Source organism: Gemmata sp., from assembly GCF_051859125.1.
Taxonomy (GTDB): Bacteria; Planctomycetota; Planctomycetia; order Gemmatales; family Gemmataceae; genus Gemmata.
Window position 1 is genome coordinate 28,975 of record NZ_JBHYGG010000269.1, and the last position, 57,671, is coordinate 86,645.

Annotated in this window: 43 protein-coding genes, 1 tRNA gene and 1 pseudogene (1 of these 45 running past the window's edge); 23 read left to right on the forward strand and 22 right to left on the reverse strand. The window is 70.6% G+C overall.

What is annotated here, in order from left to right; all coding sequences use genetic code 11:
* The first annotated feature begins 249 nt into the window (after window positions 1–249).
* The 5 genes from ACTIGN_RS26470 to ACTIGN_RS26490 all read left to right on the forward strand — a co-directional run bounded on the left by ACTIGN_RS26470 (window position 250) and on the right by ACTIGN_RS26490 (window position 8,048).
* Window positions 250–1,356, forward strand: coding sequence for a hypothetical protein (locus ACTIGN_RS26470; RefSeq protein WP_439629523.1), 1,107 nt, complete (start codon window positions 250–252; stop codon window positions 1,354–1,356).
* A gap of 141 nt (window positions 1,357–1,497) precedes the next feature.
* Window positions 1,498–2,736: an NPCBM/NEW2 domain-containing protein gene (locus tag ACTIGN_RS26475; protein WP_439629525.1), complete on the forward strand. Its 1,239-nt coding sequence runs from the start codon at window positions 1,498–1,500 to the stop codon at window positions 2,734–2,736.
* A gap of 40 nt (window positions 2,737–2,776) precedes the next feature.
* Window positions 2,777–4,588: a S1C family serine protease gene (locus ACTIGN_RS26480; protein ID WP_439629527.1), complete on the forward strand. Its 1,812-nt coding sequence runs from the start codon at window positions 2,777–2,779 to the stop codon at window positions 4,586–4,588.
* Window positions 4,589–4,647: 59 nt separating this feature from the next.
* Window positions 4,648–5,820, forward strand: coding sequence for a S1C family serine protease (locus ACTIGN_RS26485; protein ID WP_439629529.1), 1,173 nt, complete (start codon window positions 4,648–4,650; stop codon window positions 5,818–5,820).
* Window positions 5,821–5,879: 59 nt separating this feature from the next.
* On the forward strand, window positions 5,880–8,048 hold the full coding sequence (locus tag ACTIGN_RS26490; RefSeq protein ID WP_439629531.1) for a PDZ domain-containing protein: 2,169 nt from the start codon (window positions 5,880–5,882) through the stop codon (window positions 8,046–8,048).
* A 70-nt stretch (window positions 8,049–8,118) separates the two neighbouring features.
* Here the strand turns inward: ACTIGN_RS26490 and ACTIGN_RS26495 are convergent, their stop codons facing one another.
* The 5 genes from ACTIGN_RS26495 to ffh form a co-directional block, all read right to left on the reverse strand.
* Window positions 8,119–8,754: an HNH endonuclease gene (locus ACTIGN_RS26495; protein ID WP_439629533.1), complete on the reverse strand. Its 636-nt coding sequence runs from the start codon at window positions 8,752–8,754 to the stop codon at window positions 8,119–8,121.
* A gap of 213 nt (window positions 8,755–8,967) precedes the next feature.
* Window positions 8,968–10,146: an McrC family protein gene (locus ACTIGN_RS26500; RefSeq protein WP_439629535.1), complete on the reverse strand. Its 1,179-nt coding sequence runs from the start codon at window positions 10,144–10,146 to the stop codon at window positions 8,968–8,970.
* Window positions 10,143–11,480 (reverse strand): hypothetical protein, encoded by a 1,338-nt coding sequence (locus tag ACTIGN_RS26505; RefSeq protein WP_439629537.1) that lies wholly within the window; start codon window positions 11,478–11,480, stop codon window positions 10,143–10,145. Before ACTIGN_RS26505 ends, ACTIGN_RS26500 begins: the two co-directional genes overlap by 4 nt.
* A 12-nt stretch (window positions 11,481–11,492) precedes the next feature.
* Window positions 11,493–14,087 carry a DUF2461 family protein gene (locus ACTIGN_RS26510; protein ID WP_439629539.1) on the reverse strand — a complete coding sequence of 865 codons (2,595 nt, stop codon included), beginning with the start codon at window positions 14,085–14,087 and terminating at the stop codon, window positions 11,493–11,495.
* A 334-nt stretch (window positions 14,088–14,421) separates the two neighbouring features.
* Window positions 14,422–15,867 (reverse strand): signal recognition particle protein, encoded by a 1,446-nt coding sequence (gene ffh / locus ACTIGN_RS26515; protein WP_439629541.1) that lies wholly within the window; start codon window positions 15,865–15,867, stop codon window positions 14,422–14,424.
* 273 nt (window positions 15,868–16,140) lie between these two features.
* Here ffh and ACTIGN_RS26520 point away from each other — a divergent pair, with 273 nt between their 5' ends.
* The gene (locus tag ACTIGN_RS26520) at window positions 16,141–17,520 is read left to right on the forward strand and encodes a PQQ-binding-like beta-propeller repeat protein (protein ID WP_439629543.1); all 1,380 of its coding nucleotides are present in this window, start codon (window positions 16,141–16,143) and stop codon (window positions 17,518–17,520) included.
* Between the two features lie 135 nt (window positions 17,521–17,655).
* Window positions 17,656–19,071, forward strand: coding sequence for a S1C family serine protease (locus ACTIGN_RS26525; protein ID WP_439629545.1), 1,416 nt, complete (start codon window positions 17,656–17,658; stop codon window positions 19,069–19,071).
* 107 nt (window positions 19,072–19,178) lie between these two features.
* Here ACTIGN_RS26525 and ACTIGN_RS26530 read toward each other — a convergent pair whose 3' ends face one another.
* On the reverse strand, window positions 19,179–19,895 hold the full coding sequence (locus ACTIGN_RS26530; protein WP_439629547.1) for a GDSL-type esterase/lipase family protein: 717 nt from the start codon (window positions 19,893–19,895) through the stop codon (window positions 19,179–19,181).
* A gap of 214 nt (window positions 19,896–20,109) precedes the next feature.
* A complete protein-coding gene (locus ACTIGN_RS26535) occupies window positions 20,110–21,363 on the reverse strand; it encodes an MFS transporter (RefSeq protein ID WP_439629549.1) in 1,254 nt (417 codons plus the stop codon).
* 1,419 nt (window positions 21,364–22,782) lie between these two features.
* Here ACTIGN_RS26535 and ACTIGN_RS26540 point away from each other — a divergent pair.
* From ACTIGN_RS26540 to ACTIGN_RS26555, 4 genes are all read left to right on the forward strand, one after another.
* The gene (locus ACTIGN_RS26540; RefSeq protein ID WP_439629551.1) at window positions 22,783–22,908 is read left to right on the forward strand and encodes a hypothetical protein; all 126 of its coding nucleotides are present in this window, start codon (window positions 22,783–22,785) and stop codon (window positions 22,906–22,908) included.
* Window positions 22,905–23,405 carry a hypothetical protein gene (locus ACTIGN_RS26545; RefSeq protein WP_439629553.1) on the forward strand — a complete coding sequence of 167 codons (501 nt, stop codon included), beginning with the start codon at window positions 22,905–22,907 and terminating at the stop codon, window positions 23,403–23,405. The genes ACTIGN_RS26540 and ACTIGN_RS26545 overlap by 4 nt, the downstream gene beginning before the upstream one ends.
* Window positions 23,406–23,655: 250 nt before the next feature.
* Window positions 23,656–25,284: a TolC family protein gene (locus ACTIGN_RS26550; RefSeq protein WP_439629555.1), complete on the forward strand. Its 1,629-nt coding sequence runs from the start codon at window positions 23,656–23,658 to the stop codon at window positions 25,282–25,284.
* Complete coding sequence (locus ACTIGN_RS26555) at window positions 25,281–26,780, forward strand: TolC family protein (protein WP_439629557.1); 1,500 nt, start codon at window positions 25,281–25,283, stop codon at window positions 26,778–26,780. The genes ACTIGN_RS26550 and ACTIGN_RS26555 overlap by 4 nt, the downstream gene beginning before the upstream one ends.
* An 8-nt stretch (window positions 26,781–26,788) precedes the next feature.
* On the opposite strand, the gene ACTIGN_RS26560 is transcribed toward ACTIGN_RS26555, so the two are convergent.
* The 4 genes from ACTIGN_RS26560 to ACTIGN_RS26575 form a co-directional block, all read right to left on the reverse strand.
* Complete coding sequence (locus ACTIGN_RS26560; protein WP_439629559.1) at window positions 26,789–30,190, reverse strand: efflux RND transporter permease subunit; 3,402 nt, start codon at window positions 30,188–30,190, stop codon at window positions 26,789–26,791.
* 59 nt (window positions 30,191–30,249) lie between these two features.
* Window positions 30,250–31,695: an efflux RND transporter periplasmic adaptor subunit gene (locus ACTIGN_RS26565; protein ID WP_439629561.1), complete on the reverse strand. Its 1,446-nt coding sequence runs from the start codon at window positions 31,693–31,695 to the stop codon at window positions 30,250–30,252.
* Between the two features lie 245 nt (window positions 31,696–31,940).
* Window positions 31,941–33,371: a sigma-54-dependent transcriptional regulator gene (locus tag ACTIGN_RS26570; protein WP_439629563.1), complete on the reverse strand. Its 1,431-nt coding sequence runs from the start codon at window positions 33,369–33,371 to the stop codon at window positions 31,941–31,943.
* The gene (locus ACTIGN_RS26575) at window positions 33,349–34,839 is read right to left on the reverse strand and encodes a sensor histidine kinase (protein WP_439629565.1); all 1,491 of its coding nucleotides are present in this window, start codon (window positions 34,837–34,839) and stop codon (window positions 33,349–33,351) included. The genes ACTIGN_RS26570 and ACTIGN_RS26575 overlap by 23 nt, the downstream gene beginning before the upstream one ends.
* 276 nt (window positions 34,840–35,115) lie before the next feature.
* On the opposite strand from ACTIGN_RS26575, the gene ACTIGN_RS26580 reads away from it, so the two are divergent.
* Genes ACTIGN_RS26580 through ACTIGN_RS26590 form a run of 3 tightly spaced genes read left to right on the forward strand, consistent with a single transcriptional unit; the run spans window position 35,116 to window position 36,026 of the window.
* Window positions 35,116–35,364 carry a DUF1552 domain-containing protein gene (locus ACTIGN_RS26580; protein WP_439629567.1) on the forward strand — a complete coding sequence of 83 codons (249 nt, stop codon included), beginning with the start codon at window positions 35,116–35,118 and terminating at the stop codon, window positions 35,362–35,364.
* 15 nt (window positions 35,365–35,379) lie between these two features.
* The gene (locus tag ACTIGN_RS26585) at window positions 35,380–35,616 is read left to right on the forward strand and encodes a hypothetical protein (RefSeq protein ID WP_439629625.1); all 237 of its coding nucleotides are present in this window, start codon (window positions 35,380–35,382) and stop codon (window positions 35,614–35,616) included.
* The gene (locus ACTIGN_RS26590) at window positions 35,613–36,026 is read left to right on the forward strand and encodes a hypothetical protein (protein ID WP_439629569.1); all 414 of its coding nucleotides are present in this window, start codon (window positions 35,613–35,615) and stop codon (window positions 36,024–36,026) included. Before ACTIGN_RS26585 ends, ACTIGN_RS26590 begins: the two co-directional genes overlap by 4 nt.
* Before the next feature lie 332 nt (window positions 36,027–36,358).
* On the opposite strand, the gene ACTIGN_RS26595 is transcribed toward ACTIGN_RS26590, so the two are convergent.
* Genes ACTIGN_RS26595 through ACTIGN_RS26605 form a run of 3 tightly spaced genes read right to left on the reverse strand, consistent with a single transcriptional unit; the run spans window position 36,359 to window position 39,507 of the window.
* The gene (locus tag ACTIGN_RS26595) at window positions 36,359–37,921 is read right to left on the reverse strand and encodes a sialate O-acetylesterase (RefSeq protein WP_439629571.1); all 1,563 of its coding nucleotides are present in this window, start codon (window positions 37,919–37,921) and stop codon (window positions 36,359–36,361) included.
* Window positions 37,922–37,975: 54 nt separating this feature from the next.
* Window positions 37,976–39,079, reverse strand: a complete 1,104-nt coding sequence (locus ACTIGN_RS26600; protein ID WP_439629572.1) for a hypothetical protein — start codon at window positions 39,077–39,079, stop codon at window positions 37,976–37,978.
* The gene (locus ACTIGN_RS26605; RefSeq protein ID WP_439629573.1) at window positions 39,061–39,507 is read right to left on the reverse strand and encodes a hypothetical protein; all 447 of its coding nucleotides are present in this window, start codon (window positions 39,505–39,507) and stop codon (window positions 39,061–39,063) included. Before ACTIGN_RS26605 ends, ACTIGN_RS26600 begins: the two co-directional genes overlap by 19 nt.
* 1,105 nt (window positions 39,508–40,612) lie before the next feature.
* Between ACTIGN_RS26605 and ACTIGN_RS26610 the strand changes: the two genes are divergently transcribed.
* Together ACTIGN_RS26610 and ACTIGN_RS26615 are read left to right on the forward strand one after the other, a co-directional pair.
* Window positions 40,613–41,038, forward strand: coding sequence for a hypothetical protein (locus tag ACTIGN_RS26610; protein WP_439629575.1), 426 nt, complete (start codon window positions 40,613–40,615; stop codon window positions 41,036–41,038).
* Between the two features lie 1,429 nt (window positions 41,039–42,467).
* Window positions 42,468–42,665 (forward strand): hypothetical protein, encoded by a 198-nt coding sequence (locus tag ACTIGN_RS26615; RefSeq protein WP_439629577.1) that lies wholly within the window; start codon window positions 42,468–42,470, stop codon window positions 42,663–42,665.
* Window positions 42,666–42,785: 120 nt separating this feature from the next.
* On the opposite strand, the gene ACTIGN_RS26620 is transcribed toward ACTIGN_RS26615, so the two are convergent.
* The 4 genes and pseudogenes from ACTIGN_RS26620 to ACTIGN_RS26635 form a co-directional block, all read right to left on the reverse strand.
* Complete coding sequence (locus ACTIGN_RS26620; RefSeq protein WP_439629627.1) at window positions 42,786–43,193, reverse strand: ester cyclase; 408 nt, start codon at window positions 43,191–43,193, stop codon at window positions 42,786–42,788.
* Window positions 43,194–43,328: 135 nt separating this feature from the next.
* A pseudogene (locus ACTIGN_RS26625) lies at window positions 43,329–43,580 on the reverse strand (GNAT family N-acetyltransferase); the annotation flags it as partial.
* Between the two features lie 151 nt (window positions 43,581–43,731).
* Window positions 43,732–44,280 carry a DinB family protein gene (locus ACTIGN_RS26630; protein WP_439629579.1) on the reverse strand — a complete coding sequence of 183 codons (549 nt, stop codon included), beginning with the start codon at window positions 44,278–44,280 and terminating at the stop codon, window positions 43,732–43,734.
* A 503-nt stretch (window positions 44,281–44,783) separates the two neighbouring features.
* Window positions 44,784–45,107, reverse strand: a complete 324-nt coding sequence (locus tag ACTIGN_RS26635) for a hypothetical protein (protein ID WP_439629581.1) — start codon at window positions 45,105–45,107, stop codon at window positions 44,784–44,786.
* Window positions 45,108–45,478: 371 nt separating this feature from the next.
* On the opposite strand from ACTIGN_RS26635, the gene ACTIGN_RS26640 reads away from it, so the two are divergent.
* Window positions 45,479–45,682, forward strand: coding sequence for a hypothetical protein (locus ACTIGN_RS26640; protein ID WP_439629583.1), 204 nt, complete (start codon window positions 45,479–45,481; stop codon window positions 45,680–45,682).
* A gap of 141 nt (window positions 45,683–45,823) precedes the next feature.
* On the opposite strand, the gene ACTIGN_RS26645 is transcribed toward ACTIGN_RS26640, so the two are convergent.
* Window positions 45,824–45,897: transfer RNA gene (locus ACTIGN_RS26645), tRNA-Arg, on the reverse strand.
* Between the two features lie 434 nt (window positions 45,898–46,331).
* Between ACTIGN_RS26645 and ACTIGN_RS26650 the strand changes: the two genes are divergently transcribed.
* Window positions 46,332–47,009: a hypothetical protein gene (locus ACTIGN_RS26650; RefSeq protein WP_439629585.1), complete on the forward strand. Its 678-nt coding sequence runs from the start codon at window positions 46,332–46,334 to the stop codon at window positions 47,007–47,009.
* Window positions 47,010–47,013: 4 nt separating this feature from the next.
* Here ACTIGN_RS26650 and ACTIGN_RS26655 read toward each other — a convergent pair whose 3' ends face one another.
* On the reverse strand, window positions 47,014–47,817 hold the full coding sequence (locus ACTIGN_RS26655) for an SDR family oxidoreductase (protein WP_439629587.1): 804 nt from the start codon (window positions 47,815–47,817) through the stop codon (window positions 47,014–47,016).
* Between the two features lie 101 nt (window positions 47,818–47,918).
* Here ACTIGN_RS26655 and hisF point away from each other — a divergent pair, with 101 nt between their 5' ends.
* Both hisF and ACTIGN_RS26665 read left to right on the forward strand, forming a co-directional pair.
* Window positions 47,919–48,683, forward strand: a complete 765-nt coding sequence (hisF, locus tag ACTIGN_RS26660; protein WP_439629589.1) for an imidazole glycerol phosphate synthase subunit HisF — start codon at window positions 47,919–47,921, stop codon at window positions 48,681–48,683.
* A gap of 106 nt (window positions 48,684–48,789) precedes the next feature.
* Window positions 48,790–49,959, forward strand: a complete 1,170-nt coding sequence (locus ACTIGN_RS26665) for a type IV pilus twitching motility protein PilT (protein ID WP_439629591.1) — start codon at window positions 48,790–48,792, stop codon at window positions 49,957–49,959.
* A gap of 326 nt (window positions 49,960–50,285) precedes the next feature.
* On the opposite strand, the gene ACTIGN_RS26670 is transcribed toward ACTIGN_RS26665, so the two are convergent.
* On the reverse strand, window positions 50,286–51,068 hold the full coding sequence (locus tag ACTIGN_RS26670) for an ATP-grasp domain-containing protein (RefSeq protein WP_439629593.1): 783 nt from the start codon (window positions 51,066–51,068) through the stop codon (window positions 50,286–50,288).
* Between the two features lie 191 nt (window positions 51,069–51,259).
* Here ACTIGN_RS26670 and ACTIGN_RS26675 point away from each other — a divergent pair, with 191 nt between their 5' ends.
* The 3 genes from ACTIGN_RS26675 to ACTIGN_RS26685 all read left to right on the forward strand — a co-directional run bounded on the left by ACTIGN_RS26675 (window position 51,260) and on the right by ACTIGN_RS26685 (window position 56,505).
* Window positions 51,260–53,137, forward strand: coding sequence for a M6 family metalloprotease domain-containing protein (locus ACTIGN_RS26675; RefSeq protein WP_439629595.1), 1,878 nt, complete (start codon window positions 51,260–51,262; stop codon window positions 53,135–53,137).
* 284 nt (window positions 53,138–53,421) lie between these two features.
* Window positions 53,422–55,677, forward strand: a complete 2,256-nt coding sequence (locus ACTIGN_RS26680) for a S9 family peptidase (RefSeq protein ID WP_439629597.1) — start codon at window positions 53,422–53,424, stop codon at window positions 55,675–55,677.
* 78 nt (window positions 55,678–55,755) lie between these two features.
* Window positions 55,756–56,505 (forward strand): hypothetical protein, encoded by a 750-nt coding sequence (locus ACTIGN_RS26685; RefSeq protein WP_439629599.1) that lies wholly within the window; start codon window positions 55,756–55,758, stop codon window positions 56,503–56,505.
* A 265-nt stretch (window positions 56,506–56,770) separates the two neighbouring features.
* On the opposite strand, the gene ACTIGN_RS26690 is transcribed toward ACTIGN_RS26685, so the two are convergent.
* Window positions 56,771–57,671, reverse strand: partial view of a DUF1501 domain-containing protein gene (locus ACTIGN_RS26690; RefSeq protein WP_439629601.1) — the 3' portion only. Its footprint extends 353 nt past the window's final position; 901 of the gene's 1,254 nt are visible here — the last part of the coding sequence; its start codon lies beyond the right edge, outside the window; its stop codon occupies window positions 56,771–56,773.

The following is a 57,671-nucleotide window of genomic DNA, read 5'->3' on the forward strand; positions in this document are numbered from 1 at the left end:
TGCGCTTTTGGTGGTTTTTGTTTTGGTGGGGGGGGGGGGGGCACCACTGGCAACCCCCCCCCCCGACTCGCTCCGTCACACGTGGCGCAAATCCTTGCTTCTGTAACAGTTGCAAGATACGCTGGATCGACGGTTAGCTCTCCCGAGGTGACTCGTCTATCTGGTACGACCGCCCCGAGGCCCGCTCGCGCCGGGGCGGTACACAAAACTCCCCGCGTCCGTCGCTCACTCCTGAGGAGGTTTCCCGTGGTGATCCGGAAGTTAGTCGCGGCGGCCGTCCTCTCGACGGGCCTCGCCGCGGTGGACGCCGCCCCGGCGTTCGCCGCCGACCCCGCGGCCAAGAAGCCGACGTTCGGGTTCAGCACCCTGCGGGCCGCGACCCCCGAGGCCGCCAAGGCCAAGGTCGAGGCGTGGCTCAAGTCGGTGAACAAGTTCGACCAGAAGGCGTTCGACGAGGTGTGGAAGGACGAGGGCCGGACCGTCCTCGACCGCACGGCCGACTCGCTGGCCCTCGGCAACACCGAGGCCGCCACGATCCTGGCCAACGTCCGCAAGCCGGACGCCCCGGCCCCGACCGAGATCCCCGGGCTGCTGAAGGACGCGACGCAGGACGCCTTCTTCCGCACCAACGTGGTCGTCGCGTTCGCGAAGGCCGCCGCGAGCAAGAAGGTGTACGAGGAGGCGCTCGAGGCGCTGAACTCGGTCACCACCCCCGAGGCCGCCGTCGACCCGGCCGCGTTCTACTTCTTCAAGGCCGTGTCCGAGCACGCGACCATGCGGAAGGAGCCGGCCACGGGCTCGATCGTCAAGCTCCTCGACGACGTGGCCGACGCCCCAGACCGGTACAAGATGGTCGCCACGCTGATGTTCTTCGAGATGCAGAACTGGTCGCCCGACCCGAAGGCGCTCTCGAACATCGAGCGGCTGATGGACAACAGCGGCCGCCGGCTCGAGCTGGCCCGCGCCGGCGAGAAGACCCAGGACATCCAGAAGAAGATCGTGTTCCGGCTCGACGAACTCATCAAGGAGCTGGAGAACAAGAACAAGCCCGGCGACGGCCCGCCCAACGGCGGCAACTGCCCCGGCGGCGGCCCCCCGGGCGGCCCCCCCGGCAACTCCCCGGGCAACCAGACGAACCCGACCCAGAACGCCGCCGACAGCATGATCATGGGCGGCAGCGGCAAGGGCACGGTGGACGAGAAGCAGCTCCGCCAGATCGCCGAGCAGTGGGGCGGGCTCCCGCCGGAGAAGCGGGCCAAGATCGTCGAGGACATCACCCGCGACCAGCCGCAGAAGTACAAGCAGATGATCGACGAGTACTTCAAGTCGCTGAACAAGATCCACGGGTACAAGTGACCCCGGCCGCGACCGATCGCACCTGACCGACCCGGGCGGCGACCGCACCAACGCGGTCGCCGCCCGCCCGCTTCGCACCCCGACGGCTCCGACGATAGGGACCCCTGTCCCCGCCCGAACCGCACCCGTGAGACACCGGCCATGCCGTTCACCCGCCGGCCCCTGTTCGCGCTCCTCTTCGCCGCGGCCGCCGCGGTCGCCTCCGCCGACGACATCACCACCACCGCCGGCAAGAAGCTGACCGGCAAGGTCGTCGCCATAGACGCGACGGGCGCGACCCTGCTCGCGGGCGAGGCGAAGGCTGTCGTCGCCGGCAAGGACATCGTGGTGATCGACCTCGGGGCCAAGGTCGCGCCGGTCCCCAAGGACGCCCGGGTCAACGAGATCGAGTTGACCGACGGCTCGACGCTCCGCGGCGGCAAGCTGTTCATCAAGGGCAAGAAGGTCGAGTTCGAGTTCGCCACCGCGCCGGCCGGCGTCGCGCCGCCCGCCGTGGACCTGCCGCTCACCGCGGTCTTCTCCGTGATGCGGGGGGCCGAGGACCAGAAGAACCGCGACGCGTGGAAGAAGGTCCTCAGCAGCCGCGGCAAGCGCGACCTGTACGTCGTCCGCGAGCCCGAGGGGCTGAACTTCGTGCAGGGCACGATCCTCGGCGGCGACGACGCGGGGACCAAGCTGACGTTCGAGAAGGAGGGCGGCGGGACCGACACCCTGCTGCTGTCGCGGGCGACCGGCGGGCTCGTGTTCTCGCAGGCCGTTCCGGCGCAGGTGCCGCCGACGCTGTGCAAGGTGCTCGACGTGTTCGGCAACTCGCTCGTCGCGCAGTCGGTGGAGTTCGGGTCCGAGGGGGCGACCGTCACGACCGTGGCCGGCGTGGTGGTGAAGTACCCGTCGGCCGCGGCGCTCGCGAAGTTCGACTACGCCCAGGGGAACGTGGCGTACCTCTCGGACCTCGACCCGCAGGTCGACGCGCCCGAGGTGCCGCCCGACGAGAAGGGGCTGCGGCTCAACCCGGTCGCCCCGTACACCCGCGACCGCGGCGTCTCCGGCGAGCCCCTCAAGCTCGGGGCCGATGCGTTCGTCAAGGGGATCGTCGTCGCCCCCGACACCGTGCTGACGTTCAACATCGGCGGCGACTACCGCGAGTTCAAGGCGCTCGTCGGTCTGCCCGAGCAGTCGCCCGACGCGAACCTCGAAGCGAAGGTGACCATCGAGGCCGACGGCCGGCCCGTGTTCGCCGAGTCGATCAAGCGGAAGGACAAGCCGCGGCCGGTCGTCCTCGACGTGAAGGGCGTGAAGCAGCTCCGGGTGATCGTCGAGGCCGACCTCGCCGTGAACGGCAACCGGGTGGTCCTCGCCGACGCCCGCGTCCAGAAGTGAACCAACACGCGACACTGATTTCCAGCGGGAAGACTGCCACATGCTCCGACACCTGACCCGGCCCGTTCTGGCCGCCGCGGTGCCCGCGGCCCTCGCCGCGACCGTGGCGCTTACCGCCATCGCCGCCCCGATCGAACTCGACAAGTCCGTCGTCGACGCGCAGACGCAGCGGATCGCCGCCATCAAGAAGGTGGCCCCGGCGGTCGTCGCGGTGTGCATGCAGGGCGGGCAGGGGGTCGGCTCCGGCGTCGTCATCTCGCCCGACGGGTACGCGCTCACCAACTTCCACGTCGTCCAGCCGACCGGCCCGCTCATGCAGGCCGGGCTCGCCGACGGCGTGCTGTACGACGCCGTGCTGGTCGGGACCGACAAGGTCGGCGACGTGTCGCTCATCAAGTTGGTGCCCAAGGAGAAGGGCAAGCCGTTCCCGTTCGTCGCGATGGGCGACAGCGACAAGGTGAGGATCGGCGACTGGTCGCTGGCGATGGGCAACCCGTTCTCGCTGGCGATGGACTTCACCCCGACCGTCACCTACGGCGTCGTGAGCGGCACGAACCGGTACCAGCCGCCCGAGGGGAAGGGGCTCCTCGAGTACACCGACTGCATCCAGATCGAGACGTCGATCAACCCCGGGAACTCGGGCGGCCCGCTGTTCAACATGCAGGGCGAGCTCATCGGCATCAACGGCCGCGGCTCGTTCGAGAAGCGGGGGCGGGTGAACTCCGGCGTCGGGTACGCGATCTCGATCAACCAGATCAAAAACTTCCTGGGCCACATGCGGGCCGGGATCGACACCGACCACGCCACCCTCGGGGCCGCCGTCGGCTCCGCGGCCGAGGACGCCCCGCTGAGCCAGATGGTCGTCAAGCAGGTCCTCGACGGGTCCGACGCCGAGCGCCGCGGGCTCGCGGAGGGCGACCAGCTCGTGAGCTTCGCCGGCCGGCCGGTCACCAGCACGAACCAGTACAAGAACATCCTCGGCATCTTCCCGAAGGAGTGGCGGGTGCCCCTGTCCGTGCGGCGGAACAACGACCGCCGCGAGACGCTCGTCCGCCTCATGGGGAACATGGCGACCGAGAAGGAGACGCCGGACAAGAAGGACGCCCCGGCCCCGCCCGCCCCGAAGATCGTTCCCAAGAAGGGGCCGGCCGGGAGCGGCGAGACGGCGAAGATGTACGTGCCCAAGAAGGGGTACGCGAACTGGTACTTCAACGAGCTGGAGCGGGACAAGCTCGTCGGCGAGTTCAAGAAGCACGGCGACTTCGCGGCCGACACCGGCACCTGGGCCGGCGAGGGCCGGTACGAGATGGGCGAGCGGAGGGGCGACTTCCGGTTCGAGGTCTCCGAGGTCAAGGACGGCGACCCGCTCGTGAAGCTGAAGCTGAACATCGAGAGCACGCTCGCGCCGCTCAAGGACACCGACCGCCGGCTCCAGTCCGAGCCGATCGGCAGCGGCGGGCTGATGCTCGCGCTGTACCAGTGGCACCGGCTCCTGACGACCGGCGCGAAGGGGTTCGAGGGGCTGTTCGCGCACGGCGGCACCGAGCCGTTCTACCCGTACCCGGCCGACGGCTCGGCCCCCAAGTCGCTGGCCGCCCTGCGGGTCGACGCCGACGTCCTGAAGACCAAGCACGGCTCGACCGAGTGCAAGTGGTTCTTCTCGACCAGGGACCACCAACTCCTCGGGTTCGAGACGTTCACCGACAAGGATTACGAGGACCCGTGCGAGGTGTTCCTCTCGGACTACAAGCCGGTCGACGGCAAGCAGCTCCCGCACCGGATCGAGGTCCGGTTCAAGGACAAGCGGTACGCGGTCCTGACCGTCGCCAAGTACACCCTCGGCAAGAAGTGACCCTGCCCGAGCCCCCCGTCGCGGCGGGGGGCGTCACCGCACACGACCCGAACGCACCCATGACGCGACACAGTACCTGGTTCCTGGCGGCGGCGCTGGTCGCCCCGTTCGCGGCGGCCCCGGCCCGTGCGGCGGACCCGTTCAACGAGGTCGCCGAGAGGGCCAACCAGAAGATGGTGAAGGTGTTCGGGGCCGGCGGGTTCTCCCGGCTCAACAACTACGGCACCGGCATCATCATCAGCCCCGACGGCCACGTCCTCACGGCCGCGAGCCAACTGCTCGACACGTCGGAACTCGTCGTCCACCTGTACGACGGCCAGCGGCTCAAGGCCCAGGTGCTCGCCGTCGAGCCGGAACTCGACGCGGCGATCATCAAGATCCGCGTCGAGGGCAAGAAGATCGAGGAGCCGACCGGCCTGAACCTCGACTACTTCGACTTCGCCGCCGCCGCCAAGCGGCCCCCGGCCGAGACCGGCGACTGGGTGCTCGCCCTGACCAACACCTTCGAGATCGCGCTCCGCGACGAGCCGCTGAGCCTCCAGCGGGGCGTGGTGATGGCCCGCACCAAGCTGGCCGGCCGCCGCGGCGTGTTCGAGTTCCCGTACACCGGCGACGTGTACGTCGTGGACGCGATCACCAACAACCCCGGGGCCGCCGGCGGCGCGCTGCTCACCCGCAAGGGCGAGTTGATCGGCGTCGTCGGCCGCGAGATCAAGAACAGCCTCAGCGACACCTGGATGAACTACGCGATCCCGGTCACCGCGAAGGTGGACATCAAGGAGATCGTGAAGACGAAGGACAAGGACGGCAAGGAGAAGGACGAGGAGAAGGTCACGACCGTGACGATGCCCGACTTCGTCGCGCTGGGCATGCAGGGGAAGTACAAGAACGTGACGCGGCCGAAGACCGTGCTGGGCGAGGGCGGGTACCACGGCATCATCTTCGTGCCGAACATCCTCGACCGCACGCCGGCCTACGTCGAGGACGTGGTCCCCGAGTCGCCCGCCGCGAAGGCCGGGCTGCGGCCCGACGACCTGGTGAGCTTCGTCGACGGCGAGCCGGTCGCGAGCATCAACGTGTTCCACACGTGGCTCAAGAAGAATACCCGGCCCGGCCAGGTGGTCCGCATCGAGGTGCGGCGCGGCGAGGCGCTCCAGACGATCGAGATGACCCTCGGCGCCCAGCCCAAGGCCGCGGCCCCCACGCCGACACCGGCCCCGACGCCCAAGTGAGTGCGGGCGCGGCCGGACGACCCCAACTCGGATTCACAGATCACCAACGGACTCAACCGATGCGTGCGACACTCAGTTCCCGGCGGCTCCTGCTCGCGGTCGTTGCGGCGGTGCTTTCGGCACCCGGGGGGCGGGCCGCGGACGTCAACGAGGCCACCGAGAGGGCCATGAAGGCGGCGTCGGCGAAGGTCGCGCCGGCCGTGGTGAAGATCGACACGACCGGCGGGGCCGAGGTCGTCGGGGCCGGCAAGAAGGGGCCGGGCGGCGAGAACGGCATCCGCAAGGGGACCGGCCCGACCACCGGCCTCATTGTGGACGCGGACGGGTTCGTCGTCACCAGCAGCTTCAACTTCGCCAACAAGCCGACCGGCATCACCGTCACCGTCCCGGGCCGCCCGCAGCGGTTCGTCGCCACCGTCGTCGCCACCGACCAGACGCGGATGCTCACCCTCCTGAAGATCGACGCCAAGGGGCTGCCGGTGCCCGAGGCGTTCCCGAAGGCCGGGATCGACATCGGCCAGTGGTCGCTGGCGCTGGGTCGCACGTCTGACCCGGACGCCGAGCACCCGCCGTCCATGAGCGTCGGCATCGTCAGCGCGACCAACCGCATCTGGGGCAAGGCGGTCCAGACCGACGCGAAGACCTCGCCGGTGAACTACGGCGGCCCGCTCGTCGCGCTCAACGGGCAGGTGCTGGGCGTGATCGTACCGGCCTCGAACCGGGCCGAGGGCGAGACGGCCGGCGTGGACGTGTACGACGGCGGCATCGGGTTCGCCGTGCCGCTCGAAGACGTCTTCGCCGCCCTCCCGCGGCTCAAGCAGGGTAAGGACTTGAAGCGCGGCCTGCTCGGGATCAACCCGCAGGGCACTGACGCCTACAACGCCCCGCCGGTCATCGGCGCTGTCCAGCCCGACTCGGCCGCGGCCCGCGCCGGCATCCAGGTCGGCGACAAGATCCTCGAAGTGGACGGCAAGAAGATCCCTAACTTCTCGACCCTCCAGCACGTCCTCGGGCCGAAGTACGATGGCGACGAGATCGCGATCAAGATCGCCCGCGGCGACAAGGAGCAGGAGTTCAAGGGCGTCAAGCTCGTCGGCACGTCCACCGCCTACGTCAGCGCGTTCCTCGGCGTGCTCCCGATGCGGGACGACGCGGAACCCGGCGTCGAGGTGCGGTACGTGTACCCGAAGAGCCCGGCCGAGGCCGCGGGGATCAAGGTCGGCGACCGGATCACGAAGCTCGGCCCCGCGGCCGCCCCGGCGCTCAGCCCGGTCGCGAACCGCAACGCGCTGATCGGGGCGCTCCAGAGATTGACCCCGGGCACCGAGGTCAAGGTCGAGGTGAAGCGGAAGGACGGCGGCAAGACCGACACCGTGACGGCCAAGCTCGTCCCCGCACCCGACGCGCTGCCCGACGCCGTGCCGCTCCCGTCGTCGAAGGGGAAGGCCGGCGGTGCGGCGCCGCCCAAGCCGAAGGACAGGGAGCCGAAGGACCCGTTCGGCGGCGAGTGCGGGGCGGGCGACGCCAGCGCCGAGGACGAGAAGAAGGACGAGCCCAAGAAGGACGAGCCGAAGAAGGACGAAAAGGACAAGCCGAAGGTCGAGACAGGGCTCCTGAAGCGGATGAACGAGGGGCTCGGCCGCGAGTACTGGGTGTACGTCCCCGACAACTACGACGCGGGCAGGTCGTACGGCGTGATCGTGTGGTTCCACGACACGAGCGAGGCGACGAAGGACGGGAAACAGGTGTCCCGCACGTTCCGCGACGTGTGCGAGGACCGGAACTTCATCCTCGTCGGGCCGAAGTCGGGCGGCAAGGACGGGTGGGTGCCGAGCGAGACCGAGGTGGTGATGCAGGACGTGAAGGCGGTCCTGGGCCAGTACACCATCGACCGCAGCCGCGTCGTCGCCCACGGCCAGGGGAACGGCGGGCAGATGGCGTTCTACGTCGGGTTCAACGCCCGCGACGTGTTCCGCGGGGTCGGCACGGTCGGCGCGGTCCTCGGCACCAACCCGAAGGACAACGTCGCGAACCAGCCGCTGTCGTTCTTCATCTCGGGCGGCGACAAGGACCCGCTCATCAAGGACATCCGCGAGAGCAAGGACCTGCTCACCGAGCGGCGGTTCCCGGTGATCTACCGCGAGATGAAGGAGAGCGGCAAGGAGTACTTCGACCCGCCCACGTTCACCGACTTCATCGCGTGGCTCGACTCGCTCGACCGCATCTGACAAGGTGCGGTCGGCGAACCCTGGTAAGCGGAGAGGCCCACCCGTCGCGACGGGTGGGCCTCTGGCGTTTTCACTTCAGCTCGACGTTCCAGTAGGCGTTGTCGATGAACGACTGCCACGACGAGTACTTCTTCTGCGTCAACTTGAGGTTGAGCAGCGGGCTCCGCTTCGGCTTCTCCGGCTTGCGGATCAGCGTCATGTTCGCCTGCCGCGGGGTGCGACCGCCCTTGCGGACGTTGCAGTCCACGCACGCGCACACGATGTTGTCCCACGTGGTCCCGCCGCCCTGGCTCCTCGGGGTGACGTGGTCCAGGCTCAGCTCGCTGGTCGGGAACTTCTTCCCGCAGTACTGGCACTGGTTGTGGTCCCGGGCGAACAGGTTCCGCCGGTTGAACTTCACCGTCTGCTTCGGGAACTTGTCGTACTCCAGCAGCCGGACGACCCGGGGGGCCTGGATCTCAGCGGTGGGGGTCCGCACCCAGTCGTCCTCGTCCCGACGAAACTCCGCGGCCCGGAAGGCGCTCAGCTCGGCCCACGACGCGAAGTCGTAGGTCGTGAACTGGCCGTCGTCGAGGCTCACGACCTCGGCCAGGTCCTTGCACAGGAGGCAGAACGCTCGGCGGACGGAGACCACGTGGACGGCGACGAACGTCTTGTTCAGCACCAGCACGCTCGCGTCCAAGGCCGAGTGCATACCGACATTCATAGCTTCGCGGCCTTTCGTGTCGGGAGGAAGCGGTCAGGTCGCCGGCCGCGGGGTGCGGTCGGCTCGTGCATAGGAGAGGCGCGGGCGGGCGACAAGGTTCAGACCCTCTTACATCATACCCCTCGCTTTTTCCGCCCCGCAAGACCCCACCCCCGGTTCCCACGCTCTGTTTCACGTCACCTTCACCTTCCGCCCCTACGCCCGGAAAATTCGTCAGAGCCCCCGGGGAAAGTGGGGTTTGCGTCCGATTCGGCCCAGTCGGGCGAGCGACCGGCGGCACTCCTCGCCGGTGCCGACCACGCACACGCGGACGAGTGACACCGCGACGCCACTCCCCGGCACCGCGAACGTGCGGCGGGCAAACCGGCGGCCGGGGTAGACCAGCGCGACGTGCCGCGCCCCTGTGGCGACCGCGTACGCGAGCACCTGGTGCAGGTCTTCCGCGTCCGGGGTCGGGCCGGGTGCCTTCCATTTCGCGTCGAGCACCACACGGGCGCTTCCCCGGTTCCGAACGACGACGTCGGGTTGCAACACGGTCGGGCCGACCGGGAACGCGGGCTGTTCCTCGACCGACCAATTCGGCCGTGCGGCGAGTTCGTCGGCCAGCCCGCAGGCGATCCAGCGCTCGAACGCCCGCGACAGGTCGGCCAGGAACGCCCCGGCACCGCTGCCGGGCAGTCGGGCGGCCGCGAACCCGTCGTGCAGCGTGCGGCACAGGTCGAGGAGCGGCCGGTAGTGGGCGGCCCGCGGCTCGGCGTCGGCCGCGGCAAAGTCGGCGTCGGTGAGCGGTGCGGCGGGAACGCCCTCAAGTGAGAGGGCCGCGTCCCGCAATTCGATTCGCGTGTTCGCCGCGAGTGCCGGGTTCGCGAGGAGCGCCTCGGCAACCGCCCGCGGGACGCGGTTCCACGGCGTGTCGAGGTCGAGCACGGACTCGGTGACGTGGAACCGGTCGGGGAACGCGCGGGCGGCCGCGTCGCGGAGGTGGTCGGCGATGCGGAACTTGCCGCGGAGGTACGGCGAGACGGTGTCGGTGTCGTGGTAGCCGGCGACGAGGGTCGTCGCCCGCAGGCGCGCCGCGAACTCGCGGGCGAGCGCGTCAAGCAGCCCGCCGCCGGGCTCGACCTCGCTCCCGCCCTCGTGCGCGGCGTGGGGCACCCCGAGGAGCATCCGCACGGTGGGCCACGGCACCTTCGGCGCGATGGCGACGCGAAGGGTGGGGGTGTCGAGCCAGCCGACGTACCCCCGCGGGGCGAGCCGGTACACGCCCCGCCGGAACGCGGGCACCACGTCGAGGACGTGCCGGGCGTTCGTGAGGAGGAACTCGACGTCCCCCCGCGGCAACCGCACCCGCCGCGCCCGCCGCTCGACGAGGTGTACCGTGGGCCGCGTCACGGCTTGGTCCCGGTCTTCGCGGGCTTGGGGCGGGCGTCGGGGTTCCACAGGCGGAACGCGATCTCGCCGCTCGGGCCGGCCGCGTGGACGGTGACGCCGTCGGGCCGCCTCGTGTACTTCAGCGGCTGGCCGTCGAACGGGTCGAGCGGCACGGCCGGCAGGAACTCGGGGCACAGGGCCGCGAGCGCGTCGGGCCACTGGCCCCGGGCCAGGCGGAACCGCTCGCACGCGATCCCCGTCGCCGCGCACCGCATCAGAGCGGTACTCGCCCAGAACTTCGGGGCCTCGGCCAGCACGGCGGCGGCCCGCGGGTGCGCGAGCGCGTACTCCCGCGTCTGCGGCACCACCGGCAGCCCCTTGAACGCGGCGGGCTGCTCCTCGGCCGGGAGCCGGGCGGCCTCCGCGGCCTTGCCCGTCCAGTTGAGGAACGTCGCGTGGTCGCCGGGGATCGCCGACCGCTGCCGCCACGACACGAGCCGCGCCGCCGACTCCTCCGCGCCTGCCTGCTTCGCCTCATCGAGTACGGGTTCGCCCCGCACCAGCCGGTCGGTCAGGTCGGAGTAGTACGCGCGCTCGCCGACGATGGCGTACCGCAGCAGCGGCTCCTCGGCGTCGGCCGCCCACGCGGCCTGGAGCCGGTCCAGGCTGTTGCCCAGGTGGCTGCTGGCCAGCGCGCGTTCGAGCTGCGCCGTCGCGGTCGCCCGGAGGCGGACCCGCAACAATTGGTACTGGAAGAACGGGTCCGCCCCGATCGACCGCGAGACGTTGAGCGCCGCCAGGACGTTCGCCGCGACGCGGTCCGGGTCGCCGCGGTCGTCGGCGAGGAGCGAGTCGAGTTGGAGGATGGTGAGTGCGGTGTCGCGGACGTCGGCCCCGTCCGCGGCGGGCGGCTTGGGGAAGCCCGCGGGGTCGCGGGCACCGGTCGGGCGGTCCTTGAACTTCCGGGCGACCGCGACCGACGGCCCGGCCTTCGTCACCAACCGTCGGGCCGCTTCAAGGGTCCGCTCCGGGGGCGCGGCGTTGGGCGGCAGCGCGGCGACCTCCTTGAGCACCCGCTTCTGCTCCGGCTCCTCGGCCCAGTCGCCGGGCAGGTCGGCCAGAACGTCCTTGGCCAGTTCGGTGCCGTTCTGACCGGGCGGCAGCGCCGGGCGGGCGGCGGGGAGCTTGTCCCACCGCCAGTTCGGGTCGGCGGCGTCCCGCTCGGCGACCGCGGCGGCCAAGTCGCGCTCGCCCGTGCGGCGCTCCCACTCGCGCTCGGCCACGATCCACCCGAGGCTCCCGAACACCCCGACGGCAACGGCGAGCACGCAGATCAGCACCTTCTTGTCGCGCATTTCGGGCGGTCCTCACGAGTTGGGTACGGGCCTTGCGCGGCGGGCCGGGCGGTCGCCGAGCAGGCGGTCGGGCGTGTAGTCCTTGAGCCGGTCCTCGCGGCCCCCGAGGTAGTCGAGCAGCAGCGGGCGGACGTGGTGGTCCCACACGGCGCTCAGCTTCTCGCGGGTCAGGTCCGGCACCATGAAGAAGCTGTGGCCGACGTGCCGCCCCGGGCCGAGGTCGCGGGCGAGCCGGTCGTTCAGCTCCTCGAACAGCCGCACCGCCCGCGGGCCGAACGTCTCGTCGGCGTCGGCCGGCGGGTGCTCCGCGTACCACCGCGAGAGGAGCGCCGGGTCGGCCGGCATGTCCACGAACGAGAACCGGCGGCGGAGCGCCTGGTCGAGCGCCACCGCCGAGCGGTCGAGCGGGTTCATCGTCGCGAGCAGGAACAGGTTCTCCGGGAGCCGGAACGCCCGCTTCGAGTACGGCAGCGTGAGCGCCTGGTCGCGGTACTCCAACAAGAACAGCAGCTCGCCGAAGATGCGGGGCAGGTTCCCGCGGTTCAGCTCGTCCACGACGAGGACGTGCGGCTCGCTCGGGCGCGCGGCGGCCTGTGCGGCGAACTCGGCCAGCACGCCGTCCTCGACCGGGTACGTCACCTCGCTCCGCCCGTCGGCCTCGGCGGTCCGCACGCGGATCCCCTCGACGAACTCCTCGTAGCTGTACGCCGGGTGGAACTGCACGAGCCGCACGCACCCCGGGCGGTCGTGCGTGAGCAGCCGCGCGAGGCACCGGGCGACGTGCGTCTTCCCGGTGCCCGGCACGCCCTGGAGCACGAGTTGCTTCTTGAGGCGGAGCAGGCCGAGGACGCGGTCGAGCCACACGTCGGAGAGGAACGTCTCGCGGTGGAACGTGGCCGGGTCGTAGGCGGCCGGGGCGTCGGGCGCGCCGGCGCGGTGCCGGAGCAGCGCGAGCGGGTCGGCGTCGGCGGCGCACGCGAACAGCGGCAGGAGCCGGTCGAACGTCAGCAGCACCTCCCCGGGAAGGTCGTCACCCCGCAGCGCGGGATCGGCCGGCGCGCGATGCACGCCCGCGGCGACGGTCTTGTGCGTCGCCCACGCCCGCAGGTCAGCCGGGGTTCGCACGGCCACTTCCTGTGCGAGGTCGTCGCCGGCCCAGAACCGGCAGCCGCCGAGGAGCCGGCCGGGAGCGAGCGCGCGGAACACCGCCTCGCCGTGCTCCTGCACCGCCTTGCGGAACTGCCCGCCGGCGTCGCGGGCGGTGCGGCCCAGGTGGAACCCGTACCGCACCCCGTCGGCCGCGACCCGCACGAAAAACTGCGCGTCGGCCCGCTTGTTCGCGCGGCTCTTGCGGTAGAACGTCACCCACTGAACGGGCTGGTACGGTGACCCGCGGCCGAAGTCGTTCTTGCAAATGCTGGTGAGCGCGCGGCCGGTGCGTGCGTCGCACTCCAGGTCCCACCCGTGCTCGCGGTTCAGCACCGGTCGCACGTACCGCTCGGCGACCGCCTCGCACAGCTCGACGAGCGGCTCGCGGAGCGCGAACTGGTAGCGGTCGTGGTTCGCGGCCATCCAGTCGCGGGTGTTTCCGGCCGTGAGGTCGCCCAGGAACCGGAACGTGTCGGTGCAGAACCCGCGGAACCCGGCGGGCTCCGGCTCGGGGGCCGGTTGTCCGGCCGCGGCGACCACGTCGGCAAGCTCGAGCGGGTGGACCCGGAACGTGTCGCCCAGCACGGCCGCGACCTCGCACCACAGAATCGCACGTTCGACGAGGGGAAGGGCGGGGGAGTACGCATCGTCGAGAAGGGGCAGGGCGGTTTCCCAGGCAGCGTCGGGGTACGCGCAGCGGAACGCAGCGAAGGCCGCCCCGTAGTTCCCGTCGCGTGACTCGGCCACGAACCGGCTGACCGCTTCGAGGACACCCGCGGGCGCTTCGCGGAGCCGCTTCTTCAGCGGGTGCCGCACGCGCACCTCGCGCACCGCCTGCTGGATCGCGTCCGCCCCGACGCCCCAAGCAAACGATGCGGGGCCGGCCGCGGCGGGGGGCAACTCGCGGCCGTTCGTGCGCGAGACCCGTTCGAGGAAGTCCGACACCTGCGCCGGCGTGAGGTCCTCGGCGGCCTCACTCACCCGCGCGTACCCGGCGACCGTGGCGGCGAACCGCTCGGCGGGGCTGTGCAGGTTCTCGGGGAACAGGCCGAGCGCCCGCAGGCCGCGCTCGGCCGCCGGGCACCACAGCGGGGCCAAGTCGCCGGCCAGCACGACGGCCGCCCAGAAGCCCGGCCCGAGCCCGGGGACGTGGTACGGCTCGCCGGGCGTGACGCACCGGCCGAGGCGATCCGCGAGCGGGTCGGACCCGCGGAACAGGTGCGCGAGCGCGTGCCGGAGGAACCGCACCTCGCGGCCGACGGTGCCGGGGTGGAACGCGACCGGAACCGCGCTCGCCGCGACCCGGGTGAGCGCGTCGGCGAGGGCGTCGTCAGGTTGCGTGTCGGGGTCAGCGAGACGAGGGGCGGAGTGATCGGCGCGCGGGTCGGTAGCGGCCCGGTACTGCGCGAGTAGTGGGGCGAGCGGGAGCGAGCGGCGGTGCGGGGAGTCCTTCGCCATCGACCGGGAGCCGTGCGGGACGGAGCGACCGGGTGGATCGTATCAGATTTGCTGGCCGAAGTCGTGCTGCGAGGCGCCAGAAAGCGCGCCCGACTCGCAGATCGGAGGAACGCAGGTTGATCCGCAGATTACACAGATGGACGCAAACCTTCAGACAGCGGAACAGAAGAGATTTATCCACAGATTACGCAGAAGACACAGATTTCAGAGACAAGAAACCAGAGGGCAGAAGACAAAGACCAGTCGGACCCAGCAGCATGCCGTTCTGTCCTCTGTCCTCTGTCTGAAAATCTGTGTCTTCTGCGTAATCTGTGGATCACTCTCTTCTTCTATCTCACCGCTTCTTCTTTTTCTTCTTCCGCTCCTCGGCGCGCTCCTTGGCGGTCTTGCGGTGGCCGGTGTCGCCCTTGGTCTTGAACTGGTCCATGCCGCCCGGCATGAACGCGCCGGCCTTGCCCAGGCCGGTCACCATCTTGAGCCGCTGCCACATGCTCATCGTGGCCATCTGCTTCATCAACCCGCGGACCTGGTCGAACTGCTTGAGGAACTGGTTCACCTCGTGCGGCTCGACCCCGGCCCCGCGGGCGATCCGGCGGCGGCGGGGCGTGTCGATCGTGTCCGGGTCGGCCTTCTCCTGCTTCGTCATCGAGTCGATCATCCCCTGCACCCGCTTGAGCGCCTGCTCGGGGTCCTCGCCCTCGGGGATCATGTCGGACATCCCGGGCATCTTCGAGATCATGTCCTTCATGCCCATCTTCGCGATCATCTTGAACTGCTCGCGGAACATCTCCAGCGTGAAGTTCCCCTTCTGCAGCGCCTCCTGCTGCTTCTTCATCTCCTCTTCGCCGATGTCCTGCTGGATCGTCTGGATCTTCTCCACGATCCCCATCAGGTCGCCCTGGCCGAGGATGCGCCCGGCCATGCGCTCGGGGATGAAGTCTTCGAGCTTGTCGACCTTCTCGCCGACGCCGACGAACTTGATCGGCACGCCCGTCACGCCCTTGATGGAGAGCGCCGCGCCGCCGCGGGCGTCGCCGTCGAGCTTGGTGAGGATGCAGGCGTTGAGTTCGAGCGCGTCGTTGAACGCCTTGGCGACGTTCGCGGCTTCCTGGCCGATCATCGCGTCGACGACGAGGTAGCACTCGTCGGGCTTCACGAGCTTGTCGATCCGTTTCAGCTCGTCCATCAGCTCCGTGTCGATCTGGAGCCGGCCGGCGGTGTCGAGGATGACGATGTCGCACAGCGTGCGCTTCGCCTGCGCGACGGCGTTGCGGCACACGTCGACCGGGTTCGTCTTCTCGCTGTAGACCGGCACGCCGATCTGCTCGCCGAGCGTCTGGAGCTGCTCGACGGCCCCCGGGCGCTGCAGGTCGGCCGCCGCGAGGAGCGGCTTGCGGCCCTTGGCCTGGAGCGTCAGCGCGAGCTTCGCGGCGGTCGTCGTCTTGCCCGACCCCTGGAGCCCGCACAGCATGATGACCGCCGGGCGGTCGGCCCGCTGCGGGATCTTGGGGTCCACCGGCCCCATGAGCAGGCACAGTTCCTCGTAGACGATCTTGACGATCTGCTCCGACGGATCGACGCGCGCGAGCACGTCCTGTCCGAGCGACTTGGCCTCGACGCGGGCGATGAAGTCGTTGAGGACGTTGAAGTTGACGTCGGCCTCGAGGAACGCGCGGCGGACCTCGCGCAGACCCTCCCGGACGTTCTCGGGGGTGAGCCGGCCGCGGCCGCGGAGCTTCTTGAATGCGTCGCTCAGCCCGCGGGTGATGCCTTCGAACATGTCTCGCGTCTCGCTCGGGAGTGGGCGCGTGCGGCACGCCAACCGTTACGTTACTTTAAGACAACGCCGGTGCCCCTTCAACGGACCGAAAGCCGGACCGGTCTCGCCGGTATGGTCTGTCCTCGGAGCCGGACCCGTGGTTCGCACGATGGACCTGTGATTTGCACCCCGGACCCGGGGTTCACACCCCGGGCTACGAACTGCCGCCCCCTCCGGGGGCTAAAACCGTCGGTTCGCGGCGCGCCCCCGGACCGGTGCCGTTGAGGAGTTCTCATGCGTTACTCTCTCGCGACTCTCGTGTTCGCCTCGTTCGCGGCCGCACTCCCGGCCGACGACTGGCCGCAGTGGCTCGGGCCGAAGCGCGACGGCGTGTGGCGCGAGGCCGGGGTGGTCGAGACGCTCCCGGCCGGCGGCCCGAAGGCGCTGTGGCGCGTCCCGGTCGGCGTCGGGTACTCCGGGCCGGCAGTCACCCAGGGGAAGGTGTTCGTCACCGACCTCGTCCCGGCCGCCGGCGCGAAGCTCCCCGACAGCGGGTTCGCCAAGAACGTCCGCGTCCCAGCCAACGAGCGGGTGCTGTGCCTCGACGAGAAGACCGGCAAGGAACTCTGGAAGCACGAGTACCCGGTCGAGTACACGATCAGCTACGCCGCCGGCCCGCGGTGTACGCCGACAGTCGACGGCGACCGCGTCTACGCGCTCGGCGCGATGGGGCACCTCGTCTGCCTCGACGTCGCGACCGGCAAGCCCGTGTGGTCGAAGAACTTCATCCAGGACTACGACGCGGCGCTGCCCGTGTGGGGGTTCGCGGCGCACCCGCTCGTGGACGGCGACAAGCTCATCTGTCTGGTCGGCGGCACCGAGTCGCGGCTCGTGGTCGCGTTCGACAAGAAGACCGGCAAGCAACTGTGGGCCGCGGAGAGCTGCTCGGGCGACTTCGGGTACTGCCCGCCGGTGATCTACGAGTTCGGCGGCACGCGCCAGCTCATCGTGTGGCACACCAGGGCCGTGCTCGGCCTCGACCCCGACACCGGCAAGCGGATCTGGCGCGTCGACTTCGAGGCGAAGTACGCTCTCACCGCCCCGATGCCGCGGAAGGTCGGCGACCAGCTCTTCGTCACGTCGTTCTACAACGGCTCGATGCTGCTCAACGTGACCGCGGACAAGGCGACGATCGCCTGGAAGAGCAAGGCCCGTGGCGAGATGCCGGCCCAGACCACCGACCTCAGCTCGATCATGCCGACGCCCGTGGTCGACGGCGACCACACCTACGGCGTGTGCAGCTACGGACAGTTGCGGTGCATCAAGACGGCCACCGGCGAGCGCGTGTGGGAGACGATGAAGGCGACCCGCGGCGCGCTCACGCCCGCTAAAGTGGCGGCCGGCGACGAGCCCGCCACGACCGAGCGGTGGAGCAACGCCTTTCTGGTCAAGCACGAGGACCGGTACTTCCTGTTCAACGAGCAGGGCGACCTGATCGTCGCGAAGCTGAGCCCGAAGGGGTACGAGGAGCTGAGCCGGGCGCACCTGATCGACCCGACGAACGTGATGGCCGGCAACGGCCGCAAGGTGGTGTGGATGCACCCCGCGTTCGCCGACAAGTGCGTCTTCGTCCGCAACGACAAGGAACTCACGTGCTTCTCGCTGGCGAAGTGACCCCGGCGGGGGACGCCGAACGGGGCCCACCGTTCGGGCGTTCGGGCCGGGGCGGCCGAAAAGCGTTGACACAGGGCTCGCGCCGCCGTTTCATGAGGACGAGAACTTGACCGACGAGAGCCGCCGAGGTCGCACATGGTACGCTTGTCTGCCCTGGCCGCGTGGTTCCTCCTTGTGCCCGCGCACCTCCGGGCGGACGACGGCATCTCGCCGGCCACGGTGACGGCCCTCAAGCGGGCGACCGTGTTCGTCCGCGTCGAGGGGGCCGGGTGGAAGGCCACCGGCTCGGGCTTCGTCGTCGCCGCGGACAAGGACTCGGTCCTCGTCGCCACCAACCACCACGTCGTGGCGCTGCCCGAGAACGAGAAGCGCCGGCTCAGCCCGACCGAACTGGTCCGGAGCCTCAAGGTTCCGACCGTCACCGCGGTGTTCGACAGCGGCACCCGGGCCGAGGTGTCCGCGAGGGCGGAGGTGCTCGCGGCCGACCCCTTCTTCGACCTGGCGGTCCTCCGGGTGACGGGCCTCAAGGACCCACCCGCCCCGATCGACACCGCGACCCCGGTCGAACTCGTCGAGACCATGTCGGTCTACACGTTCGGGTTCCCGTTCGGCGAGGCGCTCGCGACCGGGAACGGGAACCCGAACGTGACCGTGGGGAAGGGCTCGGTGTCCAGCCTGCGGAACGACGAGAACGGCGACCTGCTCGTCGTACAGATCAACGGGGCGCTGAACCCGGGGAACAGCGGCGGCCCGGTGGTGGACGCCAAGGGCCGCCTGGTCGGCGTCGCGGTGGCCACGTTGAAGAACAGTCAGGGCATTGGGTTCGCCGTGCCCTCGGCCGAACTGGGGAAGGTCATGAAGGGGCGGGTCGGCGGGGTCCACCTGCTCGCGAGGAGTGCCGGGGAAGGGAAACTGGCGGTCAAGGCCGAGGCGGGCCTGGTCGACCCGGGTGCCGCCGTCCGCGGGGTCACCCTTCACTACCTCGTCGTGCCGCCGAACGGCGAGAAGCCGAAGGCCGGGCTCCCGCTCGCCCAGCACAAGGGGGTCCGGACCGTCGACCTCAAGGTGGACGGCGGGGTGGCCGCCGCCGACCTCACCCTGACGACCGCCGACGGCGAATTGTACGTCCAGGCCGTGCCCGAGGGCGGGGCGGGGGCGGCCGGCGCGAGTCGCCTGCGTGCCGCTCCCCTCCAGACCCCAAAGGGGGCCGACCCGGTGGCCCTGGGGGTGACGACGGAGCCCGAGGAGACGGACCCGGTGAGGCCGGTCGGACCGCCCACCCGTGTGCCCGTCTCGCCGTTCGCGATGCCCAACCCGCCGACCATCCCGGCCTTCCCGGGGCGGTCGTTCCCGGCCTTCCCGGGGCGGTCGTTTCCGTCGTTCCCCACCATTCCCCCGATCCAGCCGATCATGCCGATCCGACCGATCGGCCCGCCATCGTTCCCCACGATCCCGGGGTTCCCGGCCAACCCGCGGCCGTTGTTCCCCAACCCCCCGTCGTTCCCCAACCCAACGCGGCCCGTAATCCCCGGGTTCCCCGGCCGGCCGTAATCGCGTGCGGCTCGCCCGGGGTACACGACGTGAGCGGCGGTTGTAAGAGAGTGGGGACGTGGCCCGATCTCTTACGACCGCCGCTCGCAACACTCCTCGCGGCCCTCTCACTTCAGCAGCTTTTGAAGCTCCTCGTCGATGGCGTCGGCCCAGATGCCGTAGCCCTTCTCGGACAGGTGCAGCGCGTCGGGCATCACGTCGGCGGGCAGGGTGCCGTCGGCCGCCAGGAACTTCTTGCCGATGTCCAGGTACACGACGGTCTTCCCGTCGGCGAACTTCGCGAGCGCCTCGTTCGTCTCGGCGATCTTCTTGCGCATGCCGGTGTCCGCGGCCTTGTCGCGGGGGAAGATGCCGAGCACCAGGACCTTCGCGTCCGGGGCCTTCTTGCGGACCGATTCGACGACCGCCCCGACCCCCTTCGCCACGTCCGCGGCCGAGTCGCCGGCCAGCCCGAAGTTGTTCGTGCCGATCATGAGGACGACCGCCTTTGGCTTGAGCCCGTCGAGCACCCCGTCGTTGAGCCGGTAGAGCACCTCGCGGGTGGTGTCGCCGCCGATGCCGTAGTTGGCGGCGTTGAGCGGGTCGTACTTCTTCTTCCACACCGGCGCGCCGGCCCCGCCCCACCCCTGGGTGATCGAGTCGCCGATGAACACGACGTCCACGCCGCCCTTCTTGGTGCGGGCGACGTGGTCGGCGTGCATCTTCTTCCAGGTGGCGACGGACATCCAGCCGTACTCCTGGGTCCGCGGGGCGGCGTCCCACGCGGCCGGCTTTGCCGGGGCCTGGGCGAGTACGAGCACCGAGGCGGCAACGAGTGCGTGCATTGGAAGTCTCCGTGAGAGAACGGGAGCGGGGGGACCGGTCACCGTTGTGGTACGGAAGGGCAGGGTTGTTTGCAGTGGCCGCGTGTGCCGCCCCCGCCGGATCGCGGCGACGCACGGGGGCGCGGTCCGACTGGCTCGCTCCTGGTGCCGCCGCTCGTCCCGTTGGTGGGCGGGGCCCCGGCGGGTGGCCCCGCCCGGCCAACCGGCGAGCCGGTCACCGCTCCGGGGACCCGTCCAGCCGGTCCGCCCTCCTGAGCGTCGGGAACAGCCACGCCCACAGGCCGGTCACCGCGAGCGAGCCGTACCCGCCGAACGCCGCGGCCCCGATCGGCCCTAGGAACCGTGCGGCGATCCCGCTCTCGACCTCGCCCAACTCGTTCGACGCCCCGATGAACAGCGTCGACACCGCGGACACGCGGCCGCGCATCCGGTCGGGCGTCGCGATCTGCACGAGGCTCTGCCGCGTGAACACCGACACCATGTCCGCGGCCCCCAGCACGGCCAGGCACGCCACCGACAGCGGGAACCACCGGGAGTAGGCGAACACCAGCGTCATCAGGCCGAACACCGCCACGGCGGCGAGCATCTTCACGCCGACGCGGGTGCGGGCCGGCCGGACGGACAGCAGACCGGCGGTGAGCAGCGCGCCGATGGCCGGCGCGCCCCGCAGCACCCCGAACCCCTCCGGGCCGACGTGCAGCACGTCGCGGGCGAACACGGGCAGCAGGCCGGTGACGCCCCCGAGCATCACGGCGAACATGTCGAGGGAGATCGCCCCCAGGACCAGCTTGTTCCCCCACACGTAGCCCAGCCCCTCGCGGATCTGGGCGGCCCGCGACCGCCCCGGCTCGAACGCCGGCCGCGTGTCCGCCCGGATCAGCGACACGCACAGGACGGCCGCGGCGTAGAGCCCCACGCACACGGCGTACCCGGCCGCCGGGGAAGCGGCGCAGAGGACGCCCCCGAGGGCCGGGCCGCTGATGTTCGCGACCTGCGAGACGAGCGAGTTCGTGGCGATGGCGCGGGGCAGCAGGTGCGCCGGCACGAGCATCGGGCCGAGGGCGCTCACGGTCGGCTGGAAGAACGCCCGCGCGCACCCGAACAGGGCCGCGAGCGCGAAGATCTGCCACAGCCCGCCCCCGAGCCCCGAGCGCACCGCCAGCCCGACGGCGGTGACGAGTTGGGCCAGGTAGCACAGCCGCAGAATGGGCCGGCGGTCGTACCGGTCCGCGGTCTCCCCGGCGACGAGGGCCAGGGCCACCAGCGGCAGGAACTTGGCGAGGCCGATCATCCCCACCACCAGCGACGCCTCGGCGACCGACATGCTCTGCCGGGCCGTCTCGTAGACCTCCCACGCGATCAGCACCCCCTGCGACGTGCTGGCGAGGACCGCGAAGAACCGACCGGAGAGGAAGCACACGTAGGGGCGGGTGAAGAACGCCGCGTTGTCGGGCACGTGCGTGTGCATCCCGCCTGTCATATCAACCGGGGCGGGGTTTGGTGCATTCAGCTCTGCACCATTCACCAAACGCTTGCTCTTCGAGTATGCCCGGCAGGAATTGAACCTGTAACCCTCGGCTACCTGTAACCTTCGGTTCCGGAGGCGGAAGGTGTTGGCACGCCGGCTCCAAGAAATCCCGGTCATTCCGCCGCACCGGCAAATCCGGATTTACGAACCCGCCCTGACCCTCGTTGTTGAGTCGTGGGGCGAGCTGCCCGAACACATCCGCCGAACCATCCTGACGCTCGCGGGGGCCGACAAGGCGGCCAGGGCAGGGAGCCCTTGTGAGACGCCCGCCCCGACCCTACACCGCACCCTTCGGCTTCGCCGTCCTGTCCCGCACGACCCGCTCGGGCAAGTGGGTCGAACTGGTCCTGGTACCGACGATGTTGACGGCCCTGTCGTTCGTCGAGGGCATGGGGCAGTTCTGGATGCGGACCGTCGCCTCCGAAGCCCCCTGGCACGGCCGTTGCGGTAACGCTGGTGGACCAGATGCCCACGTGTGCGTGGGCGTACCAACGCGAGGGCGCCATGCCTGAGGAGAAGAAGGACAACCCCTAGAACGAGAAGGGCGACAAGGGCCACGCCCGCGAGGAGAAGGAGGAGCGGCAGGAGAACCACACCCCGGGCCAGAAGACCGACTCCGGCCGCGGCGGCCACCGCAAGCGGACGGGCGGCAACCCCGACGGGTCGAATTAGCCCACACCGGGTGCCCGCCGAAGCCCGCTAAGTGGCACGCTTCAGCCCGCCGACTGAGATTCTTCGGGCTGCGCCCGGCGAAGCGGCCCCGGCACTGTGCCAGGGCCGCTTCGTTCTTTCCATCGGGGGATCGAGGGGCGATTCGCCCGGCGTGGTGCGGATGGCAATGGGCGGGTAACCCGCCGGGCCGTGCATCAGGACGCGAGGGCGTCTGCGATCGCGTCCATGAGGTGGTCCAAGCCGACGGCGGCGTCCGCGCCACCGATCGAGGGCGGCACCTCGTTGCGCCGCACCTCGACCTCGGGCGCTCCCACGCCCGAAGGGACTTGCGGGCCCCCGCGGTTGCTCTGTCAGTACGGCCGTCAGCGCGTCCGCCGGCACGGTGACGCTACCGAGCACGGCCCCGGGTTTGTAGTCACGAATCGTCAACCTCAAGCCGTCCGCACCCGCGCCGGCGTCCACCAACCGCTCGAGATCAATGGTCTGCGAAACCCCTTCAATGGTCAAGACTTCCTGAAGAAGCCGCCGTCGCGGTTCCACCTCGAACTGTGTGCCGACCTCGGGCGACTTCGACAGCGGCGAGGAACACGCCCGGCCCGCCTCGCGCCACGCGGTTCCGCCAAGTCCACTTGGGGCACGCTCATACACCCCCTGCGGTGTGCGGTTCAAGGCACGGAACCCTTCATAGTGATCCTTAGCGACACCGCCGACCAGGCCACGGACTTCGTGACCCAGATCAAGGCGGAACTCGAGGGCAACCAGCGACTGGCCGCAGCGTACCCGACGGAGCGCGGCTGGCGAACGGTTGCGTGATCGAGGCGAAGTCGCGGGGCGGTTGCATCCGCGGTAAGCGGAACCGGCAGGACCGCCCGACGCTCATCATTGTGGCCGACTGCCAGGGCGACCGCGACATTGTTTCCCCCATCGAGCGGAAACGCGGTTGGGATTGGATGACCCGCGAAGTGATCCCCGCCGGCGAGGAGGACACCACGTCCTACGTCAGCGTCGGAACCGCACTCCATCGCGAAGCCGTGGCCGTCCGGCTCCTGACAACCGCCGGCTGGGAGGGCAAAGTTTACCGCTCGGTGGAGCGCTGGCCCGACCGCGCCGACCCCTGGAACGAGTGGGCGAGCCGCGCAAGCAACATGGCCGACCAGGGCCGGGACGCCACGGCACGGCGGTTCCACGAAGCCCACAGCGACGAGATGGAGGCGGGCGCCGAGGTGCTCTGGCCCGAGGGGCGGAACCTGTACGCGCTCATGCGGCGGCTCGCCGCGGTCCGCGTCGCCCAGGAGGCGGACCGGCGGTGACGGGCCGCACGTCGTTCGCGACGGTTGGGAACAAGCCCGTCAACCGGGTGCCGATCCCCAAAGGAGGGGTGCGCGGCGCACCGCGCCGGCGGAATCTTCGCCGAACTTCGCCAACGTGCTCACATCAGGGCCACCTGCGAGCCGATGACCTTACCCGTCCGACCGGTTCCGCTGATTCCGCGACCGGTCCGGGTCCGATCACTTACGGGGGTTGCTCACCCGGGCGACGCCGTGCGGATCGGAGGTCGTCATGAGCACCAGGCACCGGCTGTGGTTCCGGCTCGCGGGCGGGGCGCTCGGAACTGCCCTCGTGGTGAGCGGCTCGGGGATGCCACCCGCGGGGGCGCAGGTTCCGGGCACGGGCGACGCCGGGGAGAAGGCCCCCGCGCCGCGGCCCGCGTTCGACCCGCCCCCGGGCACCATCCTCGCCCCCGGCGAAGCGCCCATCGACCTCGACACCGCCCTCCGCCTCGCGGGGGCCGAGAACCCCGAACTCCTGCTCGCCCGCCAGCGCGTCGTCGAGGCGACCGCGCTCCGCCAACTCGCCGCGGCGCAGGTGCTGCCGAACCTGAACGTCGGCACGAACTACAACGGTCACGAGGGCGCGCTCCAGCAGTCCACTGGCAATATCCTCAAGGTGAACCGCGACTCACTGTACCTCGGCCTCGGAGCCGGTGCGGTCGGCTCGGGCACCGTCACCATTCCCGGCCTGAACTACAACCTGAACGTCGGGGCCGGGTGGTTCGGGTTCCTCTCGGCCCGCCAGCGCGTCACCACGGCGGCCGCGGTCGCCGACGCGGTCCGCAACGACGTGCTCCTCCGCGTCTGTCTCGCGTACACTGATTTGCTGCGCGCGGAGGGCCGCCGGGCGATCGCGACCAAGAACCGGGCCGAGGGGGCCGAACTCGCGCGGCTCACGGCGGTGTACGCGAAGACCCGCCAGGGGCGGCAGGCCGACGCCGACCGGGCAATGGTCGAACTCAAGCGGCGCGACGCCGATCTGACCCAGGCCGAGGCCGACACGCTCACCGCGTCGGCCCGGTTGTGCCAGCTCCTGAACCTCGACCCGTCCACCCGGTTGAAGGCGATCGAGGGCTGGGTGGTCCCGGCGGCACTGGTGCCGGACCCGGTGCCGCTCGCGGAGTTGCTCGCGATCGCGCTGCTCCAGCGCCCGGAGCTCGCGGCCCGCCGGTCCGAGGTGCGGGAGACGCTCTACGAACTGTCGCTCGCGAAGGTGCTGCCGTTCTCGCCGACCATGGTTCTCGGGTTCAGTGCCGGTGGGTTCGGCGGCGGGAGCAACCTCGTGAGCGACCCGCCCGGGTTCGTCTCGGGGAACGGCACCCGGGAACTCGCGCCGCGGTTCAGTAGCCTCGACAACCGCACCGACTTCGACGTCGCCGTGTTCTGGACGTTCCGCAACCTCGGGGTCGGGAACGTCGCGCTAGTGCGAGCCACGGACAGTCGGGTGCGGCAGTCGCGGCTGCGGGAACTCGACACGATCAACCTCGTGCGGACGCAGGTGGCCGAGTCGCATGCGCGGGTGCTCGCCCGCGCCCAGCAGATCGACGCCGCCGAGAGGGCCGTGCGGGCGAGCACCGAGGCGTTCGACGAGGACCTGAAGCGCATCCGCGGCGGGCAAGGGCTCCCTCTCGAAGTGATCGACAGCATGAGACTCCTGGCCCGGTCGCGGTACGAGTACCTCGACGCGATTGTGGACTACAACCGGGCGCAGTTCCAGCTCTGGGTTTCGCTCGGTCGCCCGCCGGCGAACGCGCTGGCCCGGCCGGTGCCGGTCGCCCCGCCGGTGGCGGTCGGGCCGCGCGTCACGCAACTCCCGTCGGTCGTGCCCGCCGCGTTCACCCGGAGGGTCGCCCGGTGACGCGACTCCTTCCCCGAAGGTGGCTCGGTCTTGCCGCACTCGCGGCCGGGTACCAGACCGTTGAACCGCCGCGCCCGGCCCCGGTGCCCGCTCCCGCCCCGCAGGCCGCGGTGGTTCCGTCGCCCGCCGTCGTTCAGGCGTCGGCGGTCGAAGCTCCCGAACCGCCCGCCCCGACGCCGGCCGCGGACGCGAGCCCCATCGACCTCGGCGTCGCGCTGCGGCTCGCCGGGGTCGAGAACCCGGCGATCAACCTGGCCCGCGAGGTCGTCGTCGAGGCGCTCGCCGATCAACTCGCGGCCCGGTCGCTGCTCCTGCCGAGCGTGAACGTCGGCGGGAACCTGCGCCTGCACCGCGGGGCGTTCCTGTCGGCCGCCGGGTTCAACCGCGAGGTGAACCTCCAGAGCCTGTACCTGGGGGGCGGGGCCGGGGCGATCGGCACGAGTTCCCCGGTGGCCCCCGGGGTGCGGCTGTTCGCGCACCTCGGCGACGCGGCCTACGAGCCGCTCGCGGCGAAGCAGCGGGTCGCGGTGCGCACGTCCGAGGCCGCCGCGGTCCAGAACAACACGCTGCTCCGAGTGGCCGCCTCGTACCTCGCTCTGGTCGGGGCCGAGGCCCGGATCGACGTCCTGCGCCGGGGCGAGCGCGACTTCGCCGAGATCGCCCGGCTCACGCGGGTCCACGCGAAGGCCGGCCAGGGCCGGGAAGCCGACGCGAACCGGGCCGAGTCCCACGTCGAGCTCGTTCGGCGGGAAGTCGCACGAGCCGAAGAAGACGTCGCGGTCGCGTCGGCGCAGTTGTGCGGTCTGCTGAACCTCGACCCGGCGACGCGGCTCCGCACCCCCGGCGGCGCGGTCCAGCCGTTCCGCCTCGTTCCCGAAGACTCGGACGCCGAAGTCCTGATCGCCACGGCACTGCGCTCGCGGCCCGAGGTGTTCGCGCGCTCGGCCGAGATCGCCGAGGCGCAGGTGCGGGGCCGGCAGGAGAGCGTGCGGCCGTGGCTGCCGACCGTGTCCGTCGGGTACAGCTACGGGCAGTTCAGCGGGGGCAGCACGTTCGTCGGGAGCGACTACAAGGGGTTGAGCGGCCGGAACGACTTCGACGTGCTCGCCGTGTGGACGGTCCAGAACCTCGGGTTCGGGAATCGCGCCCGGGTCCACACCGCCGACGCCCGAGTCGGGGCCGCGATCGAGGGGTACGACCTCGCGACCAACACGATCCGCCGGGAGGTGGCCGAGGCGCTCGCCGACGCGCGAGCCGCCGCCGAGCAGATCAAGACGACGGGGGCGTCGCTGGTCGCGGCCGAGGAGGGGTTCAAGCTGGAGATGGACCGCATCGGGCAGGCGCTCGGCCGCCCCATCGAGATCCTCGACAGCACCCGGCAACTGCTCGATACCCGGCAGGAGGTGCTCCGGGCGGTGATCGCCTTCGACGTCGCCCAGTTCCGCCTGTTCGTCGCGACGGGCAGCACCCCCGGCACGGTCGCCCCGCAGCCGTGAGTCCCCGCTCACGGCTGCGGCTCGTGGTGGACCGTCACCGCGGTCGGTCCGTGGCCCGGGTCGCCGGGGAGCGGCTCGGGGTCGTCGCCAAGGCGTTTCGGCACGAGCAGCGAGTACACGCACGGCACCACGAACAGCGTCGTGAGCAGTCCCGCGACGAGGCCGCCCAGCACCGCCCGGCCCAGCGGGACGTTCGCCTCGCTCCCCCGGGCCAGCCCGAGCGCCATCGGGATCAGCGCGAAGAACGTCGCGAGCGCGGTCATCACCACCGGCCGCACCCGGATCGCCCCGGCCCGCTTGATCGCCTCCGTCGGGTCGAGCCGCTCGCTCTTCTGGAGGTTGACCGCGAAGTCGGTCAGCAGCACCGTGTTCGACACCACGATGCCGATCATGAAGATTACCCCCAACAGCGACTGGATGTTGAGCGCCGTGTTCGTGACGAACAGGGCGAGCACGACGCCGATCACGCCGACGGGCACGGCCGAGAGCACCACGATCGGCGTGACGTACGACTTGAACAGCGCGACGAGCAGGAAGTAGATCAGCAGCACCGCGGCCGCCATGCCCATCGCCTGGAACTTGAACGTCGTCAGCATCTTCTCGTACTCGCCGCTCAGCGTGACCTTCGAGCCCTCCATCGGCTTCTGGTCCTTCGCGTCCGGGTCGAACGGGGTCCACCCGCCGTCCTTCCGCGGCACGCCGAACTTCGCCACCGCCCGGCCGACGTCCTCGGCGACGTGCCCGAGGTCGCGGCCCGCCACGCCCATCGTCAGGTCCACGGTCGGCTGGAGGTTCGTGTGGACGATCTCCGACGGCACGTTCGCGGGCCGCAGCGTCGCGATGTTCCGCAGTGTGACCGACTTCTTCTGGGTCGGGCTGGTGATGGGGATGTCGAGGAGCGTCTCCAGCGACGACACGTCGGCCTCGGGGTACTGCACGCCGACGTAGTACTGGTTGTGGCTCACCGGGTCGATCCAGAAGTTCTTCTTGTTGAACTGCACGCTGCTGTTGAACGCCGCGACGATGTTCTTCATCACCTCCATCTGGTTCAGCCCGAGCGACGCGGCCTTGGTGCGGTCCACCTCGATCGTGTACAGCGGGTAGTTGAGCCGCTGGATGATCCGGGCGTCCACGACGCCGTCGATCCGTTTGACGTCGGCGAGGATCTTCTCCGCGAGCTTGCGGGCCTTCGCGAGGTTCTTCCCGGTGATCTTCACGTTCAGCGGGGTGGACTTCCCCTCGTTCATCGCGGACCGGATCATCCCGCCGGCGTCGAACGCGAACTCCAGGTTCACCCGCGAGAACGGCGTGACGCCCTCGGGGAGCTCCTTGGCCGCCACTTTTTGCCGGTACGTCTCGGCCAGGAGCGTCTCGAACTCCGGGTCGTTGGCGAACCCGTCGCGGAGGACCGCGACGCACTCCTGGGCCGACCGTCTGCGCTGCGGGGTGAGCTGCACCTTCACGATCGCGTCAATCGGCCCGCTGTTCGGCGTGAACGCCGCGGACCAGTCGGCCGTCAGGCCCAGCTCGCTGATGACCAGCTCCAGGTCGGTGCCGACCTTCGCTTTCACGTACTTCTCGACCGCCTCGATGTACCCCTCGTTCACCTCGATCCGGGTGCCGGACGCGGACCGCACGGCGATCTCGAACGAGCCGGCGTCCACCTCGGGGAAGAACTCGCGGCGCAGGTTCGGCCCGAGCAGCACGACGACCAGGGCCAGCAGCGCGAACGCCCCGCCGATCACGAGGAGCCGCGCCTTGAGCGCGACCCCGAGGAGCCGGGCGTACCCGCCGAACACCGCGTCGAGGACCGACTCCCAGCGCCGGTACAGCCGGCCGATGACGCCCGGCGCGGGCGGCGACTCGTGCTCGTTGCGGTGCTCGTAGTCCGCGACGTGCGACTCGACCGGGGCCGGGTGCGGGTGGTGCCGCATCCACGCGGCGCACCGGGTCGGCACGAACGTCAGCGAGATGCCGTACGCGACCACCATCGCGAACGCGACGGCGAGGAACATCGGCTTGAACAGGAACGCCCCGAGGCCGGGGATGAGGGTGAGCGGGAGCAGCACGAGGAGCGTGCAGAGCGTCGCCGCCAGCGCCGGCATCGCGACCTCGCTCGCGCCGAGGTACGCGGCCTCCTTCGGCTTCGCCCCGAGCCCCAGGTGCCGGTGCGTGTTCTCCAGCACGACGATCGCGTTGTCCACGAGCGGCCCGATGGCCAGTGCCAGCCCGGCGAGCGTCATCACGTTGATCGTCTGGGCCGACGAGCCCATCAGCGCGACCGCACCGAGCACCGCGACCGGGACCGTCATCACCGCGATCACCGTCATCCGCCACTCGCCGAGGAACAGCAGGATCACGAGCGAGCACAGGACCGCACCCAAGACGCCCTCCTCGACGAGCGACTCGATGGCGCTCTTGACGTACACCGACTGGTCCATGACCAGCTTCAGGTCCACGTCCGGGGTCGTGAGCCGGTCCTTCATGTCGGAGAGACCGTCGCGGAGGTTGCCGACGACGCCGAGCGTGCTCGCCCCCTGCTGGCGGTACACGGGGATGTACACTTGCTTGCGGCCGTCCACGCGGACGATGCTCGTCTGCACGAGGCTCGTGTCCCGCGGGGTGGCGACGTCGCGGAGGAACACGGTCCGCCCGGCCCCGTCGGTGCGGACCGGGACGTCGCCCATCAACTCGACCAGCTCGTACATCGAGTTCGAGTCGAGCGCGTAGTCCACGCCGCCGATCTTCGCGTCGCCGGTCGGCAAGAAGATGTTCGACCGGTCGAGGGCGTCCATGACGTCGAGCGGCGACAGGTTCCGGGCCTGGAGCTTCTGCCGGTCGAGCATCGCGAGGATGGTGCGGATGCGGCCCCCGTACACGACCGGGGCGTTGGCCCCGGGCGACGACATGATCATGCTCCGCACCTGGTACCGGGCGGTGTCGAACAGCACCGACTCGCCCTGCGTCTTGCTGTTCAGCGCGACGAGCGCCACCGGCGTCGCCGACGTCGGGTCGTAGGGCAGGATGACCGGCGGCAGCGTGCCCGGGGGCAGGCTCGGGATCGCCGCGGTCGCCAGCGAGTTCACCTGCGTGAGGGCGGCGCTCAGGTCGGTGTCGTCCGAGTAGTAGTTGCGGATGATGCTGGCCCCGACGATGGACCGCGACTCCTGGCGGCGGGTGCCCGCGGCCTGCCCGGTCCACCGCTCCATGCGGGACGTGATGTCGGCCTCGACGTTGGTCGCCGACATGCCGCCGTAGAACGTGAGCACCTGCACCGCCGGCGACCTGTACACGGGGAGGATGTCGGCCGGGATCGTGGCGAGTGACACGGCCCCGCCGAGCGCGACCGTCGCCATCAGGACGGTGATCGCCCGCGGGTTGCCGAGCGAAAAGCGGATCAGGCCGTTCATGCCGGGAACTCGGGGAAGTTACGCAGGGGCGGGTCGCGGTCTGCGCGAGCGCCGCGGCCTCAATGGCCCGCGGCCACGGTCGCGGCCCTCGCGCCGCTGACGGCCACCTGCGCGCCGTCATCGACCGGGGAGGTCGTCCGGAGGACGACACGGTCGGCCGCGGTCAGGCCGGACGTGACCTCGATTTCGCGACCGTTGTCGGTGCCGAGCGTCACGGGGACCGTCTGGATGCGGTCGCCCCGGACCACGCGGACCGCCCCGCGGCCGCCCGTCTCGCGCCCCACCACGGCGAGCGACGGCACCCGTACCGATGCCGCGGTGCCGGGGCGGAGCACCAGCGTCGCCTTGCCGTACATGCCGCGCTGGAGGACGCCGTCCGGGTTCTCGGCGTCGGTCGGGTTCTTCACGTCGATCTCGACCCGCATGGTCCGCGTGGCGGCGTCCTGCGACTTGGCCCACCGCGACACCTTCAGCGGCTCGGCCCCGGTGCCGCCGAACACCACCCCGGGCAGCGCGTCGATCTCGACGGTCGCGGTGGAACTCGGCGAGACGAACGGCACGTCGCGGTCCGGCACCTGGACCACGACCCGCACCACGTCGGTACGCTCGACGGTGAACAGCGGGACCGAGCCGCCCTGGTCGGCCGAGCGGATGAAGTCGCCGAGTTGCCCGTCCTGGCCGGGGTGGAAGTTCCGCTTGGTGACGACTCCGGTGTACGGCGACCGCACCACGGTGTAGTCGCGGAACACCTTTGACCGCTCCAGTTCCGCGAGCGCGACAGTCGTACTGGCCTGGGCCTCTTCAAGGTCGGCACGCGCCTGGATCACCTTGGACGCCGCGGCCGTGGCCCGCTGCTCGGACGAGTTGACCGACTCCTTCGCGGCGTTCTCGCTCTCCAGCGCCGAGAGGTAGTAGTCCTCCTGCTCGTCGAGCAGCCGCACTTCGATGGCCTTCTGGGCGACGAGTTCCCTGATCCGCTCCAGTTGCTTCTCGCGGTACTTGCGGTACGACGCCTTGGCCCGCACCGACACCATCGCGAACGCGACCGCGGCGGTCGCCGCCTTGGCCTCGGCCTCGGCCGCCAGAACGTGCGCCTCCATCTGGTGGACCTTCGCGGTGGCCGCTTTCGCGCGGGCCGCGTCGCGGTCCACCTGCTTCTCGAACTCCGGCACGGACAGCCGCGCGAGCACCTGCCCCTTGGTCACCCGGCTGCCGATGTCCACGGACTGTTCGACCAGGAACCCGGACGCCTTGGCGTACACTTCGGCCGTCTCGAACGGTTCGACGCTACCGGGCTGCACGCACATGCGCGGCAAGCCGCCGGGTTGCGGCGACACGACCTCGGCCGACGGCACCGCGGCGGCCCCGGCGGCGTCCGCGGGGTGGTCGGTGCCGTGCGACTTCCCGGCACCGAAGGTGGCCCAGCCGGCGGCCCCGGCCCCGGCCGCGAGGAGCACGGCGAGGGGGAGACGCGACCAACGGGGGGGGATGAACGTGCGGCTCATTACGGCAGCTATGGCTCGGGAAGGATGATCTTGGGTGGGTTCGCTGACGCGATCTGAGGAGCGCAGAGCAATGATCGAGCCGAACCGCCCGAGGTTCTGTCGCCCGGTCACATAGCGTTGTTCAGATTTGATTTGCGGCAGATGATATCGTGCCAAAGGCCGGTGAGAGTCAAGCCGCCAGGCTAAGCCGATGGTGGGTTACTCCCCCCGATGGCGCGCAATCCACCACGACTCACCGGCACTGGTCAATCCTCGGCCAGATCGGCCTTTTCCGTCACGACCTTGTCGAGTGCGATGCCGAAGTCGCGGAGCTTGGTGCGGAGCGTGGCGCGGTTGATGCCGAGGAGGTCGCTGGCCTGCCGCTGGTGCCCGTGCGTGTGGTTGAGCGCAAGGGTGATGAGTTCGCGCTCGACCAACTCGATGACGCGGCCGTGGACGTTCTTGTTCCCGTCGCGGAGCATCGCCTCGATCACCGCGGCGAGCGCGCCGCTCGGGGGCGGGACCGGTGGTGTGCCCGCTTCCGGCGCGGCGATGCCGGGCAGGTCGGCGGGCAGGATCATCTGGCCGACGGACTGGTACACGGCGGCCTGGACGCAGTTCTGGAGTTGCCGCACGTTCCCCGGCCAATCGCACGCCTGGAGCAGTTCGAGCGCCTCGGGGGTGAACCCGCGGACGTCGCGGTTCGCCTCGCGGGCGTACCGGAACAGAAAGTGGTGGGCCAGTTCGGGGACGTCCTCCTTGCGAGCCCGGAGCGGGGGCACGCGGAGCGTCACCGCGCCGAGCCGGTAGTACAGGTCGTTGCGGAACCGGCCGCCTTTGATGAGCTGTTCGAGGTCCTGGTTGGTCGCCGCGAGGACGCGGACCCGGGTGGTGATCGGCTGGTTCCCGCCGACCCGCTCGAACCGCTGCTCCTGCAAGATGCGGAGCATCTTCGCCTGTGCCGCGAGGGGCATGTCGCCGACCTCGTCGAGCAGCAGGGTGCCGTCGCCGCACTGCTCGAACCTGCCGATCCGCTGCTGCTCGGCCCCGGTGAACGCCCCGCGCTCGTGCCCGAACAGCTCGCTCTCGACGAGCGCCTCGGGGATCGCGGCGCAGTTGATCGCGAGGAACGGCTTGTCGGCCCGGCGGCTGTGGTGGTACAGCGCACGGGCGACGAGTTCCTTGCCGGTGCCGCTCTCGCCGACAATAAGGACGTTCACGTCCTGCGCCGCGACCCGACCGATCTGCTTGCTCAGTTCCTGCACCGCGGCGCTGCGGCCGGTGATGCGGTCGGCGGCCGGGTCGCCCGGCAGGGCAGTCGGCTCCCGCATGAGCCGGGCCGCCTCGAACGCCCGGTCGAGGAGCCGGCTCATCTGGTCCAGGTCCACGGGCTTGCCGAGGTAGTCGAACGCCCCGCGCTTCATCGCCTCGATCGCGGTGTCGCTGGTCCCGTGAGCGGTGATGAACACGACGGGCCGCTTCGGGTCCAGCGCCCGGACCCGCTCGAACAGGTCGAGGCCGCTGCCGTCGGGGAGTTGGAGGTCGAGGACGATCACGTCGGGCCGGTCGGTCTCGACGCGCCGCCACCCCTCGGCCACGGTTCCCGCGGTGAGGACCTCGACCCGGGGGGACGCGAACACACGGCGGAACGAGTGGCAGATGATGGGCTCGTCGTCAACGACCAGCAGCTTCGCCATTCGGGACCTCCGCGGCCGGCAAGGTGAGGGTGAACGCGGCCCCGCCGCCCGGCCGGTTCGCGCCGGTGAGGGCGCCGCCGTGGCCCCGGGCGACGCGGCGGGCGATCGTGAGCCCGAGGCCGGTGCCGGTCGGCTTGGTCGTCGCGAACGGGGTGAAGAGGCGGTTCGCGATTGCGGCGTCGATGCCGGGGCCGGAGTCGGTCACCTCCACCAGTATACCGCCGCCGTCCCGCCCGACCCGGACCGCGACCGTGCCGCCCGGCGGCGTGGCTTCGATGCCGTTGAGCAGCAGGTTCGTGAGCAGCGAGAGCATCTGGTCGCGGTCCACGCGGGCGGTGACGGGTTCCCGCGGGGCGGTCGCGGCGAGCGAAACCGGCTTCGCGGCGGCCCGGCCGCGGACCACGCTCGCGGCCTCGGCGACCAGCGCCCCGAGGTCGTGCGGGCGGCGGTCCGGCGGGGGCGTGCGGGCGAAGTCGAGGAGCCCCTGGACCGTGCGCTCCATGCGGGCGATCTCGTGGCGGATCAGGTGCAGGTCCTCGCCGGTGAGCGCCGTCGGGTGCGACGCCCGCAGCGCCCCATCGATGAGCAGCTTGATGCCGGTGAGCGGGTTGCGGACCTCGTGGGCGACGCCCGCGGCGAGGTGCCCGACGGCCGCGAGTTGCTCGGCCCGCAGCAGGTCGCGCTCCTGCTCCTGCAACCGCTGGCACACGTCGCGGACCCGCCCGACGACCTCGTCGAGTTGGTCGGCGAGGTCGTCGGACGTGCGCCGTGCCTCCACGGTGACCGCCCCGACCTCCTGGTCGAGGTGCGCCTGCACCGCCTGGACCCGCACCGAGAGTTGCGCGACGCGGCGGCTCAGCGCCCGAGCGGTGGCGTACCCGCTCAGAACGCCGCCGAGCGCGCCGGACGCGGCGAGGGCGAGCAGCACGCCGCCGGCCCACGCGGTCTGCGTCTCGCTCCGCTCCAGGCCGGCGTCCATGCGGGCCCGCTGCCGGTCGGAGAGTTCCCGGCACGCCCCGAGGAGTTCCCGCATCGGGTGCTCGTCGGACCACGCGACCAGTTCGGGGACCGTGGCGGCGGGGGGCGGGAACCCGTCCGGGCCGAGCCGGTCGCGGTACGCGGCGTAGTCGCGCTCGATCTGGGCGAACAGCCCGGCGTCGGTCGCGGTCAGGTCGCGGCGGATCGCTCCGAGCGCCGCATCGACGGCGCCGAGGTCGCCCTGGATGACCTGCCGCCGTGCGGCCGACGGGTCCGCGGCCCCGACGAGCGTGTGGAACCGGAGGTGCCGGAGCTGCACCTGGAGTTCGTCGGCCGCGTCCATGCGGGCCGCGTCGTGCCGGATCGCGCGGGCCATGTCGGTCTGGAGCCGGGTGATGTACCAGGTGCTCGCGAGGCAGGCGGCCGCGAGCACGCCGCCGATGGCGACCATCGGCCACGCGAACCGGGCGGAGGGGTTCCGGGAAAACATGCGTGGTTCACTCGCCGCGCCAAGGGGGCCTCCTACCAACATACCGCGAGCGAAGGGGCCCGCGCGGGCCACCCGCGCCCACTTACCCATTACCCGGCGGCACACCCCCGAAGGACACCTGCGTGGCGCGCTCCGATTGGTCACCGGACCGAGAGGAAGGGCACCCGTCTCATCGGCCGGGACCTCACGCGCTCCCCCGCCGTCACCGCACCGTGCCGCGACAGCTTCGCCGGCACGGTGCGACGACCCGGCGTCGCCGTACCGGACCTCGGCACCGTGCGGGCCCGGGCTGCCGAGGAACTGCGCCAGATCGGCGCGGGCCGGAGCACGCTCGACTTCGTGAGCGAGCGGTCGAAGCGGCTCGGGAAGAGGGTCGGCCCCGCCGACCGCGCCCGGCGCGACGAGAACGACGAATCCGTCCGCGACGTCGACGAGCAACTGCAGATGCCCGGCGAGTGGGTGAACCGGCCGAGCCCAGGGCCCCGGGTGCCCCCGGCTCAGGAGGTGACCCCGCCCGGTCAGTAGGCGGAGAGGCTGCAACTGATGTTCGACATGATCCACCTCGCGGTCGCGACCGACTCGACGCGGGCCGCCACCTTCAAGACGTTCGGCGACCACCACGACCTGTCGCACCACGGGAAGGAGCCGGCGAAGCTCGCCGCGTGCCGGCACGTCGAGGTCGATCTGATGAAGTCGCTGGGGGCACCCCTCGGGAAGTTCAAGGGGGCGACCGAGGGGCTGGGGGCAACCCCCTTGGCGCGACCGTGGTGCTGGTGACGAGTGACCTCCGCGACGGGAACACGCCCTGGACGCACGACCTCCCGGTGCTCCCGGCGGGCGGCTTCAGGCACGGCCGGCACCTCGCGTTCAACACGCCGCTCGTGGAGGTTCTCGCGGCCGCGGCCGACCTGAAGGGGGTGCCGGCCGAGAAGAAGCCGCCGATGATGGGGGTGAATCAGACCCCGCTGTGCAACCTGTACGCGTCGATGTCGCAGCGCGCCGGCGTTCCCGCGGAGACGTCCGGCACCGGCACCGGCACCCTCACCGGCCTGGACCACGCCCGAGCCGGGGCCGTTCCGCGATTCACGTTGGGCGGTTCGGGCGGAACTCCTCGCTCGCGTCCATACGCTCGGCCGCCCCAACTGGGGCGGCCCGCACGGACGGCAGGTCTCGCCACACCGGGATGAGCACGGTGTCGGTGACGTGGATCGCGGAGCCAGCGGGCCCCGTGGAGTTATAGTTGGTGCCCCCAGGGCGGGTGGTGGCCCCGCCGACGCTGGACCGGAAGGGCCGGGCGATGAACTCGGGGAACGAGTAGCCGCTGTTCGGCGACCCGGAGGTGAGGTGTTTCGTCGGCAGTTCCCACCGGTCGTCGTACGTCGTCGGGATGCCCGCGTCTGGGTGATCGAAGAGCGGGATCCTCGCCGTGTACCAGTCTCCGTCCCGCCAGGACCCAGGGGACGTACTTGGCCAGCACGAAAGTGATGCAGTCTTGTAAGGCGCACGACGGTTCTGGGGGTTACCAGTCGTCCGAGCGGAACGGGGACGCCGGCAGGCCGTCCCGGTTGTAGAGGTTGGCCCCGGCCGGGTTCGCCGAGAAGGCGTACCGGACGGCGACCGGGTTCGGCACGTCCGGGTGCGTGCAGACGACGGTGCCGCCCACGATCCGAGCGTCGGCCCAGTACCACTTCTTGTCCTTGCCCGCGACGGCGAACCGCCCGAGCGTCCCGTCCCTCACCTCCTCAACGGGCTTGCGACCGTCCTTCCGGCCGACCATCAGCCCGGCGCCGACGTGGTCGAACTCGACGACAGTCTTGTCCCCGTCGACCCTCAGGCCGCGAAACAGCGGCCCGGAAGGGACGACCTTCTTCCCGTACACGTCCGCGAGCGCGAGCCGCGCGAGCCGGTCGCCCACGTCGGCCTTGTTCCTGGGGTGGATGTCGCCGGCCTCGCCGATGTCGAGCGTCACCGCCAGGCCCGTGCGGGGGAGCGTCAGGCACCGCCGCTGCGACTCGCGGAGGTGCGCCCAGGCGTCGCCGCCCGCCGGCGCGTCGCTCGGCTCACGGTAGCCGGGCAACTGGACGACATAGAACGGCAGGTCGTCGCCGCCGAACAGCCGCCGCCAGTCGCGGATCAGCGACCGGAGCCGGACGGCGTACTCCTGTGCGGTCTTCGGGTCGCTCGCGTTCCCCTCGCCCTGGTACCAGATCGCGCCGCGCAACGCGAACGGGGCCAGCGGCGCGACCATGCCGTTGTGCAGCGTGACGCACCGCGGCCGCCGGACCTTCTCACCGAACGGGTACGGCGGGAACCCCGGCACGTTCTGCTTCACGCCGCCCTTGGCGGCCGCCTCCTTGTCGCGGTCCCACTGCGCCAGCGACTCGCGCATCGCCCGCGCGAACGGCTCCAACTCCTTCGTGTTCAGGAGCGTGTCCTGCGAGAGCCAGCACTCGATCCGCGTGCTCCCCTTGGCCGACCGGAGGATGCCGATCGGGACGCCGGTCTCGGCGTGGACCCTGCGGGCGAAGTAGAACGCGACGGCCGAGAAGCGGCCCGCCGTCCGCGGGGTGCAGGCGAGCCACTCGCCCGTCACGTCGGTCTGGGGCGCGTCGGCGAAGTGTTCGAGGACGCCAAACTGGCGGACCAGCGGGTAGTCGGCCGCCGCGACGTCGTCCTTCACGCCCGGCGCGGCGAGGAAGCCGCCGAGCGAGATCGACATGTTCGACTGACCGCTACACAGCCACACGTCGCCGAGGAGCACGTCCCTCACGACAACCGTGTTCTTCCCCGCGACGGTCAGGGTCAGCGCCGCCTTCGAGACCGGCTGGGACTCGAGCGTGACCTGCCACCGCCCGTCCTTCCCGGCCACGGCCTCGCCGGCCCCAGCGCCGAGTTTCACGCTCACCTTCTCGCCAGGGTCGGCCCAGCCCCAGACCGGTAGTGGGCGGTCGCGCTGGAGCACCGCGTGGTCGGCGAACAGCGCCGGCAGGTGCACGTCGGCCCGGGCCTCGGCCGTTGGCCCCGTGGCCAGGACGACGCAAGCGAGAATCGCGACGTGTCGCGGTGATCGAGAGGTGTACACGTCGCGTTCTCCGGGCTCTGGTCGTGTCAGATGAAGCACACACTCGTGCCGGCCCTACTTGCCCGCGGTGACGGGCTTGTCGAGCGGGTACTTCCACTCCCACTCGACCTGCTCGGCCTTGGCGTCCTTCTTGGCGTGGAACGCGAGCCGCAGCCGCTTCTCGGTGACCTCGGCCACGACGGACCCCTTCTCCGACTGCCCGGTGTTCACGCAGTCGAGCACCCTGTCCTCGCCCTCGGGCTTGTACCTCCGCGGGCCCGTGCCCGTGTGCCCGTAGAAGTAGGCGATCACGTTGTACGGCTTCACCGCCGCGTAGAACGCGGCCCAGTCCTCGGGGTGCCACCAGTCCGTGTCGACGCCGCAGTGCGACACGATGATCACCGGCCGCCCGCTGTCGCCGACGCTGGCCTTCAGGTCGTCCTTCACGAACGCCAGTGCCCCCTGCGGGTCGTGCCACGGCAGCGAGTACCGGACCTTCGCGTGCTGCGTGTCGGCGGGGTACAGGTTGGTCTGCACGAAGTGGACCTTGTCCCAGTCCCACGAGTAGTGCAGCCCGTTCTCCGAGACGTTCCCGATCCGCCCGGCCTTCTTGCGCGCGACGGTCCGCTCCTTGATCTTGGCCTGCACGCTGAACCCGAACTTCTCCTTGCCGACCGGCGGGCCGTCGTGGTTCCCCCACCCCTCGTACACCGGGTACTTGAGGAGCCCGTCGGTGGGGCGCGTCATGGGGCGACCGGCGGGGGCGTGTGGGGGTGTGCAACCTACTCCGTCGCGGGGCGGGCGAGATTCACCCGGATTCGGTGAACGCGTCGCCGCGGCGCTCAGCGGGGCGGCCCACACGGTGGCGGTGAACGCGCGGAAGCGGACGGCCGTGTGGTCGGCGCCACGCGGGTCGCACGCGAACACCCCGACCACGAGGTCGGCCCGCCCGTCGAGGAACTCCGGGTGCCGGGTGGCGAGGGTGCCGGTCGCCCCGGTGGTGCGGTTCTCGACCGCGACCGCGAACTTCCCGCCGGTGCGCGACAGCCGCACCCGCAGGTCGTCGCCCGGGGCGCCGAGGCCGACGAAGTACGCGTCCTTGTCGCGGCCGTCGCGGGTGTTCACCACGAACTGGCGGTACGCGTCCGGCGCCCGCTGGCTCACCAGCCCGCCGCGCACGGCCCGGTCGCCGGGATTCCCCAGTTGCCGGCGCCGGGCCGGGCCGGCGCGGCGAGGAGGCCGACCGCGCCGCCGCCGATCGACACCCCGAGCAGGAGCGAGGCGGCCGCCACCCACCGCGCGGACCGCGGCGTGAGGGTCCGGGCCGCGGGCGGCCCGCCCGGCGCCGCCGGCCGGGGAATCCCGGCGAGGGTCCGCGCGGCGGCGGCCCGCGACGCGACCTCCAGCGCGAGGTCCGTGTGGGTCCGCGCGTACCGGGCGAAGTAGCCGTGGGCGGCCGCGTCGGTGCGGAGGAGCCCTTCGAGTTCCGCGAGGTCGGCGGCGGCGACGGTCTCATCGAGGTACGCATCGACCAGTTCGCGGAGCCGGTCGGAGATCGGCGGCTCGGCCGAGGTGCCGGGGCTGCTGTCAGCGCACCAGGTCCCCACCGTGACGCTCGGGAGGAGGAAGCCTCGGGCGGCGCCGAGTTGGCGGCGCTCCCGGCCCAGGTCCACAGGGCAATGGCGGCCGGGGCCCACGCGAAGTTGATAATGTGCCGCGACGTCGGCCTGGCCGCTCCCGCACGGCGTGACCGCCGACCGCGCCTACGCGGTGGCGGGGTACGATCCGCAGGCGCAGGTGGTCCGGGTCCGGAACCCGTGGAGTCAGACTACGGCGTCGAGCTCAAGCCCGGCGTGAGGCCCAGCCTCGACCACGGGTACGAGGTAGCCAGGGACATTTCTCCGCCCCGCTCCACGACTTCGAGAGGTGTTCTCGGACTTCTACTTCGGGACCCCGACTGCCGCGAAGAAGTAGCGTGCCGCGCCGGGGTCGGTGCTGCACGACATGTGGTGGGGCCGGGGAGTTACTCAGCCGCGGGTGCGACCCTCCGCCGCATTAACGGGGGGCCGGGAACCTCGATCCCGGGTCCGACCCAGTGGAGTGCTGCGACACGGGGCCCCATTGCCGTTCTGTCGCGATATCCGCCATCGCTGGCAGGGCGAGTTCGTCGTCCGTCGGTACGGTGGCGGGTTCAAGGTCGGGTGGGTCGTGATCCGTCGCCCTCGCCCACACGGTCCCGCGATGCCCCACGAGCGGAATACCGATCGCAGCCGGCCCTGCTGATTCGAGCGCGTTGGTGGAGCGTTCCGAGGCACACGCCCAATCGCAACGATCGAGACCGAACGGCCACCGCGAGCCACGATTCCGCTTGTGACTCGAAGCGACGGGCGCACTGTGCCCGGTCGTCACCTTCTCAGCGACGACCGCCGGCGTGGGTAACGGAGATCGTTCCACGAGGGCTCAGCGACCTGGGTGGCCATCTCGGTACTGCAGGTCGCCGCCGCGGTCCTCATGACCGCGGTCGGGCCGGTGCGGGACTCTCCGCTCCGGCAGCCGATCCTGCCGGCACGCCCCCATTGCCCGACGCTTTGGAGCCGCGAAGGCGCACGAGTAACCGGAGGTCTTATTGTAACGGTCGCGCAATTAACCGAGACGGGCCGGCGCCCGCGTTCTAAGCTCCCGGATCGTGCCCGCACCGTCAGGAGGACCGCCATGACCACCCGCCGCACCGGGGCCGCCTCGGCCGCCGCACTGCTCGGCCTCGCCCTCACCGCGCTGGGGGTCGACGCCGGCCTCGGGACCGACGCCCGGGAGGAGGTGCGCGGGCACGAGGGCGACGCCGCGGCCCTCGACGCCCAGCGGGTCCGCGGGCGCCGCGAGAGCGAGGCGTCGGGCCGGGTCGCCGCCCGAGTGATCGCGGGGGACGTGTCCCTGTCCGCGGCCGTCGACGAGTTGGAGCCGGCCCTGCGGGAGCGGCCCGGGTTCGACTGTGCGTGGGCCGACGACCCGCCCGCGACGTTCCGCCACCGGGTCGCCCGGTACGTCATGGTCCGCGTGGCCGTTGAACTCGGACACGACCCGGCCCACCGAGCCGCGGCCCTCGCGCGCCTCGACGCTGAGTACGCCACCCTCCGGTAACCGCAACGATTCGCCGTCTGCGGTCGACCCGCGCCCCCAGCGCGGCACGTGGGCCTGATCTGGGCGGTGGTGCAAAAGTTGGAGCCGGCCGCTTCCCCAGCAGCCGGCGAGGCACTCCACCGCGTCGTCGCGGACCGCGGCCCCGGCTACCGTTCGCCCCAGCAGCGTGTGTACCGGTTTGTGCACCAGCAGTGACACCGCTACCCGCCGCCCGTCCGGAGCCCGCGTCCGCTCCACTGACGGCGACCCCAGGTCCAGAAGGTGGAGGTCGTCAGCGGCCACGGCGAGCACAAACGCGGCGACCGTGGCGGCGACTCCCCGAGGGCCGGCCGATCGTGCCAGTGTACCCCTGGCTGTGGCCAATCGTTGTGTGGGAACTGTGACGGCAACCGCGGGGGCGGTTCTTGTGGTGCCGGCGACCAGTCGGGATCGGCCCAGTTAGAGGAGCAGATGCTGCCGCGGCCACAGCCCTCTCAGAGTGGGACCCATCCCCGACTCTCGACCGGCCCTGTACTCGATCCGAAGGGGACCGCGGTCCACGTTCGCGAAGGGAATAGGAGCGTGCGGTGCGTGGCGGGAACCGGGCGCGCGAAGAGACCGGCCACGGTGCCCTGAACTGTCGCCCATTCAGCTCAGGGTCCGCGGCCGGTCTAGAGGAATCATACCCGCGGAGCGATCGCGAAGCAAATCGGCCGACGAAAGTTCCGACAATCCGCGTCCGCGCCGCGTCCGAAATCCCGACGCGGTTCCAGCTTTGACGGGCATTTTCATGGTCTCAAGTGTCGGCGATTCCGCCTGCGGCCGAACTTAGCGGTCCGAGAACAGTTTCACGCCGCCCGTTCCAAACCGCGTGCTAGGGTTGAACCAATCGACGAGACAAAGAGCCCGTACCGCCCAGTTTCACCAAATGCTCCTCGCTCCCTGTCCCGGTTCGCCTGAGGGACACCGCCCGGGTCGGGTGAGGCCGCCCGCGCCCTCGCTTCCCCGACCCGGACGGACATACACCCCCGCCGGCCGCCCAGACGCGCCTCGCTCCTGGCGCGACGCCGACTCGGGCCGGACCGACCAACACTCCTTCCACAGTTCGTGGCGGTTCAGCTTCTGGCGGAGGGCGGACTCGGCCTGGTCCCGGTCGGTGACCCGGGTCGGGACGGCGGTCACGGCAGTGGCTCCGGCGGCGCGGGCGACGCACGGCGGGTATTGAGATGGCGCCGGGAACGTGTCACCGGCCGCACGTCGGCCCGCAACTGCCGTTGCCACTGCCGGTTGATCCGGCTCCAGCCACCGGCAGCCTCGGCCGCTGGCTCTTGCCCGACGCGTGGCGGGACTCTGGGTTGGGGTTGCCAGCGGTCGCGGGTGGTCGTCAAGATGTCCGGCCGGGCGACGAATCTTGTACCAGCGCCACCGGCGGGCGCCCTCGGAGTGAGCAATGGGAGAGGTGGACTCGGACGAAGGGGCACGGGCCCTGCTACGGGCGCCGCTGCGGGTCGACCGGCTCCGGTGCGGGGCTGTCCGGGTGGCGAAGGCCGGGATCGTCGGCGTCGGGGCGACCCTCGTGGACGCCGCACGGGACTGGGGCAGCAAGTTCGCGGTCGCGGTCGCGCACCCGCACTGGCCCGCCGACTGACCGCGCCCGCGGCAGCGACGCAGATCCCGCGGCGACCCCCACCGGTCAGTGGCAGGGCCTCCCAACTCCACTGCCGGCACCGTCACAGGCGCGACTGACGGCACCCGTGCTCCGGGCCGCTCAGGCCACAGGGATGCCCAGTTGCAGGAACCACCCGGCTCGGTCCCAGTACCCCCGCTGGTGGACGATTTGCCCGCCCTCGATGCGGAAGAACCCGCACCCGCGGAGGGTGAACGTCCTGCCGCTCGGGGCGTGGCCGGCGAACGCGCCGAGCCACGTCGCCCCGCCCGACCATTCCGGTGCGACCACATCCCCGTCCTGGTACACCGCCTCGACCCGGGTGTAGCTGTCCGGGAAGGCGGCGAAGAAGTCCCTGGCACCGCGGATGATCGCGTCCCGCCCGACGGCCGGCTCCCCGGCCGCCACCTGGTGGTTCGTCGCCCCCGGGTGGTACAGCGGGACCAGGGCGTCGGCGTCCCGCTCGTTGAACCCCTTCACCCACGCGAGCAGCACGTCCTTCGGCGACATTCGGGGCTCCTGTGTCACAGGCCGGAGCGGGGCTATCGGAAATGGTTCCGACCGCAGTGCCAGCACCGCTTCCCCGCAGTCCAGGTAGCGGTCGGTGGCCGGGGAGTGCCGGGACGACTCGACGACGAAACCGCACTTCTGCAGCACCCGTAGGGAAGCCGCGTTGCCGGTGGCGACGGCGGCGAACAACGGGCGGATGGCGACCTCTCGGAGCACCAACTCCAGCGCCCGGCTGGCGATCCCACGGCCCCAGTACGCCCGGCCGATCCAATACCACACCTGGTCCCGGCCGTCGCTCGGGAAGCCGGAGATGCACCCCGCAGGTCCTCCCCACCGACGAGGACCGCCCTGGGGAGGACCTGCGGGTCGGCCGGCGACTCCACCCAATGAGCATCGAACATCCCCCGCGAGCGGGGGAGGGTGGCCGCCATGCGGTTCGCATCCGGGTCCCAGTGTGACTCGTACACCCAGGGTAAGTCGGCCGGGTCTACCGGTCGGAGGCGAACATCGGCGGTCATGACGGCAACTCCTGTAACGGCTATGCTCTGTTCCCTTCCTGACTGGCCATCGCGGCGATCATCGTCGGCGGCAGGTTCGTCACCCCGCACTGCCGGAGCATGTTCACCACCTGGGCGACCGTGTAGTGGGCGTGGGTGCAGACGTGGAGCAGGACGTCCGAGCGGCGGAGGCTGAGACGGGTCTGAAGCGCGAGACTGTACCGGGTGACGGCCTCCCCCAGCGCCTCGGGCGGCAGCCCCGCCAGGTAGTCGGTGTACCGCCGTTCCAGAGCCTCCCACTTCTGCCGCAGGTCCGGGAGGTCCGCGATCCCGCCCTCGCCGAGCTGGTTACCGGGCAGCTTTCCTGGCACGTCGCCCGGAGCCACGGCCGCCTCGTTCCCCTGGAGGGCCGCCAACCAGACGTACTCGGCCCCGTAGAGGTGGAGCAGGGACTTCCAGACGGAGCCCTGGCCGATCGGGAACGCCGCCCGCAACTGTTCGTCGCTGAGGGCGGACGCGGCCGCGAGCAGGTTGCCATTCACCCAGGCCCGGTGCTGGTGGAGGCGTTGCAACATCTCGGTGGCGGTCATCGATTCCTTCTCCCGAAATGGGAACGGAAGGACAGTGTCCGGGGCTTCGAGGTTCGGGGCCACCCGAGACGGAGCCGCGTGCAGTTGTCCGGCGGCTCCCGCCGGAACCGCACGCGCCCGACCTTCGCGGACGCCTCCTCATCGCCCGTGACAGCGTCCCGGACCGTGACGACCTGCGGCAGACGCGCCAACGAGATGCCGTACAGGCATGGCCCCGCCCCACGGCGGAAGCCGAGTTCGCTCGCGCGGGCCGTCGCGGCCCTGTTCGCCGCGGTGCTGGTGCCGGACCGGTTCTTCGGTCGGCCCGCGGAGCGGACCTGCTCCAGCGTCGGACCCGCACGGTCAGGGACTATCGGCCGCGGGGGCCAGGGATCACCAGCGGCCTTCGGCGGCGATTCCTCACCGCCGTCCCGACTGGCCGCCCCATGCCGCGAGGCGGGCCACAGGTCAACACGGCGCGGCTCACTAAGGTGGGGGTATGGCGGCCGACGCGAGCGCCTTCATCAGCGGCACCACGCACGCTGCGCATGTGGGTCGCTGTCGTCGCAGTGCCGGACCAGCTCACACAGCCGCTCCACGTCGCACATGTCATCGCGGAGCCGGTCGAGGTTGCGAAAGCCCCCGGCCTGCACGCCCAGCATCACACTGCGGAGCCGCAACAAGGCACACTGCAGCGCGCCTGCCCGCGGGTCGTCGAACAGGTCGGTGCCGGGGGCGTCGCTGACGACGGCCGCCCCCATCAACGGCCGGTCGGGGTACAAGGTGCAAATGATGTCGGCCTGCCGGAGGAGCTGCCGCCCGGATGCCATCAGATCGGACCGATTCATGATCGCACCAGTATCGGAGACGTGAGGGTGAAATGCGAACGGCAGCGTCAGGGTTGTGCGAAATGCGTGCCCTCAACTGTCGAAATTATCTCCCGAGTCGGGTTATGCACGAGTGCCGAATCCGACTCGTTCACCTTCCCCCGAGCTTGACGTAGTTCGCTTCCGCCGCGGACTGCCCGTCGGCCCGCATCCAGCGCCTTCTCCTTTCGTGCTTTGGTCAGGTGTTGCCAGTGGTAACACCTACAGGTGAATGTCCTTGTTGGCCGGCTTGACCGACACCCCGGCCGCATCAGATTACCCTCCACTACGCGAGGAGCGGGGAGGACATCAACCGTCAGCTGGCCGCAGACGCCCGCATCAGTGTTTCGGTGATGATGTCGAGCTACGTCCGCGAGACGGACGAGCAATTGCGTCAGTTGAGCAACCGGACGTACCGGTGGAGCGTGGCGAACCTCCCCACCGAACTGGCGAACCCCACGGGGCACGCGGGCGATCCGAGTGGGAACCTGGAAGAACCGCTGAAGGCGGCCGTCGAGAGGAAGGACCGGCCGCTCGTGGCGGTACTCACACAGTGACTGTCGGGCGGGACGTCGGGGGTTCTCTGCGGGTGAGGTCTCGTGAAATCTTGTGAACGGGCTGGTTCGTCGCGAAAGTGGCGTTTACAAACCACGGCTGCGAAACGAAGCAACCCCTGGCGAAATCAGGGGTTGCTTGAGTATGCCCGACAGGAGTTGAACCTGTAACCTTCGGCTCCGGAGGCCGACGCTCTATCCAGTTGAGCTACGGGCACTTGCACCCTCAGGATCGGCAGGTCGGAGGTTGCCCGTTTACCCGATACCTGATGGTAAAGAGAATTCTACTCACTCGCGACGCGATTACAACCCTCGCCCAACGAGAACTCGCCCGGCCATCAACCCGGCGGTTCCCGGCCGGAGCGGCGGGGTGCCCAGAGCAGTGTCGTCAGGTGCCGGTTCCTCGCCTGGCGTGAACGGCGTGACCCCCTCTCCGCAGTACTCCGGCCGACCCCGACGCGTGTACCCAGGCGGGTCCGCTGGCCCGCACTCCTCGGAACGGCCGCACGCGCCGCACCCGCCGCACCTCTTCGTCCGGTCCCGCCGGTTGTGCGGCCGAGGGGGCGACCCGGCCGCGCGCGGGCTCGTTGTTCGGCTGCGGTCCCGGCTGTCACACGGTCGATGTCATGCTGATCGCACCGCGGAGGACATCATGAACGGGGTGTTGCTGGTCATCGCGGTCGCATGCGCGACCGTCCCCGACGCCGCGGCGGCGGACGACGCCTACTACCTCACGTTGTTCACCGCCGAGGCGACCCCGTACCGGCCCGAGAAGACCCACACGTTCCTCGCGATCACCAAGGTCCCCGGGGACGGGGGAGCGGTCGAGAACCGCGAGATGAGCTGGTTGCCCGCGACCCTCAAGGTCCGCGGGGTGGCGCTGCGGCCCGAAACGGGGGTGAACCTCTCCGTGGCCGAGACGCTCAAGGTGTGCCGCCGCGAAAACATGCGGGTGTCGGTCTGGGGGCCGTTCCAGATCAAGGCGGAGCTGTACTGCCGGTTGAGCAACCAGATCGACCGGCTCGGCGAGGGGAAGATCAAGTACAAGGGGACCGACAACCTGTACCCGTCGCCGGTGGCGATGAACTGCTACCACGCCATCTGGAACGTGTCGCACCCGATGCGGAAGTTCGTCGGGCCGTTCACCAGCGGCGACACGACCGGCGGCAAAACTGTCCACCTGTTCCGCGAGTGGATCATCTGCCCCAAGACCACCCACGACGATATCCTGAAGGTCGTCGGGGTGGACCAGGAGCCGCTCGTCCGCCGGAGCCACGACTACTGGCCGACCCACGCCGCCGCGCTCCGCTCGTTCCTCGGTCGGTACTGACCGCTCACCCCTTCGCGTAGGCCCGTTTCACCTTGCGGGCGATGAGCCAGTTGGTGAGCCGCGGGAAGAACGTGTTGAACCGTAGGAGCCGCCGGGCCTCGCCCCCGAACACCACCTCGCGGCGGTTCCGCTCGACGGCCGCGACGACCCCCGCGGCCAGCTCGTCCGGCTTCATCCCCTCATGGAACCGGATCTCGACGCGGCCGTCGGTGCGGAGCAGGTGGTCGCCGAACCCGCTGTTCGTGAGCCCCGGCACGAGCGTGACGACGTCCACCCCGAACCGCGTGAACTCGCCGCGCCACGCCTCGGACATCCCGACGAGCGCGAACTTGCTCGCGGAGTACTCGGGCCACGCCGGCATGCCCTTCCGCCCGCACATCGACGTGAGGTTCACGACGGCCGGGTGGCGGCCGTTGGTCAGGTGCGGCATGGCGACCCGCGTCAGTTCCACGGGGGCGAAGAAGTTCACCTCCATTACCTGTCGCATGATCTCCGGTGTGGAGGTGGCGAAGTGCCCGTGGCTACCGATGCCGGCGTTGTTCACCAGCAGGTCGAGCCCGCCGAACGTCTCGACGGTGCGGTCCACCAGTCGCTGCCGGTCCTCGGGCTTCGTCACGTCGGTCGGCACGACCAGTACGTCCCCGCCGGCGGCGCGGAGGTCGGCCGCAAGTGTGTTGAGGGCGTCGGCGTTCCGTGCGGCGAGTGCGACCCGCGCCCCGGCCTTCATCAGCGCGGCGGCGATCGCGCGGCCGATGCCGCCGCTCGCGCCCGTGAGGATCGCCCGCTTGCCCGCCAGTTCCCGCCGCATGGTGCCCCCTCCGCTCGCGGACCCGGACGGTTGACCCCGCCCGCAACCCCCGCTACGATCAAGCTCTTGAGCCCATCACCCCGACGGACGCCCCGACCCACATGCTGAACAAGCGGATCATTCCCTGCCTCGACGTGGACCGGGGCCGGGTGGTGAAGGGCACGAACTTCGTCGGGCTCCGGGATGCCGGCGACCCGGTGGAAGTTGCCCGCCGGTACGACGAGCAGGGGGCCGACGAACTCGTGTTCCTGGACATCTCGGCGAGCCACGAGGGGCGGGCCATCCTGCTCGACATGGTCCGCAAGGTCGCCGAGCAGATCTTCATGCCGTTCACCGTCGGCGGCGGCATCCGCACGCTCGACGACGCCACCCAGCTTATCCAGGCCGGGGCCGAAAAAGTCAGCCTAAACTCCGCGGCCGTCAACACGCCCGAACTGATCGCCGAAGTTTCCCGCAAATTCGGCACCTGCGCCACCGTCGTCAACATCGACCCGAAGCGGGTCCGGCGCGACGGCCGCGAGGTGTGGGAGGTGTTCATCAACGGCGGGCGGAAGCCGACGGGCCTCGAAGCGGTCGCGTGGGCCCGGCGGGTCGAGGAGCTGGGGGCCGGCGAGATCGTCCTCACGTCGATGGACGCCGACGGCACCAAGAACGGGTACGACCTGCCGGTCCTGGAGGCGGTGACCCGGGCCGTGAACATCCCGGTCGTCGCGAGCGGCGGGGCCGGGCACCCGGAGCACCTGCGGCTCGCCTTCGAGGCCGGGGCCGACGCGGCCCTGGCCGCCAGCATCTTCCACTACAACGAGTTCTCGATCCCCGAAACCAAGGCGTACCTCGCCGCCCGCGGGGTCGCGGTCCGGTTGTAGTCTCTCGAGCCACGGGGTTCACCCCCGTGGTCAATGGAGTACACGGACCACGGGGGGTGAACCCCGTGGCTCAACAAGTCATCGTCGCACCACGGGAGCCCCCAGCATGTCGTCCCCGCCGCCCACACCGAACGCCCTGAACTCGTCCGAGCCGGGGCTGAAGGTCGCCGCGCCCGTGCCCGGCGAGCCGCAGATCAACCAGCTCTTCCGCACGGTCATGCTCCACAAGGGGTCCGACCTGCACCTCAAGGCCGGGCTCCCCGGCATGATGCGGCTCCGCGGCGTCATCCAGAAGATGAACACCCCGGTGCTGACGCAGGAGACGCTCGAGAAGCTCGTCCTGCCGATCATGAAGGAGAAGGACAAGAAGGTGCTGGAGGAGACCGGCGGGGCCGACTACGCGCACGTCATCGGCAACGACGAGGCCCGGTACCGCGTCAACCTGTTCAAGCAGCGCGGCAAGTTCGCGATGGTCGCCCGGCTCGTGAACCAGACCATCCCGTCGTTCGAGAAGCTCGGGCTGCCGGCGACCATCGAGAAGCTGTGCCACTACGAGCAGGGGATGGTGCTCCTCGCCGGGGTGACCGGGTCGGGCAAGTCGACCACGATCGCGTCGATGATCGACTACATGAACTCGACCGAGGCGCTGCACATCCTCACCCTGGAGGACCCGATCGAGTTCATGTTCACCGACAAGATGTCGATCGTGAACCAGCGGGAGATCTTCCTCGACGTGTGCGACTGGAAGACCGGGCTGAAGCACGCGGTCCGCGAGGACCCGGACGTGATCCTGGTCGGCGAGATGCGGGACTCCGAGACGTTCGAGTCGGCCGTCCACGCGGCCGAGACCGGGCACGTCGTGCTCGGGACGATCCACGCCTCGAACGCCTTCAGCACCATCGACCGCATCCTCGGGCTGTTCCCGCCGAGCCAGCACGGGGCCGTGCGGCAGAGCATGGTGTTCAACCTGCGGGCCGTGGTGGCCCAGAAGCTGCTCCCGAGCTGCCGGCCGGGCGTGTCGCGGGTGCCGTCGAACGAGATCATGATCGTGAACCCGACGATCCGCGACCTGATCCTGAAGCACAAGGACGAGAAGCTCCTGGACGCGATCCGGGCGTTCTACAACGAGGGCATGATGGACTTCAACGAGAACATCCGCATCCTGTGCGAGCGCGGCGACATCGACCGCGCGACCGCACTGGAGTTCTCGCCCAACCCCGAGCAGCTCAAGATGGCCCTCAAGGGCATCAAGGTCGCCGCGTCGGGCCTCGTGTGAGGATCCGCCTCCCGCGGTCGCGCCGTTCGCGGTCGCGCCCGTTGAGGTGGGGCGCGAGATCGGTTGCGGGGAGTTGGGGGAGGGGTCTTCGCGAACGACGCCGAGGGCCTCGCAAAGACGCCCAACTCCTCGCGAACGAGGCGAACTCTTCGCGAACGACGCCGAGGGCCTCGCAAACGAGCCCAACTCGCCGCAGCAGTCGTTCACGTCAAACCAGAATCCGGACCTCAACTCGTGTGATCGACCGACGGGTACACCCGACACGAACGCGGGAAAGGCACGCCGCCCCTGGAGCGATACGTGAATCGCCGTTGAGGTCCTCTCGGTTACGGCGGTGGGGTTCGCATCGCGGCGCCGACCCCGTCGGTTACACTCCGGCCGACGAGTTCGAGCCACCGGTCCTCGAGCATGTTCGCATAGGGCACGGGGCGCAGGCCCATGTGCCCGAGCGAGTAGGCGTCGTTCACCTCGACCAGCACCGTGCGCCCGTCGGTCGTGACGCCGAAGTCGATCCCGTACGCGGCCGGGGCACCGGGCCGGTACGCGCCGACGGCCGCCCGCACGGTTTCGCAGTCCGGAGCGGTAAACGGGTCGCCGTTGTAGTGCCCGACGCCGATGACCTCGTTCCGCCGCACGAAGTACCGCCACTCGGAAACGAACGACACCACGTCGGACGCCCACACCGCCAACTCGTCCGGGTGGTGGGCCGTCGGGATCAGGTCGCGGAACGCGGACCACACCGCACCGTCGAACGCCTTTTGGACCTCACGCGGTTTCACGAACACCGGCTCCGCGGTGTCGCCCGTGAAGCGACTGCGGACGTCCCCGAGGGTCGTCGGCCACACGCGCCGGCCGAGGTACGGGTGCAAGAGCGCCGGGAAGTCGATCGTCTCGGGCGCGGCCCCGAGGCGGCGGAGCGCGTGCAGCACCGTCGCGACGCCGCCGACGACCAGGGTCGTCGGCGCGACCTCGACGCGGCCGTCGCGGAGGTCCGGCCACTCGAAGAACGAGATCGGGTACGCCTTGCGGTCGAACCCGCACCACGCGACCCACCCGTTGACGGTCGGGAACTCGCCGTTCTTCTTCTGGATCAGCACCCGATCAATCACGGTCGGACCCTCGCTGGTGTGCCCGGTCACCGCAGGGAGGCGGGAACGGGACGGTGGGTTCGCACGGGGGGCGGTCCGGACCGCACGCTGATCGGAACCGGGCGCGTCGTCCCACTCATCAAACTTTCACGCGCGGCGGGCTACAACTCCCGTAGCTGATTCTCACACTTCTCACCCAACCCCGTGCTGCCATGACGTACACCCGCTGGATCGCGGCGGCGTTCTTCCTCACGGCCCTCGGTCTCGCGGCCGCGGACGTGGTCGGCGCGCCCGCCGTCGCCCCGCCCCCGCGGCTGATCGGTGACCTCCGGGGGTACCGGACCGCCGCCGAAGCGGTCGCCGCCGACCCCAAGTTGTTCAAGTCGGCCGTGTCCACCTCCCAGGGCGGGGCCGGGTACCTCGGCGTTCTGGTCGAGGACCGGAACGGGAAGCCGGTGGTCGAGGCCGTGGAACCCGAGTCCCCCGCCGACGCGGCCGGGTTGTCGGTCGGCGACGTGCTCCTGAAGCTCGATGCGGCCGGCCACGCCACCGCGGCTTCGGTGCGGGACGCCCTCCGGAGCCGCCTCGCGGGCGACCAACTGAGCGTGACAGTCGAGCGGCAGGGGAAGCCGGTCACGGTGACCGCGACGCTCCGGCCCACGTCGAAGCCGATGAGCGCGACCGCGGGCCGGGCCGTTCTCGGCATCACACTCGGTCCGAAGCCGGCCGCCGGCTCCGGGGTGAAGGTCGACGCCGTCACCCCCGGCGGCCCCGCGGACCTGGCCAAGGTGAGGGCCGGCGACGTGCTCCTGAAGGTCGACGGGAAGGACGCGGACGGGGCCGACGGGTTCCGGGCCGCGGTCGCCGAGAAGCGGCCGGGCGACCGCCTGGAACTGCTCCTGGAGCGGGACGGGAAGCGGGTCGAGGCGAGCGCCGTGCTGGCCGCCGAGGAGGCCCCGAAGGGCGGCCGGGCCGGCGGTTGGGACGACCGCATCCCGAACGCCTGGCGGAAGCCCACCTACCGCCTCGCGATCATCGGGGTCGAGTACCCGGACGTGAAGCACAACCCGAAGATCAAGGACGCGGACTGGGAAGAATCGATGTTCAGCCTCGGCCGGTACCAGGGCAAGTCGGCCACGGGGGAGCCGGTCCACGGCAGCATGAACGACTACTACCGCGAGCTGAGTTCCGGCACGTTCAAGATCGAGGGCGCGTTCGTCGGCTGGGTCGAGGTGTCGAAGAAGCGTATGGACTACACCACCGGCAGCGGCACCGACACCCGGGAGAAGACGGCCCTGCTGACCGAGGCCATGACGAAGCTGACCGAGAAGAACAAGGACGCGCTGAAGGACATGGACGGGGTGTTCTTCATCTACGCCGGGGGCCGGGTGCAGACCACCCGCGGCGGGCTGTACTGGCCGCACCGGGCCAGCGTCTCGTTCGGCGGCAAGCGGTGGCCGTACTTCATCGTCCAGGAGGGCGGCCCCCGGATGAACGACATCAGTGTGTTCTGCCACGAGTTCGGGCACATGCTCGGGCTGCCGGACCTGTACGCGCGGCCCGAACTGCCGGGGTCGGAGGGGGCCGGCGTGTGGTGCGCGATGTCGAACCAGAACGGGGGCGGCAGGCCGCAGCACTTTTGCGCGTGGAGCAAGGAGCAACTCGGGTGGGTGAAGCCGACGGTGCTCGACCCGCGGGTGAAGCAGAAGCTGATCCTGGCCCCCATCGAGGACGACCCGACCCAGTGCTACAAGGTGATGGTGCGGGCCGACGGGTCCGAGTACTTCCTGCTCGAGAACCGGCGGAAGCGGGGGTTCGACGAGGCGCTCCCGGCCGAGGGGCTGCTGATCTGGCGCGTGGTGAACAACCGGCCGATTCTCGAGGAGTCGCACGGCGTGGACGGGGCGACCGGCCCGCGGGTGTTCGTGGGATCGGTGCCGTACCCGAGCGCCGCGAACACGTCGTTTACCCCGTACACGGTGCCCAGCAGCAAGAGCCAGCTCGGCGGCGGGCTCCCGGTCCACCTCACGAACATCCGACGCCTGCCCAACGGCTGGATCACCTTCCACATCGGCTACGAGTACCAGTGACCGCCCCGGGTGGCGCGGCCCCGTGAACGGGGCCGCGCTGCAACAGGTTCACCTCTCGCGGCCCCCGGACCGGGGCCGACGCAGGGAGACGGGGCGGAGGTGACAAGGGCCGGCGTTCCACTTCTGAACCTGTTCTTCTCGGGTTCTGGCCCCCGGTGCAACCCGCCCCGCGGTCCGGTTGTACGCCCCCCGCGGCCCGCAAAATCGCCGCACCCCGCCCAATCGCGATTGCCACCTCAGAGCGCCCGGAACAAGCTGAGCGGGGTACACCACGAGGAACCGCAATGCGCTGCCGCTCGCTCCTGATGTTGGTCCTGGTCGCCGGCCCGCTCGGCGCCGAACAGCCGGCCGCGGCCGACCCGGCCCGGCTCACCATCGACCGCATCTTCGCGTCGGACGACTTCAAGGCCGAGCGCGTCCCCGCGGTGAAGTGGCTCGACGGCGGCGCGTACACCACCCTCCAGCCGCGGAAGCAGCCGAAGGGGTGGGCCGACATCGTCCGCGTGGACGCCGCGTCCGGGAAGGCCGAGGTGCTGGTCGCCGCCGAGAGCCTCGTCCCGGCCGGCGAGAAGGAGCCGCTCGCGGTCCACGGGTACGCGCTCTCGAAGGACCTCGACGTCGCGCTGGTCTACACCAACTCGGCCCGCGTGTGGCGGCAGAACACCCGCGGCGACTACTGGACGTTCCAGCGGTCCACGGGGACGCTCGCGAAGCTCGGCGGCGACGCGAAGCCGGCGACGCTCCAGTTCGCGAAACTGTCGCCCGACGGCACCCGCGTCGGGTACGTCCGCGACAACAACCTGTACGCCGAGCCCGTCGGCGGCGGCCCCGCGGTGCGGCTCACCACCGACGGGTCCGAGCAGGTCATCAACGGCACCTTCGACTGGGTGTACGAGGAGGAGTTCGGGTGCCGCGACGGGTGGCGCTGGAGCCCGGACGGCAAGGCGGTCGCGTACTGGCAGCTCGACACCCGCGGCGTGAAGACGTTCACCCTCGTGGACAGCACGCAGGGCTCGTACCCGGTGCTGAAGACGTTCGCGTACCCGAAGACGGGCGAGCGGAACTCGGCGTGCCGCGTGGGGGTGGTCCCCGCGGCCGGCGGCGAGACGAAGTGGGTCGACGTCCCCGGCGACACCCGCACCGACTTCTACATCCCACGGGTGGAGTGGGCCGGCAGCGCGCGAGAACTGCTCCTCCAGCGCGTCAACCGCCTCCAGAACGCCGTGGACGTGATGCTCGCCGACGTTCACACGGGGAAGTTGAAGACCGTTCTGACCGAGCGCGACGGGGCGTGGGTGGACGTGAACGACGACGCCTGTGAGTGGGTCGAGAACGGCGCGGCACTGACGTGGGTGAGCGAGCGCGACGGCTGGCGGCACCTGTACTTCGCAAGCCGCGACGGGGCGACCGTGAGGCGCGTCACCCGCGGCGCGTTCGACGTCATCAAGGTGCTGCACGCCGACGAGAAGGCCGGGCAGGTGTACTTCATCGCGTCGCCCGAGAACGCGACGCAGCACTACCTGTACCGAGCGGCGCTCGACGGCAGCGGCACGCCCGAGCGCCTCACGCCCGCGAACCAGCCCGGCTGGCACGACTACGACGTCGCGCCCGACGGCGCGCTCGCGGTCCACACGTACTCCTCGTTCGGCACGCCGCCGCGCGTCGAACTCGTCTCGCTGCCCGACCACAAGGTCGTGCGCACCCTGGTCACCAACGACAAGCTCCGCGAGGCGATCGCGAAACTCGCCCGGACCCCGGCCCAGTTCATCCGGGCCGACATCGGCGGCGGCGTGGAACTCGACGGCTGGCTGATGAGGCCGGTGAACTTCGACCCCGCGAAGAAGTACCCGGTGATCTTCCACGTCTACGGCGAGCCGGCCGACCAGTCGGTTGTCGACCGCTGGGGCGGCGACCGGTACCTGTGGCACCTGATGCTCACGCAGCACGGGTACGCGGTGGCGTGCCTGGACAACCGCGGCACGCCCGTGCCCCGGGGCCGCGAGTGGCGCAAGGCCGCGTACCGCCGGGTCGGCACCATCGCGTCCGAGGACCAGTCGGCGGCGGTGCGGCACCTGCTCAAGCAGCGGCCGTACCTGGACCCGGCCCGCGTCGGCGTGTGGGGCTGGAGCGGCGGCGGGTCGCTGACGCTGAACCTGATGTTCCGCCACCCGGACCTGTACCGCACCGGCGTCGCGATCGCCCCGGTTCCGGACCAGAAGCTGTACGACACGATCTACCAGGAGCGGTACATGGGGCTGCCGCAGGCGAACGCGGCCGACTACGAGCGGGGCTCGCCGATCACGCACGCCGCGGGGCTCAAGGGGAACCTGTTGCTCGTCCACGGCACCGGCGACGACAACTGCCACTACCAGGGCTCCGAGTTGCTCGTGAATAAGCTGATCGAGCTGAACAAGCCGTTCACGCTGATGGGGTACCCGAACCGCAGCCACTCGGTGAACGAGGGGAAGAACACGACGCGGCACCTGCACGCGCTGTTCACCCGGTACTTCGCCGAGAACCTCCCGTCCGGGCCGCGGTGACGCGTGTCGCGGGGCCGCGGCGCGCCGTACCATGACGCTGCCGCGCCCGGCCCCACTCTTCCCACGCTCGAGTTGCCCATGAAACCGCTGTCGCTACTGATCCCCGTCGCGCTCCTCGCCGCGTACGCCCCGGCCGCCGACGCGCCGGCCGTTCCCGCGTCGCCGGTCGCCGTGAAGAAGGAACTGCTGTTCTCCGACGACTTCGAGGCCGCCACGCCGGTCAAGGAGTGGCACAAGGTGGTGCCGACGTTCGCGGTCGAGAAGGGCACGCTCAAGGGCACGCAGACCCGCGACAAGACCGCCCCGGCGGCCGACGGCAAGCCCGCCGTCACCGCCCACGCCGCCGTTCACGGGCTGGAGATCCCTACGAAGGACAGCATCGTCGAGGTGAAGATCAAGTTCGACGGCGCGACGATGATCGACGTCGAGTTCGACGACCGCAAGTACACCGGGGCGCACTACGGGCACATCTGCCGCGCCCAGGTGCGGCCAAACGGCGTCACGATCATCGACGAGCGCGACGGCAACATGCGGAACGACATCTACGAGATGAAGAAGGACCCCGCGAAGAAGGCCGAGGTCGCCAAGTTGCTCGCCGGCCGCAGCGCAACGTTCCCGGTGAAGCTCGAGCAGGGGAAGTGGTACGCGGTGGTCGTGGAGACGGCCGGCGAGGAGATGCGGGTGTCGATCGACGGCACGGCCGTGGCGTACCTGAAGTCGTCCGGCATCGGCCACGCCACGAAGTCGAAGATCGAACTCGGTGTCGCCGGCAAGGACGGGTACTTCGACGACATCAAGGTGTGGAACGCCGAGCCCGCGAAGCGGTAAGCCGTGTTCCTGGTGGGGCGGACACTCGTGTCTGCCCCGCCGCTGCTGTGTTGAAATCCGTCGCCTCACGCGGGCCGCCATGGAGGGCGGCCCCTACAAACCAAAGGCCAATCTCTGGTAGGGGCCGCACTCCGTGGCGGCCCGCCAACCACTTCAAGCGGATCCCGACAGGATTTCAACACAGCACCCCGCCGCCTCACATGGCAGGCACGAATGCCTGCCCCACCAAAGGCGACTCCGCCCGTGGGCTCACGCCCGCCCCGTCTCACGCCCCGAACAGCGAACGGATCGGCTTCCCGTCGTCGGTGATGGGGACGGGCCGCGGGCCGCCGGTGAGGGTCTTCGACGGGTCGATCCCCAGCGCCGCGTAAACGGTCGCGTGGAAGTCCGGCACCGACACCGGGCTCTCGACGACCTTCTTCGCCAACTCGTCCGTCACGCCGAACGCGCCGCGGTGCTTCAGCCCGCCGCCGGCCAGCACGAGCGAGAACGCCGTCGCCTGGTGGGCGCGGCCGCCGCCGCCGTCGAACTCCGGGGGCCGGCCGAACTCGGTGCCGATCACGATCAGCGTCTTGTCGAGCCGCTTTCGCGACTCCAGGTCGGCGATCAGCCCCGCGAGCGCCGCGTCGAGTTCCTCGATGAGCAGGTGCTGCTTCTGCTGGCCCTCGTTGTGCGTGTCCCACCCGGTGCCGTTGAGGAAGTTCAGGTTGTGCGACACCTCGACGAACCGCACGCCCGACTCGGTGAGCCGGCGGGCGAGGAGGCACCGCTGGCCGAACTCGCCGCCGTAGCTCTCGCGGAGCTTCGCGGGCTCAGACTTCAGGTCGAACACGCTCATGAACTGCGGGCCGGCGAGCTTCAGCGCCTCGCCGACGGCCTGGTCGTACCCCGCGACCGGCGCGGCCGCCGCTGCCGACTTCCGCAGCCCGGCGAGGAGCCGCTCGCGGTCGGCCTGGCGGTCGGTGGGCACGTCGGCGGGGCGGGTGAACCCGGCCGGGCCGGCGTTCGTGTCGGTGAGGTACACGTACCCGGCTCTCGGCCCGAGGAACCCCGGCCCGCGGGTCACGTTCGGGTAGCCGATGAGCACGTAGGCGGGAACGCCGTCGGCCGCCGCGCCCTTCTCGTGCGCGACGACCGAGCCGATCGACGGGTACTGGATCGTGCCC

What these genes read in the sequence shown, in the direction of transcription:
- ACTIGN_RS26475 (WP_439629525.1), top strand. Translation starts at nt 1,498, where the DNA reads ATGCCGTTCACCCGCCGGCCCCTGTTCGCGCTCCTCTTCGCCGCGGCC.
- ACTIGN_RS26480 (WP_439629527.1), top strand. Translation starts at nt 2,777, where the DNA reads ATGCTCCGACACCTGACCCGGCCCGTTCTGGCCGCCGCGGTGCCCGCG.
- ACTIGN_RS26485 (WP_439629529.1), top strand. Translation starts at nt 4,648, where the DNA reads ATGACGCGACACAGTACCTGGTTCCTGGCGGCGGCGCTGGTCGCCCCG.
- ACTIGN_RS26490 (WP_439629531.1), top strand. Translation starts at nt 5,880, where the DNA reads ATGCGTGCGACACTCAGTTCCCGGCGGCTCCTGCTCGCGGTCGTTGCG.
- ACTIGN_RS26495 (WP_439629533.1), bottom strand. Translation starts at nt 8,754, where the DNA reads ATGAATGTCGGTATGCACTCGGCCTTGGACGCGAGCGTGCTGGTGCTG.
- ACTIGN_RS26505 (WP_439629537.1), bottom strand. Translation starts at nt 11,480, where the DNA reads ATGCGCGACAAGAAGGTGCTGATCTGCGTGCTCGCCGTTGCCGTCGGG.
- ACTIGN_RS26510 (WP_439629539.1), bottom strand. Translation starts at nt 14,087, where the DNA reads ATGGCGAAGGACTCCCCGCACCGCCGCTCGCTCCCGCTCGCCCCACTA.
- ffh (WP_439629541.1), bottom strand. Translation starts at nt 15,867, where the DNA reads ATGTTCGAAGGCATCACCCGCGGGCTGAGCGACGCATTCAAGAAGCTC.
- ACTIGN_RS26520 (WP_439629543.1), top strand. Translation starts at nt 16,141, where the DNA reads ATGCGTTACTCTCTCGCGACTCTCGTGTTCGCCTCGTTCGCGGCCGCA.
- ACTIGN_RS26525 (WP_439629545.1), top strand. Translation starts at nt 17,656, where the DNA reads ATGGTACGCTTGTCTGCCCTGGCCGCGTGGTTCCTCCTTGTGCCCGCG.
- ACTIGN_RS26530 (WP_439629547.1), bottom strand. Translation starts at nt 19,895, where the DNA reads ATGCACGCACTCGTTGCCGCCTCGGTGCTCGTACTCGCCCAGGCCCCG.
- ACTIGN_RS26535 (WP_439629549.1), bottom strand. Translation starts at nt 21,363, where the DNA reads ATGCACACGCACGTGCCCGACAACGCGGCGTTCTTCACCCGCCCCTAC.
- ACTIGN_RS26550 (WP_439629555.1), top strand. Translation starts at nt 23,656, where the DNA reads ATGAGCACCAGGCACCGGCTGTGGTTCCGGCTCGCGGGCGGGGCGCTC.
- ACTIGN_RS26560 (WP_439629559.1), bottom strand. Translation starts at nt 30,190, where the DNA reads ATGAACGGCCTGATCCGCTTTTCGCTCGGCAACCCGCGGGCGATCACC.
- ACTIGN_RS26565 (WP_439629561.1), bottom strand. Translation starts at nt 31,695, where the DNA reads ATGAGCCGCACGTTCATCCCCCCCCGTTGGTCGCGTCTCCCCCTCGCC.
- ACTIGN_RS26570 (WP_439629563.1), bottom strand. Translation starts at nt 33,371, where the DNA reads ATGGCGAAGCTGCTGGTCGTTGACGACGAGCCCATCATCTGCCACTCG.
- ACTIGN_RS26575 (WP_439629565.1), bottom strand. Translation starts at nt 34,839, where the DNA reads ATGTTTTCCCGGAACCCCTCCGCCCGGTTCGCGTGGCCGATGGTCGCC.
- ACTIGN_RS26610 (WP_439629575.1), top strand. Translation starts at nt 40,613, where the DNA reads ATGACCACCCGCCGCACCGGGGCCGCCTCGGCCGCCGCACTGCTCGGC.
- ACTIGN_RS26615 (WP_439629577.1), top strand. Translation starts at nt 42,468, where the DNA reads ATGGGAGAGGTGGACTCGGACGAAGGGGCACGGGCCCTGCTACGGGCG.
- ACTIGN_RS26620 (WP_439629627.1), bottom strand. Translation starts at nt 43,193, where the DNA reads ATGTCGCCGAAGGACGTGCTGCTCGCGTGGGTGAAGGGGTTCAACGAG.
- ACTIGN_RS26630 (WP_439629579.1), bottom strand. Translation starts at nt 44,280, where the DNA reads ATGACCGCCACCGAGATGTTGCAACGCCTCCACCAGCACCGGGCCTGG.
- ACTIGN_RS26635 (WP_439629581.1), bottom strand. Translation starts at nt 45,107, where the DNA reads ATGAATCGGTCCGATCTGATGGCATCCGGGCGGCAGCTCCTCCGGCAG.
- ACTIGN_RS26640 (WP_439629583.1), top strand. Translation starts at nt 45,479, where the DNA reads ATGATGTCGAGCTACGTCCGCGAGACGGACGAGCAATTGCGTCAGTTG.
- ACTIGN_RS26650 (WP_439629585.1), top strand. Translation starts at nt 46,332, where the DNA reads ATGAACGGGGTGTTGCTGGTCATCGCGGTCGCATGCGCGACCGTCCCC.
- ACTIGN_RS26655 (WP_439629587.1), bottom strand. Translation starts at nt 47,817, where the DNA reads ATGCGGCGGGAACTGGCGGGCAAGCGGGCGATCCTCACGGGCGCGAGC.
- hisF (WP_439629589.1), top strand. Translation starts at nt 47,919, where the DNA reads ATGCTGAACAAGCGGATCATTCCCTGCCTCGACGTGGACCGGGGCCGG.
- ACTIGN_RS26665 (WP_439629591.1), top strand. Translation starts at nt 48,790, where the DNA reads ATGTCGTCCCCGCCGCCCACACCGAACGCCCTGAACTCGTCCGAGCCG.
- ACTIGN_RS26675 (WP_439629595.1), top strand. Translation starts at nt 51,260, where the DNA reads ATGACGTACACCCGCTGGATCGCGGCGGCGTTCTTCCTCACGGCCCTC.
- ACTIGN_RS26680 (WP_439629597.1), top strand. Translation starts at nt 53,422, where the DNA reads ATGCGCTGCCGCTCGCTCCTGATGTTGGTCCTGGTCGCCGGCCCGCTC.
- ACTIGN_RS26685 (WP_439629599.1), top strand. Translation starts at nt 55,756, where the DNA reads ATGAAACCGCTGTCGCTACTGATCCCCGTCGCGCTCCTCGCCGCGTAC.